Raw genomic sequence first — 57,671 nt, 5'->3', positions numbered from 1 at the left:
TCTCTGGTGTGAACACAAGAGGCCTAGCATTTAATTCACTCAATTGATTATTAAGGTATTTTACATTTGCAGCTTGCACATCATAATAATTGTTAACTACGTTTTGTGCTTGTTGCAGTGCTGTAGAGAAAATGGCTGGCTGCTGCTTTGTAAGCGCAGTTTGTGCTTGTGCCATATAAAAACGTAATTGATGTCGGATCAACGCTTGCTCTTCTTGGCTTAATAACGGCTCTATCGGCGCTGTGCGTTTGCGCACTTTAATAAAGTCATCCACCAGCAAGTCCCAACTGCGTTTTAAGTTTGACTGCCAATCATCCACATTATTTGAAAGCGCCTGCTGATCAACTTTATCAGCTTCTTCCGGTAGCACCACCATATTAAGCGGTAGCTCATCAAGATTAGCGATTAACCCAGACAACTTTAAATATAAACCTTCAACATCAGCCGTTTGTACCGCTTGTAATGCTTGAATATCTTGATGTAGTGCCGCTCTAGCTTGCTGAGTACCCGGAAAGTTTTCAAGCAGTACATCTAAACGTGCCAGCATTGCCGCAGCGCCTAGGTAATCATTTTGCACCAACGCCTTAAATTCTGCCATACGGTAAAGGCTTTTCACTTCTTCACGATTTAGCTCTGGTGTTTGTTGGTTAGCAGCATGTAACTGTTGAGCAATTTTTTCATTAAGCGCCAGCTCTGCCTCAGATACCTGAGCCGATAATGCATTCTGCAATTGTTGATTTTGATTTTTTAATGCCAGCGCCTGTGTATTAACTTGGGCAATCTGTTCAGCGAGCGTGTTGTTTTTGTTATTTAACTTAACGAGAAAATTTTTCTGTTGTTGAAATAAGGTATAGCCGTACCCTAATCCACCAACCGCTGTAAGTGATACCAACAACGCAACAACAGCAATTGCCTTGCCTGAACCTGATTGCTTTGCCACGGCTGGTTTTGAAGCGCTATTGCTCGTAGTTTGCGCCTTACTTGTTGGCTTTTCGCTAATCGTACTCTTTGCCGTTATGTCTTTTTCTTGTTCCATAGCGTGACTCTGTTGATGTTTATGTTGACCTGCAATGGCATTGATAATGCTATCATTATCAGCACCTTGGCAATTAATAATGTGTTTTACATTGGCTTTGTCTTGCAAGTAGTTAACGCAGCGCTCACTTACCAAGTAAACGGTTAGCTGCGATAACCAGATTTTATTTGTCGCTATTGCTAAAAAGCTATCGATACTTGCATTGCTCGTTAAGACAACGGCATCTATACCATTCGCTTGCCAATTAGCCGCCATTGCATCATTTAAATTAGCATTCGCCAAACGCTGGTAAACGGCTAGCGGCTGAAAAATCGCTTCGCGCGCTTTTAATTCTTGCGCTAACTTATTGCGCCCACCTTTGCCTTTTACCAATACAATTTGTTTACTTGCCACATTGTTGAGCTCTGGCATGGCAAGCAAACCTTCGCTGGTTTCAACCAACGGGCTAGCACACGGCTTGTTGAACAGTTCGGTTACCGTTTCAGCGGTACTTTTGCCAACAGCTAAACAGTGGCTGTGTTTTGCTAGTTCAGGTTGTAACGCATGTAAGAAACGTGCGGCATCTTGTGACACAAAAAGCACAATATCGGCACTTTCAAGCATAGCAAGTTGCTGTTCACTCACTGCAATTGCTTCAAGCGCCAGTAATGGTTGAATGGTGCTTTTAATCGCCATATTTGATAGGCGTTCAGCTAATTGTTGGCTCTTGTCCTCTGGCCGTGTGAGTAAGATATGTGTCACATGCACTCCTTGTTAGTTACCGTAAACTTCAGCAAGAATTTTATCAGCACCTTGCGATAACAAGTTATCAGCTACTTGCTCGCCGATTTGTTCTGCATTTGCCACATTACCAGCCAGTGTATGCTGCAAAATTACCGAGCCATCTAACGCGCCCACTAAACCGCGTAGTGTTAGTGTTTCACCTTCAACAGTTGCAAATGCACCAATCGGAACTTGGCAACCACCTTGTAACTTACGGTTCATTGCGCGCTCTGCTAGTACACGATAGCGCGTTTCTGTGTGCTCAAGTGGCGCAAGTAACGCTTTAGTTGTTTCGTCATCGCTACGACACTCAATACCTACCGCACCTTGACCATTTGCAGGTAATGAGTCTTCTGCCGCAATAAAGTCTGCAATGCGTTCTGGCATTTCTAAACGAATAAGGCCTGCAGCGGCAAGAATAATTGCGTCGTATTCACCGGCATCTAATTTTGCTAAACGCGTATTTACGTTACCGCGTAAATCTCTAATTTCGAGATCAGGACGCGCCGCTTTTAACTGACACTGACGACGTAGGCTCGATGTACCAACAATTGCACCTTGAGGCAAATCAGCTAGCGACTTAAAGTTGTTTGATACAAATGCATCTCGCGGATCTTCTCGTTCACAAATTGTGTGCAGTTCTAGTCCATCAGGGAATTCAACCGGAACGTCTTTCATCGAGTGAACGGCAATATCTGCGCGACCTTCCATCATAGCGACTTCAAGCTCTTTAACAAATAGGCCTTTACCACCAATTTTCGCCAGTGGTGTGTCTAAAATTTTATCGCCTTGAGTCGACATAGGCACAAGCTCAACCGTTAAATTAGCATGGTGCTTTTCCAGTTCAGCTTTTACAAACTCTGCTTGCCAAAGAGCCAATGCGCTTTTACGTGTTGCAATACGAATAATTGGATTATCTTGAGACATAATTTTCCTACACTGACTCGCTACTGGTCAGTTACTTTAAATTGCTTGCTCGCCAACGTTTTTCCGTCGGCAATTAATTCTACACGCCACTCGCCTAGTTGCAGTGCCGCTATATTTTTTGATGAATAGGTACGGTATCGCTCTGCAAATATTGAAAGCTCAACATCCGCTTGCAATTGATCTTGAAAATACCACTTGTGGCGCACCACTTTACCTTTTAAGCCGTTTACTTCAGTAAAGAAGTACAATTTTTTGGTAAAGCTCGCCCTTGCGATTCGTTCACCAATAATATCAACAGGCTCTCGCGCTTTAATGTCACGCGATAACAATGCGCGCGTTACACTTTGGGTATTCATTTTTGCGCCAAGTGCAATATCTGCTAAGTCGACATTACTGTTTTCGTTTGCTTGTTGTTCAATATCGATGCTCACAGCCTGCTCTAATAACTCATCGCTATTTTCGGCTGTTTTTGCCAGACTATTATTCGTCACGCTTTCACTAACAACCGCTTCACTGTTATCAACATCCCCAGGATTGCTAGGCTCTAGCTCGACTCGTTGTTCAACCGCAGGTTGAGTGACAGAAGCTTTCTCTATTGGTACTTCAGTTGGTGTAGATTGACTTAAACCAACCTTTTCGGTTTCATTAACAGTATTTTTAGCATTGTTCACAGCTGATGTTATCGTTTTCACAACGGTTGAGTTGCCTTTTTGCACACTGGCTTTTGTTAATGATTGGCTCGTTTCTTTTGGATATTCCGTATTTGGAAATAAGTACATAGTTGCCAAAACTAATACGACTACCACCAACAACAGCGCCGCAAAAACACGCGCCCAGCGCCATTGGTACTCAACTTCGCTCGGTTTTGCATTTTGCGCGGATTGGTTTTGCTTATTAGCCAATGTCGCCGTAATTTTTATCTTTTGTGCCACTATTCCTTCCTAGTTTAAGCGCGAAACCAACCAAGTACGGATCGCCTTAATTTCCTCTAAACACACTTGGTGTGTCATTGGGTATTCCTGCCAACTAACTTCATAACCCAATTCAAGTAATGTTTGATGTGCTGCTTTTCCTGCGCCTGTTGGTACCACGTCGTCAAAACTGCCATGAGCCATAAATACATTTAAGCTTGCTTGCTGCTTTTCGAGTTTAAGTTTAGCAGGCTCACACATATAGGTAGAAAGCGCCATAACACCCGCCAACTGATATGGTAAGCGAGGTGCTAAATACAATGACACAACGCCACCTTGCGAAAAACCCGCCAAAATAATATTGCTAGGCGCAATACCATTGTCGATTTCAGCATCAATTAATTGCTGTACTGCCGCAGCAGATTGTTGCACACCTTGCTCATCGGCGCGTTTATCTAGATCAAGAGATTTAATGTCATACCATGAACGCATCGCCATACCACCATTTATGGTGACCGGTTGAATTGGTGCGTGTGGAAAAATAAATTTTACACCCAGTTCTGCAGGTAAATTAAGTTCCGGTACGATAGGTGCAAAACCATCGCCTGAGTCACCTAAACCATGCAACCAAATTACCGTTGCTTTGTGACTTGATTGCGGCTCAATAATAACTGCGTCTAAACTCATTTATTCAGCTTCCCATACAATGCTTGTACCCGCTTGTTTGCTCGCGGCATCATTCATAAATTGCCAGAACTCAGAGCCACTACGGTTATCAATCCATTTATCACCATGGCGCTCAAAATGGTGACCATTAAACTTAGTTGCTACCCACAACTGTTGTAAAGGTGCTTGTTTATTAAGAATGATCTTACTGTTATCGGGAAAAATAATTTCTAAAATTCCCGAGGCAGATTCATAGTCTAAGTCGACCTCGCAGGCATCAACTTGCTCTTCTAAGTTAATAAACAAATCATCGATTAACTGATGGTATTCTTGGTCTGTCATAGCTAAATTTCCAAATTGATTTTTTGATGCCAATAAAGCATAAGAAAAAACGTCAATATCCTGCGTTTTTGCGCTTTTTTCTGATAATCTCTATTCAATAATACCAACCGTGGCATTCACTTGTCAGTAATAAGTTTTATAAACAGACGATATGGTTAAATGTAAGAAATTAGTTTCAGTATTTATGAGTGTGTCATTGCTCATTTTAGCTGGTTGCGGTCAAAAAGGTCCTTTATATCTTGCCGAGCAAGATCAAGTGGAATCAAATCAACCAAAGCAGCAAACCGACGCTGATAAAGAGCAACAGGAGCAACAGTAATGGACTATTTTAACTATAACGATAACGAACTGTTTGCAGAACAAGTCAAGGTTGAATATATTGCCAAACAATATGGTACGCCTTGTTATGTATACTCGCGTGCTACATTAGAACGCCACTATAAGGCATTTTGCGACGCGGCAAGTCACCATAATCACCTTGTATGCTATGCCGTAAAAGCTAATTCAAACCTCGCTATTTTAAACGTATTGGCGCGTCTTGGTTCTGGTTTTGATATTGTTTCTAAAGGTGAACTGGCACGAGTAATTGCAGCCGGTGGCGATACCAGTAAAGTGGTATTTTCAGGTGTTGCTAAAACACATGACGAAATTGCCTTTGCTCTAGAGCACAAAATCAAGTGCTTTAATGTTGAATCAGAAGCTGAGCTTGAGCGTATCTCGCAAGTTGCAACTGAGTTGAACGTAAATGCGCCTATATCTATTCGTGTAAACCCAGATATCGATGCTAAAACGCACCCCTATATTTCTACCGGTTTGAAAGAAAATAAATTCGGCATAGATATTAAAATTGCGGTTGATGTATATAAGAAAGCGGCGAGCTTACCTAACTTAGATATCAAGGGTATTGATTTTCATATTGGCTCACAGCTTACCGAAGTAGAACCTTTTATAGCGGCGCTTAAAAAAGTAATCGCGCTCGTTAAAGAACTTGCATCTCATAATATCAAATTAAGCCATGTTGACGTTGGCGGTGGTTTAGGTGTTCCGTATGCCCAAGAAGCACCTCCGCATCCAAGTCAGTACGTTAGTAAAATCACCGAATGCTTAGCAGAATTACCCGATGTTGAGCTAATTTTTGAACCTGGCCGCGCTATCGCAGCCAACGCTGGCATTTTGGTCACCAATGTTGAATACCTAAAACAAAACCAAGGTAAACACTTTGCGATTGTTGATGCAGGCATGAATGATTTACTGCGCCCATCTCTTTATCAGGCTTGGCAAAATATTATTGCAGTAAAGCCGCGACAAGGTAAAACCGAAAATTACGATATTGTAGGCCCCGTATGTGAGACTGGTGACTTTTTAGGTAAAGACCGCGATTTGTGCATTGAAGCCGGCGATTTAATTGCCGTGCGCAGTGCCGGTGCGTACGGTTTTACCATGAGCTCAAACTACAATTCACGTCCGCGCGTAGCTGAAATAATGGTAGATAACGACCAAGTTCATGTAATTCGCCAACGCGAAACTATTGACGACCTATACCGAAACGAGTGTACACTGCCTTAAGCACAATCATAGTTTATATATATGCTAGTAAATTTTTCTAAAATGCATGGCTTAGGCAATGACTTTATGGTTATTGATAACGTCACGCAAAATGTTTTTATTTCAAAAGACCAAATTCGAAAGTTAGCAGATCGCAATTTCGGTATTGGATTTGACCAATTACTAATGGTTGAAGCGCCGTACGATCCTGATTTGGATTTTCATTACCGAATTTTTAATGCGGATGGCTATGAAGTTGAACAATGCGGGAATGGCGCGCGCTGTTTTGCTCGCTTTGTGCGTATGAAAGGGTTAACCAACCGCCATCGCATCCAGGTCTCAACAAAGTCTGGCAATATTACCCTACACAATGAGAAAGACGGCAAAGTGCGCGTAAATATGGGCCACCCTAAATTCGACCCAGCAAAAGTGCCGTTTAAAGCGACCAAGCGCGAAACAACGTATATTATCCGTGAAGGCGAACATACAATATTTTGTGGCGTCGTCTCTATGGGCAACCCGCACTGCGTACTTGAAGTAGACGATATCAACTCAGATCAAATTACCAAGTTAGGCCCGTTACTTGAAAGCCATGAGCGCTTTCCTAAAAAGGCCAACATTGGTTTTATGCAAATAATCTCGCCAGAGCATATCAAACTGCGCGTATGGGAACGCGGCGCAGGTGAAACACTTGCCTGTGGTAGTGGTGCTTGTGCCGCTGTTGTGGTTGGTATTTTACAAAAGAAACTCGCCAATCAAGTAAAGGTTGAATTACCTGGTGGCGAATTAACAATAAATTGGCAAGGCGACGGTCACCCAGTAAAAATGACCGGCCCTGCAGAACATGTGTTTGATGGTCAAATCGCGATATGAATGAATTAGATGAACGCCAAGTTGTCGACTATTTAGAACAAAACCGTGACTTTTTACAAAAGCACCCTGAGCTACTTGCGCGCTTATCCATTTACGACGAACCAAACGGCACCACCAGCCTTGTAAAGCGTCAACAAAGTTTATTGCAAAATAAAAATCGAGAATTAACCGATAAACTCTCTCATTTAATCGATAACGCAACCAATAACGAACACATTTTTAAAGTGTTCAATCAATGTCATCGACTGCTACTTAAAACCGACACGCTAGAAGCACTACAAGAAAAGTTAACACAAACCTTGTGCAAAGGATTTAATTTACTTGATTGCCAATTAATACCTTTTAATAGCGATACGCACCAAACGCTGCTCGATCAACGCTTTAGCTTACAAACCAGCTTTTTAGGACGTTTGAGTCAAGATGAGCAAATGCTGCTATTTCAAAAAACAGTTGGCTCGGTAGCTGTGTATCTGGTTGGCGATAAAAGTACGCCAACAGCCATATTAGCCTTCGCCAGCAGTGATGAAACACACTATCATCCAGAACAAAACAGTGTATTTGTTTTAGAATTTATTCAAGCCTTAGATATCAAACTGTCTCAGTTATGAGTGAGCAACAACCGCTAAGCGCAAGCTGGCAGCAGAGTATAGATTTATACATCGCTTTTGCGCGCAATGAGAAACACTATTCTACAGCCACCATCGATGCATACCTGCGTCATTTAGAAACATCAGCACACTATTTTTCGCAATTTGTTGCTAACTGGCAAGCAATTGAAGTTGAGAATGTAAAAGGCTTGCTCGCGAAGTTAAAAAGCCGCGAATTATCAGCTAGAACCATTAATTTGCATCTATCGTGCTTGCGTAGCTTTTATAAGTTTTTAATTAGAAAGGGGCTTGCCAAAGCGAATCCGGTAGAGCTCGTAAAAGGGCCGAAGTTCACCAAGCCGCTACCCAAAAACCTCGATGTTGACCAAGTAAATCAGCTACTTGAAATTGTACCTGAAGATAGCTTAGCAATTCGCGACAAAGCCATGATGGAATTAATGTATTCATCAGGGCTGCGTTTATCTGAGCTGGCTAGCCTTAATTTAACGGATAAGAGCGCGATCTTTAATGGCCTTTTAACCGTATTAGGTAAAGGTGGTAAAGAGCGGGTTATTCCCGTTGGTCGAAAAGCCATTAGCGCGGTAAAAGAATGGCTAAAAGTACGTGCAGAATTTGCTAATCCCGACGAGCTCGCTTTATTTACTAGTAAACAAAAACGCCGCTTGTCGATTCGCCAAATTCGTGCGCGCATGAAAAAATGGGGCATTGAACAAGGGCTGAGCGCTAATGTGCATCCACACAAATTACGCCATAGCTTTGCTTCACATATTTTAGAGTCGAGTGGCGATTTGCGAGCAGTGCAGGAGTTACTTGGCCATAGTAATTTATCAACCACCCAAGTGTATACGCACCTTGATTTTCAACACCTTGCAAAGGTATACGACAACACCCACCCAAGGGCAAAAAAGAAGTAATATGATGCGATTTAACCGAGCGATTTCTGCCGTAAAAGTGATTAGTTTTGATTTAGACGATACCCTTTACGACAACCGCCCTATCATAAAAAACGCCATTAAAGCACAGCAAGATTACCTTGCAGCAATTCCAGAATGGGCGGCGCAAAGCGGCGACTTTTGGCGCACTTGTCGAAACGGTTATGCGCTTGAAAACCCTGAGATCATCAACGACGTAACGCTATGGCGTCAAAAAGCTTTGCTGTGGGGATTAGAAACTCTCAAAGTAGAACATGCAGCATTTCATGCAGATAAAGCCTATGATGCTTTTGCTAAAGCGCGCAGCGATATTCAGGTCGCATCTGAAGTAATTAATTTACTCGCAGCACTTCGTAAAAAATACAAAGTGATTGCTATTACCAATGGTAATGTCGATGTGAGCCAATTCAATTTAAGAGATAGCTTTGACCTAGTATTACAAGCAGGCCCACACGGCAAAGCAAAACCAGCAAACGATATGTTTAATTTGGCTTGCCAGCAATTAGGTGTAAGTCAAAACGAGATTTTGCATGTGGGTGATAGCCTTGATTCAGATGTGCAAGGCGCTAACAACGCTGGCTGTTATAGTGTGTGGCTAGAAAATGCTTTTGTGCCTTACCGCTACAAAGGTTTAGCTGACATGGAAATAAGCGATATTTTTGCGCTCAAATCCCTGCTTGTTTAATAACTTAAGGAAATATCACGTACACGATATTTCCTTACATCACGTAATATAACCTCTCATCATTAATGACTTTAATAAGCTCATTACAGAACATATTCTGCACTCAATAAATAAGAGAGCAGTTATGTTTACAAAAGAATGGAAATTTAATCTCAAGCATCACCAAATCCACATTATCTATCATTGGCATAACGTCATGAAACTGTATGTTGATGGGGATTTAAGGGATTTTAGTGAACTCAATTTGTCATTTCGTGATGATGTACTTTTAAGGGCTAACCTCTCCGAGATTGGTATTATTGACGTAACTCCTTCATGGTCTTTGCTTAGTCTTGAAGTCACAGTGCAACTTTCTCAAGCTTCAGACAGGTTTATCGTCTACTCCTCTCATGAGCGAGTACCCTTGCGGGCGCAGCGCCTTATTAGTAAATAACAGGCTTTGTTAACGGATACGTTAATATACTTAATTGGCTTTAGCCTACTATTTTTACTCTCTTTGGCAGTGAAACGCCGCTTTCAATTTATCGTGAAAAACAGCAAATACGACATATTGAAAAAGTGATTGCCAGCTTAACAAACGACTTTGTTTTTAAAAAATAACAACATTATAAAAAGGACTAACATTATGTATAAAGAATGGGAATTCGACTTAAACGACCATCACGTTCGCGTAACCAATAACTGGCTAACTGGGGTGAAGCTTTATGTAGACGGAAAGCTAAAAGGACGGAATGGATTTCCTGTTATGGGCCCTCTGCTAATTCTCTTTTTCCTTATCAGCGGTGACAGAATTATCTCTCACTTTCAAGAAAAACAAAAAATAGCGCATATTGAGAATATCATTGCAACGTTACCTGAAAGCGAAAGAGCAAAGTTTGTTAAAACGTACTTAGAAACAAAAAATTCAGAGCTTCAACAACCTACTCACAATGTAAAGGCTAGTGAAAAAAAATCAATAGATAACTAACCCCTGTTTATAAAAACAGTATTCTATTTGGTATTAAATCAACTCCTGTTATACTTTTGCCAATTTTGGTAAAGAGTTAACTTCGATGGACGTTTCTGAATTATTAGATGGTTTAAATGACAATCAACGCGAAGCCGTTGCCGCCCCGCTACAAAATATGCTGGTGCTGGCGGGCGCAGGTTCAGGTAAAACCCGCGTCCTTGTCCATCGAATTGCTTGGTTAATGCAAGTTGAGCATGCATCGCCTTACAGTATTTTTGCGGTAACCTTTACCAACAAAGCAGCCAAAGAAATGCGCAGCCGTGTTGAAGCAACGCTTAAGGCGTCTGTTGGCGGCATGTGGATTGGTACTTTCCACGGCTTATCCCACCGTATTCTTCGCGCCCATCATAAAGAAGCAAACCTGCCAGAATCATTTCAAATTCTCGACACAGACGATCAAGTTAGGATGATCCGTCGCTTGATGAAAGCAATGAATATTGACGAGAAGAAATGGCCGGCCAAACAAGCTGCTTGGTATATTGGCGCTAAAAAAGACGAAGGTTTACGTCCTAAATATATTCAAGCGTTTGACCCTAATGAACAAATGATGCTGCGTATTTACACCGCTTACCAAGAAGCATGTGACCGTGCAGGTTTAGTTGATTTTGCCGAAATTTTACTGCGTTGTTTCGAATTACTACGTGACCAACCAACTTTACTTCGCCACTACCAACAACGTTTTCCGCATATGCTGGTAGACGAATTCCAAGATACCAACACCATTCAATATCAATGGTTAAAGTTAATTGCTGGTAAAAGCAACAAGATCATGATTGTGGGTGATGATGACCAAAGTATTTATGGCTGGCGTGGCGCGCGTATCGAGAATATAAAACAGTTTATTAGTGACTTTGATGCGCAAACAATTCGCTTAGAACAAAACTATCGTTCAACGGGTAATATTCTAAAGGCGGCAAACCATTTAATTGCCAATAACTCTGAACGTATGGGTAAAGAGCTGTGGACTGACGGTAATCAAGGTGAACAAATTGGTGTTTACGCTGCTTATAACGAACTAGACGAAGCCCGCTTTATTGTAAGTAAAATTAAGGCTTGGTTTGAGCAAGGTAATGCACTGCAAGACTGCGCCATTTTATACCGCAACAACGCCCAATCACGTGTACTGGAATCAGAATTAAATATTCAATCACCGCGAATTCCTTACCGAATTTACGGCGGTATGCGCTTCTTCGAACGTCAAGAAATTAAAGACGCATTATGCTACTTACGCATTGTAAATAACCGCAATGATGACGCGGCATTTGAGCGTATTATTAACACCCCAACGCGCGGCATTGGCGATCGCACATTAAGCCAAATTCGTGACTGTGCGCGTAGCGAATCATTACCACTTTGGTATGCAGCAAAAACCTTACTCGCAGAAAAACACTTAGCGGGGCGTGCTGCCAATGCGGTTAATTCATTTATTGAACTGATCGATCAGATTGAAGACAATATTCTCGATAAATCACTAGATAAACAAACTAAATACGCGATTCAAACATCAGGTCTAATGGCGATGTATATGGCAGAAAAAGGCGAGAAAGGCCAAGCACGCGTAGAGAACTTAGAAGAATTAATTAACGCTACTAGCCAATACGAACTGCCAGATGAAGAAGAATTTAGCTCACCCCTTGATGGCTTTTTAGCATATACCGCGCTTGAATCAGGTGAGGGGCAAGCAGACGAACACGAAGATGCAGTGCAAATGATGACACTGCACTCTGCCAAAGGCTTAGAGTTCCCTCTGGTATTTATGGCAGGCGTTGAAGAAGGCATGTTCCCGTCGCAACAAAGCCAAGAAGAAACCGGCCGTTTAGAAGAAGAACGTCGCCTGTGCTATGTAGGTATGACACGTGCCATGCAAAAGCTTTATATTTGTCACGCTGAAAGCCGCCGTTTATATGGACAAGAAAAGTTTCATAGCCCGTCACGTTTTATTCGCGAATTACCGGAAGATTGCCTAGATGAAATTCGTATTAAAACGCAAATTACAAAGCCTAAAACCACAGGCCGTTTTAGTAATACCATCAGTTTAGAAACCTTTAACGATACAGGCTTTAAACTCGGCCAGCGTGTAATGCACGGCAAGTTTGGTGAAGGTACAGTGCTAAACTATGAGGGTACGGGCCCACAGGCACGTATTCAAGTTAACTTTGATGATCATGGTACCAAGTGGCTAGTGACCATGTATGCGAAATTACAAGCGATGTAAATTATGCTGACTAACACCTGGCTTAACCAATTACACCAGTCGCTGCTAACGAGTAAGCATCGTCAGTTATTGGTTTTGTCAGGGTGTGAGCATTGGTGTTGGCAACAAGTTGATACCTTAAAAACGGTTTACCCCGATTTATTAACCCTGAGTAATCACCCTTCAGTTAATTTTTGGCCTGAGCATAATCACCAGTTATTAGGGCAAGAGTACAGCACAGTGGTGTTTGACGTAAATTCAGGGCTAATGCCAGACAAGCTAGCAACTGTGGCTGGTACGGTAAAAGCAGGTGGCCTAATCGTGCTGCTAATGCCAAGCTTTGAACGTTACATCAAGACAGCGGATCCCGCGTTTGCTCGTTTTCAAAGTGCCAATAAACCACACAAGCCTGTTTCACTTTTTCAAATTCGGTTAATTTCGCATTTTAAGAACGACGAGCACACTTTAATTGTTTCAGAGCAAAATGCACTGCCAGCAATCCCAATGTACGCTGCAACTGAGAGTTCTCAGTATCAACAACAGCAAGAGTTAGTGGCTGATTTAACCAAATTTATCACTAAGCGCCGCGCCACATTTTTACTAACCGCCGATAGAGGCAGAGGAAAATCTGCAACACTCGGCATGCTTGCCGCAAATTATGTTTCGCAAGGTAAGCGCGTAGCAATTTGTGCCCATCATAAGCAAACTGTTGCCACTGTATATAAACACTTCGAGAAATTAACTGATGATGACGTAAAGCTTGATTTTATTGCACCTGATGCATTGCTAAACCAAGCCACACACTACGATTTAGTATTAATTGATGAAGCGGCAACCTTACCTGTAAGCTTATTAAAAAAGGCGCTCGATTTACCGATAAAGCTTGGTTTTGCAACAACACTTCATGGCTATGAAGGCACGGGGAGAGGGTTTAATTTACGCTTTATTCCTCATCTAAAAGCTACGCGCAACAACTGTTTTATTACAGAGCTATCTGCTCCAATGCGTTACGCTGAAAATGACCCGCTAGAAAATACCATTAACCAACTATTAGTGCTCGATGCGGACTTTAAGCAGCTAAGTATAAATCACCAAGACGACATTGCGTTTTACGCAATTTCACAGCAACAACTCATAAACGATAACGCATTACTTAAACAAATATTCGCTATTTTAGTGATGGCGCATTATCAAACTAGCGTAAATGACTTAAGACATATGCTCGATGGCAATAACTTGAAGGTGTTTGTTGCTGAACAAAATGGCATTTTATTAGCAGCTGCATTGGTTGCGCTAGAAGGTGAACTAACCGATCCGTTAGCATCACAAATTATTGCGGGGGAACGCCGTCCTCAAGGCAATATGCTGGCGCAATCTACTGCGTGTTTACTCGGCGAACAACACTTGCTTGCAGCTCGTTATGCTCGCATTGTGCGTATTGCCGTTAATCCTTATTGCCAAGGTGACAATATTGGCACACAACTGTTAAATACCATTGAGAAAACGCTATCGCCTGATGTTGACTTTATAGGGGCGAGTTTTGGCGCAGAAGCCAAACTTTGCAACTTTTGGTTTAAGCAGAACTATCACATTATTAAACTCGGTGCCAAGCAAGATAAAGCAAGCGGTGAACATTCTTGCTTAGTCATTAAGGCTTCAAATGTTTATTTAGACCAACAGACATTGCTCAAATCCCATTTCAAGCAGCAATTTTTGTTTGAGTTAGCGCGTTCGTTTTCGCACCTGCCAAGCGAATTAGTATTAGGCATTAGCGCAAACTTGATTTCATCAAACCAGCAATACACTAGCAGCAATAACTTAGTAAAAAGATTTAGTGAAGGGCAAATCAGCTTTGACCAAGCACGCTTTGTCCTAGCTCAACAAGTTTATGTAAATCCTTGTTTACTAAATAAACTAGAAAGTATTTCTAGAAAGTTAATAATTAAGCTAGTATTACAGAATATGCCTGAGACTAAGGTCACCGAAGCTCTTGCATTAACGGGGAAAAAACAACTTAATTTTGCGCTAAAGCAAGCCGCTTATGAATGGTGTAATCACTATCCTAATCTCTAAACTAATCATTGTAATTTGCTGTATTCCGCTAGTTGTCTTTGCAACGCAGCAACCACCCATCAAACTTGGTATGTCGGCAGCGTTAAGCGGTCCATCGGCAGAGTTAGGCGTGCAATTGAAACAAGGAGCTGACGCTTATTTTGAGCAAGTAAATGCTAACGGTGGAGTAAATGGTCGAAAAATAGAATTACTCGCACTTGATGACCAGTATGAACCTCACCTCACGGTAAATAACACTCGACACCTAATAAATAACGCTAAAGTTGATGTTCTCTTCTCATATGTTGGCACCCCGACATCTAGTGCCATTCAACCCATTATCGATTCTCACCAAATTCCGTTTATTACCCCGTTCACTGGCGCAGACTTATTACGCCATAAAGATCATATTTTTAATTTACGTGCCAGCTATAACGACGAAGCAAAGGTGCAAATTGATTACTTAGTAAAACAAAAAGGGCTGACAAAAATTGCATTTTTAATTCAAGCTGACGAGTTTGGTCTTTCACTGCAAAATGCACTTACCAAAGCAATGTTGCCATATTCCTTAAAGCCAAAAGCCATTGCCAGATTCAAGCGAAATAGCCAAGATATTGAGCGCGCATTAGAAAAACTAAAGAAAAGTGGCGCACAAGCGATTTGCTTAGTTGGCACATATAAACCTTTAGCCCATTTTATTAATTTAGCCGACCAACAAGGCTTTAAACCGTATTATACAAGTGTTTCTTTTGTCTCAAGTAACGAACTTTTTGCACGCATTAAGCAACCCAGCAAAGTGCTAGTAACGGAAGTCATCCCGAGAGTTGATGGGTGTTATGAAGAATGGTGCAAACGCTTCAAGAAAACTATGGAAAGCGTAAACATTCACGATCCTACACGTGTACATTTAGAAGGCTTTGCGAATGCTTATGTCTTTTACAAAGCGGCTGAAGCATGTACCCCATTCTCACGCCAGTGCTTATTAAAACAACTTAATATTGTTAAGCAAGCGCTCGACAAACGTAAAAGAAACTATGTTGAATTTGCCGAAAAAGTTAAAAACAACACAGTTTTTTTAAATCATTTCACGTTTACTAAATAACAGGTATCGCCTGCTTAAGCATGGCTTCAATTTGATTCACAATCGCTTTATTGGTTGCATCGTCAAACGTTTTAATACGCGGTGTATGTATATGACCAGTTGGTACTTTCGTGCCTAATTGATTTTGCAAACGAATACTGCGATACGAGATCTCATTCGAAAGATAACCACCGCCACCACCAGAAACCGCCGTTAATCCATTTAACTCAGAAAGCGATTTAGGTTGTAACTCGCCTTTTTCTAACGTCACTACTTTTAAGTTATCGTTTACTTGATATTGCCCTTTTGCCTTTTGCATCGCAGCAACGGGCAAGCTAAATTCAACAAACTCATCACCCGAGAGAGTTTCGCCTGCTAACTTTGAAATAATTGGCGCTTCTTTTGTGCCACCTGATAGTACATTTAAATTATCTGGCGCAGTTACACTACGACGCTTACCAGGAAAACGCTCAAGATCAAAATGCTCTCTACCCATTGAAACAGTAGAAACTAAATCTACTTGTCCACCTAAGTAAATGGGCGCTAACAGTGATTCTATTTCACCTTGATCAAAATCTTCATAACGCACCGGTACAATAACCGCATTGATTTCGGCTTGCTTACCATTAAGCTCAATAACCTTTCCATCTAACGCTAATGCCGCAAGTCCTGAAGGGTTACTTTGCGCAATATTTCTATCTAATAAGAACGGGTCAAAACCGGTAATAAAAATTTGCGTATCTGCGCTTTCACGGTAATCAATATCAGAGTACCCACGAGATACTGTTTCAAACACTTCTAACAGGCTAGCTAGTTCGGCTTTTGAAAAATTAAGCGGCTTGTTCTTTAGTTGTGATTTAACCGCGAGGCGTTGCCAGTAAAGCGGTCTATCGTCATATCGCTGGTTAGATTGCACCTGTGCTTTAACTTCAGACCATAACTTTGTGCCTACTGTCAAGAGTAACTGTTTAGCTTCTGCGTAATTACTTACGGTTTGCCATTGTTTCGCAAATTGTGACATTGCTTTGTGGTTAACCAAGCTTGCATCGACGGTGTTGAGTTTAGTTAATCGTAACTCTTCGACACTTTGCGAGATTACATTTTGGTTTGCGTATGTATTTGCACTTAAAAACAGTGCTAAGCTGGTAATCAGTAGCTGGCGTTTATTTTTCATTGCTAAACTATCTTTTAATATAATATTCGGTGAGTTAGCTACTTATCATACGTGCATTTTTGATAAGCTCAACTATGCTCTATTTAATAAATGAGAATGTTAGGAATGAATCTTATATGGACTTTATTAATTTTAAAGTTGGCTCTAAGACGATCGCTTTAAAAATACTCGATATTTTATTAACAGAACGATATGAAAATAACCTAACCGAATTACCCAACGATAATAAAAGCTTTATTGGCGTAAAGGATTATTTAGGCACGCCAACCCCCATCTTTGATCTTGGTATTGTTCTAAACAAAGAGTCGACTCAAGTTGCCAATCAAGCTCTTTCAGATTTACTTATTGCCAGAGAAAAAGATCATTTAGATTGGCTTGATGCGTTAGAAAGTAGCCTCGCCAATGGCACACCGTTCGAAAAAGCCAAAGATCCAGACAAATGCGCATTTGGCACTTGGTATAATAACTTCAAAACAGACAACGAAGAATTACGCGTAATACTCGACAAGTTCGATAAACCACATCGAGAACTGCATGCTATGGCAGAAGAATTGTTAAGTGTAAACGCTAACGACACATCAGGAAGAGCCCTAACACTCTTCCATGAAAAGAAACGTAAGATATTTACCGTGCTCGTCAGGTTATTCCAAACAGCAAGAGAGCAGATCACTCTTGATTACAAACCCATTATCATCTTTACCACCAAAGATGGTAAAACCCCTCATATAGGCTTGTTGGTAGATAAGGTGGAAGACTCTTTAACGGTTCATAAAGACGATATTAAACCACTAGAGCAATTAACTTCGGTAGGTTTTGATATTGACCCACAAACTAGGCATATGATGAAAGGGCTGATTAATATGAATAATAAGCACAGTATTATTATCGACCCAACAGTGATTTTTTCACCGCAAGAAGAAGCCAAGATAGCTTAGAGTAAAGGATTCAGGATTCAGGATTCAGGATTCAGGATTCAGGAACATTCTGAAGTCTAGCTGCTTAATTCTAAAATTCTTTAGTGCCTCAAACGCAAAAAAGCCTCAAAATAATGTTGAGGCTTTCTTTTAATTAGGAGCTTGGCGATGTTCTACTTTCACATGGGCGAACCCACACTATCATCGACGCTGTTTCGTTTCACTTCTGAGTTCGGCATGGGGTCAGGTGGTTCCAAAACGCTATAGTCACCAAGCAAATCTGGTTGACTTAAGAGCTTGTCTTAAATCTAAATCTGGAAAGCTTTTTTTAAGTAAATGTCTACTTTAGTATCTTAATCTATTCAACTTCTGCGGGTTATAAACCACTTTGGCGTTGTATGGTTAAGCCTCACGGGTAATTAGTACGAGTTAGCTTAATGCCTCACAGCACTTCCACATCTCGCCTATCAACGTTGTAGTCTTCAACGGCCCTTCAGTTAACTCAAGTTAAAGTGAGAACTCATCTCGAGGCTCGCTTCCCGCTTAGATGCTTTCAGCGGTTATCGATTCCGAACGTAGCTACCGGGCAATGCAATTGGCATCACAACCCGAACACCAGCGGTTCGTCCACTCCGGTCCTCTCGTACTAGGAGCAGCCCCTCTCAATTCTCAAACGCCCACGGCAGATAGGGACCGAACTGTCTCACGACGTTCTAAACCCAGCTCGCGTACCACTTTAAATGGCGAACAGCCATACCCTTGGGACCGACTTCAGCCCCAGGATGTGATGAGCCGACATCGAGGTGCCAAACACCGCCGTCGATATGAACTCTTGGGCGGTATCAGCCTGTTATCCCCGGAGTACCTTTTATCCGTTGAGCGATGGCCCTTCCATTCAGAACCACCGGATCACTATGACCTACTTTCGTACCTGCTCGACGTGTCTGTCTCGCAGTTAAGCTTGCTTCTACCATTACACTAACCGTACGATGTCCGACCGTACTTAGCAAACCTTCGTGCTCCTCCGTTACTCTTTGGGAGGAGACCGCCCCAGTCAAACTACCCACCAGGCACTGTCCACAACCCCGATTCAGGGGCCTATGTTAGAACATCAACACTACAAGGGTGGTATTTCAAGGACGGCTCCACACAATCTAGCGACTGTGTTTCAAAGCCTCCCACCTATCCTACACATGTAGGGTCAATGTTCAGTGCCAAGCTGTAGTAAAGGTTCACGGGGTCTTTCCGTCTAGCCGCGGGTACACAGCATCTTCACTGCGATTTCAATTTCACTGAGTCTCGGGTGGAGACAGCGTGGCCATGGTTACACCATTCGTGCAGGTCGGAACTTACCCGACAAGGAATTTCGCTACCTTAGGACCGTTATAGTTACGGCCGCCGTTTACCGGGGCTTCGATCAAGAGCTTCGCCGAAGCTAACCCCATCAATTAACCTTCCGGCACCGGGCAGGTGTCACACCCTATACGTCTTCTTTCGAATTTGCAGAGTGCTGTGTTTTTAATAAACAGTCCCAGCCACCTAGTCACTGCGACTCTCGTCCGCTTAGAGAGCAAGTCTCATCACAGATAAGAGCGTACCTTCTCCCGAAGTTACGGTACAATTTTGCCTAGTTCCTTCACCCGAGTTCTCTCAAGCGCCTTAGTATTCTCTACCTGACCACCTGTGTCGGTTTGGGGTACGATTCGAAATAATCTGAAGCTTAGAGGCTTTTCCTGGAAGTATGGCATCAACAACTTCCACTCCGTAGAGTGTCGTCTCGTATCTCAGCCTTAGAAACCCGGATTTGCCTAAGTTTCCAGCCTACATACTTTCACATGGACAACCAACGCCATGCTTGTTTAGCCTGCTCCGTCCCCCCATCGCAATTATTCCAAGTACGGGAATATTAACCCGTTTCCCATCGACTACGCCTTTCGGCCTCGCCTTAGGGGTCGACTCACCCTACCCTGATTAGCATGGGATAGGAACCCTTGGTCTTCCGGCGAGCGGGTTTTTCACCCGCTTTATCGTTACTCATGTCAGCATTCGCACTTCTGATACCTCCAGCATACCTCCCGGTACACCTTCAACAGCTTACAGAACGCTCCCCTACCCCGCGAATAAATTCGCAGCCGCAGCTTCGGTGGTATGTTTAGCCCCGTTACATCTTCCGCGCAGACCGACTCGACCAGTGAGCTATTACGCTTTCTTTAAAGGATGGCTGCTTCTAAGCCAACCTCCTGGCTGTCTGGGCCTTTCCACATCGTTTCCCACTTAACATACACTTTGGGACCTTAGCTGGCGGTCTGGGTTGTTTCCCTCTCCACGACGGACGTTAGCACCCGCCGTGTGTCTCCCGGATATTACTTATTGGTATTCGGAGTTTGCAAAGGGTTGGTAAGTCGGGATGACCCCCTAGCCTTAACAGTGCTCTACCCCCAATAGTATTCGTCCGAGGCTCTACCTAAATAGATTTCGGGGAGAACCAGCTATCTCCCGGTTTGATTAGCCTTTCACTCCTAGCCACAGGTCATCCGCTAGCTTTTCAACGATAGTCGGTTCGGTCCTCCAGTCAGTGTTACCTGACCTTCAACCTGCCCATGGCTAGATCACCGGGTTTCGGGTCTATACCCAGCAACTAAACGCGCAGTTAACGCTCGCTTTCACTACGGCTCCCCTAAATGGTTAACCTCGCTACTGAATATAAGTCGCTGACCCATTATACAAAAGGTACGCAGTCACAGAACGAATCTGCTCCTACTGCTTGTACATATACGGTTTCAGGTTCTATTTCACTCCCCTCACAGGGGTTCTTTTCGCCTTTCCCTCACGGTACTGGTTCACTATCGGTCAGTTGGGAGTATTTAGCCTTGGAGGATGGTCCCCCCATATTCAGTCAAAGTTTCACGTGCTCCGACCTACTCGATTTCACTGTAAATAAGTTTTCGTGTACGGGACTATCACCCTGTATCGTCAAACTTTCCAGAATGTTCCACTAACTACATTACAGCTTAAGGGCTAATCCGATTTCGCTCGCCGCTACTTTCGGAATCTCGGTTGATTTCTTTTCCTCGGGGTACTTAGATGTTTCAGTTCTCCCGGTTCGCCTCACTTACCTATGTATTCAGTAAGTGATACCACTAAGTGGTGGGTTTCCCCATTCGGAAATCCTAGTCTCAAGCGCTTTTTACTAGCTTGACTAGGCTTATCGCAAGTTAATACGTCCTTCATCGCCTCCAACTGCCAAGGCATCCACCGTATACGCTTAGTCACTTAACCATACAACCCAAAATGGTTTGTATTGCTAAAGACAGTTTTTAACTCCGCCAGAAGTTAAATATTGAATACTAAAGTAGATACCAACATAACTTTCGTTATGCGGCATAATTTTCTTTACTTTATTTTGAGAACTCTAAATTAAATAATGCACTTACAAGTAAGTACTTAATTTAAAGTTTGTCAGCTTTCCAAATTTTTAAAGAGCAAATTAACTAAGCTATTGCTTAGCTAACAATCATCTGTGTGGACACTTCGAACAAAAAGTTCTAAATCGTATAAGGAGGTGATCCAGCCCCAGGTTCCCCTAGGGCTACCTTGTTACGACTTCACCCCAGTCATGAATCACTCCGTGGTAAGCGCCCTCCCTAAGGTTAAGCTACCTACTTCTGGAGCAACCCACTCCCATGGTGTGACGGGCGGTGTGTACAAGGCCCGGGAACGTATTCACCGCGACATTCTGATTCGCGATTACTAGCGATTCCGACTTCATGGAGTCGAGTTGCAGACTCCAATCCGGACTACGACGCACTTTAAGTGATTCGCTTACTCTCGCGAGTTCGCAGCACTCTGTATGCGCCATTGTAGCACGTGTGTAGCCCTACACGTAAGGGCCATGATGACTTGACGTCGTCCCCACCTTCCTCCGGTTTATCACCGGCAGTCTCCTTAGAGTTCCCGACCGAATCGCTGGCAACTAAGGATAGGGGTTGCGCTCGTTGCGGGACTTAACCCAACATCTCACAACACGAGCTGACGACAGCCATGCAGCACCTGTCTCAGAGTTCCCGAAGGCACCAAACTATCTCTAGTAAGTTCTCTGGATGTCAAGTGTAGGTAAGGTTCTTCGCGTTGCATCGAATTAAACCACATGCTCCACCGCTTGTGCGGGCCCCCGTCAATTCATTTGAGTTTTAACCTTGCGGCCGTACTCCCCAGGCGGTCTACTTAATGCGTTAGCTTTGGAAGACAGTTCCGAAAAACCGAACTCCTAGTAGACATCGTTTACGGCGTGGACTACCGGGGTATCTAATCCCGTTTGCTCCCCACGCTTTCGTACATGAGCGTCAGTGTTGACCCAGGTGGCTGCCTTCGCCATCGGTATTCCTTCAGATCTCTACGCATTTCACCGCTACACCTGAAATTCTACCACCCTCTATCACACTCTAGTTTGCCAGTTCGAAATGCAGTTCCCAGGTTGAGCCCGGGGCTTTCACATCTCGCTTAACAAACCGCCTGCGTACGCTTTACGCCCAGTAATTCCGATTAACGCTCGCACCCTCCGTATTACCGCGGCTGCTGGCACGGAGTTAGCCGGTGCTTCTTCTGTTGCTAACGTCACAGCTAGCAGGTATTAACTACTAACCTTTCCTCACAACTGAAAGTGCTTTACAACCCGAAGGCCTTCTTCACACACGCGGCATGGCTGCATCAGGCTTGCGCCCATTGTGCAATATTCCCCACTGCTGCCTCCCGTAGGAGTCTGGACCGTGTCTCAGTTCCAGTGTGGCTGATCATCCTCTCAAACCAGCTAGGGATCGTCGCCTTGGTGAGCCATTACCTCACCAACTAGCTAATCCCACTTGGGCCAATCTAAAGGCGAGAGCCGAAGCCCCCTTTGGTCCGTAGACATTATGCGGTATTAGCCATCGTTTCCAATGGTTGTCCCCCACCTAAAGGCATGTTCCCAAGCATTACTCACCCGTCCGCCGCTCGTCATCTTCTAGCAAGCTAGAAATGTTACCGCTCGACTTGCATGTGTTAGGCCTGCCGCCAGCGTTCAATCTGAGCCATGATCAAACTCTTCAATTAAAAGTGTTTTTGGACTTACGTCCGACTCAATGAATTCTGATTTTGATATCATAAAGATATCGAATTGACTGTGCTGATACTTTCGTATCAATTGGTCACTCAGTTTAATTAAGTCTAAATTTTATTACGCTAAAAGCGTATGTTAGAACTTAATCTGTACGAGTGCCCACACAGATGATTGCTTAAATTTTTAAAGAACAGTGCAAACAACCTTGTGTTTGCCGCGACGCTTCGTCGCTGTTAGGGCTGCGTATGTTACGCTTTCCTGATTTTTTGTCAACACTTAATTTTGATTATTTTCTTTTTATTCTGAAAACGTTCAAAACTCAGTTTTACTTGACTCACCCAACTCGTGATTCGCTGCTATGCTGCGTCGTTCCCCGTGTTGGTGGAGGCGCATTATAGAGAGATTTGATTTGAGCGCAACCCCTTTTTTAAAGAAAATTTGTATTTTTTTACTGCTTGCCTGAAATATCAGCTATAAGCGTTAAAAACATACATTTTCTGCCCAGAAATTAACAATCAGTACACTTTTATCTATAATTTACGCTCTATAACTATTTTACTGGAGCCGTTATGACAATTAGAAGCTATAAAGGTGTAGAGCCAAAAATCAATTTAAATACCTATATAGACGAATCGGCTGTATTAGTTGGTCAAATTGAAGTTGGCGCCGATTCAAGTATCTGGCCATTAGTTGCTGCACGCGGTGATGTTAACTATATAAAGATTGGCGAGCGTACAAATGTACAAGATGGTTCAGTGCTTCATGTAACGCGTAAAAGTAATTCAGTGCCAAATGGCTACCCATTAATTATTGGTGACGATGTCACAATTGGTCACAAAGCCATGTTACATGGCTGTGTACTTGGTAACCGTATCTTAGTTGGTATGGGTGCAATTATAATGGACAACGCGGTTGTGGAAGATGATGTGATTGTTGGTGGCGGCTCATTGGTTCCACCTAATAAAACGTTAGAGTCAGGTTATTTATATGTAGGTAGCCCAGTTAAGCAAGCCCGAAAGCTAACTGAAGCAGAATTAGCTTTCCTTAAAGTATCTGCTGATAACTACGTTATATTAAAGAATGAATACCTAGAAGAGCTATAATAGCTCTTCTACTTCTATCTCACCTAGATCATTGTATAGTTCGTCTTCAATTGCGCTTTCAGCAATGTCTTCGTAGTCGAACTTTTTACTTTCAAAGTCTTTTATAGCACTTTCTTTAGATTGCTTAGTTAAATAAAAGCAGGTAATCAACTGTCCACTTACCTGTGCAAAAAAGTTTATACGTTTTGCATCTTCTATGTATTCAACGCGGTCGACAAATAAAATAGACTGGTTCATTACAAAATTCCTGATTTTAGCTTTTCAATCACATTATCGGTTAACGGCTTAACACCTCGCCACACAAAAAATGCCTCAGCGGCTTGCCCCACCAGCATACCCGAACCATCTAGCGTTGTTGCGTTTGGGTTTATGCTGTTAACCCAATCATTAAATGAAGTGCTTTGTTGGCTATAAAACATATCGTATGCCAGTTCACACTTTGCAACAAAACGCTTAGAAATTGGCGGCACATCGCCTGTTATACTTGCTGAAGTAGAGTTAATTACAATATCGTAGTCAATGTCAGGTTCGTGCTCGAAGCCATAGGCATCGATATCACCATATTTTGCAAATTCGTCTCTTAAGGTTTGCGCTTTCGTTTTTGTTCTATTGATTACTGTTAGCTTAGCTGGATTTTGTTGTAATAGAGGTAGCAAGGCACCTCGTGCTGCGCCGCCCGCACCAATTACCAATACTCGCTTTGATTGCAGCGTAAAGTTATTACTTAAGATGTCGCTTACTAAGCCAATACCATCTGTGTTATCACCTAGTAACGAACCATCTGAGCTAACCTTTATTGTGTTTACTGCGCCCGCACATTTAGCTCGTTCCGAAAGTTCATCTACTAACGCAAATGCTTGCTCTTTGAATGGCACAGTCACATTTGCTCCCTTACCACCACGTGCGACAAACTGCTCTACCGATTCCTTAAAGCCGTCGATCGGTGCTAAGATTGCGCTGTATTCGATTTGCTGATTTAGTTGGCTAGCAAACTCACTGTGAATTTTCGGTGATTTTGAATGCTCTATCGGGTTTCCGAATACCGCGTATTTATCCATTAGTTTTCTCGCATTGAGTTAGAGTTATGAAACAAATTTTAAGACGTATGTTTGGCACGACACAAAAACAAGATGAATCTCATCAATCTCCCTCTCCTGAAAAAACACCTTATGAGTTAATAGGACAAGAACAGGGTGCCCGCGCGCTAGCTAATCGATTTTACGACATTATGGCTGAAGAGGAATACGCAAAACCATTATATGATATGCATCCTCAACCTTTAGATAGAATTAGACAAGTGTTTTTCGAGTTTTTATCAGGTTGGCTTGGTGGACCTGATTTATTCGTAGAGAAATATGGGCACCCTATGTTGCGAAAGCGTCATATGCCCTTTCCTATTGATCAAGACTTAAGAGATCAATGGATGTTTTGCATGAACAAAGCACTTGATATTGAAGTTGATAACCCCGTATTGCGCGAAGGGCTTAAACAATCACTAGCGCAACTTGCGACACATATGATTAATCAGGGACGTTAACACCCACCATTAGATTGCGTTAAATCAATGCAGCTTCGTTGATAATTGCGCATACTCAGTTTACTTAGTGCTTGAGAAAACTGTTATGCGTCACCACTCTATTCAACACAAAATTTTTGCATTACTTACGGTTACGGGTATTTTGGTGCTTGTTGCTAGCCTGCTTACGGGGCAAAAACAACAAAGCGAACTTGCTCATCAAACCATTGAGCAAAATATAAAAATACTTGCCGACAACTATTTTGACTCGATAAACACCATGATGCTTACTGGCACTATGGCAAACCGAGAGATTTTGCGTCAAAAAATACTCAGTGAAGAACAGATAAAAGATATTCATATCATTCGCGGAGATAAAATAAATAAATTTTTTGGCCCCGGCGAAGCAAATCAAGCACCACAAAACCAACAAGAAAACGAAGCTTTAAATGGCACCGAACAAATTCACTTTAGCAAAAGCGAAGACGGCAGTAATTTAATTACATACTTAAAACCAGTTGTTGCCAGTGAAAATTATCGCGGCACTAATTGTTTAGGTTGCCATCAAGCCACTGAAGGCGAAATACTCGGTGCGGTGAAGATCAGTTATTCACTTGATAAGGTAGATGCGGCAGTCACTCGTAATTCATGGATTAGCTTTGCCATTCTGACAACAATATTCGTTATTACCTTTGCTACACTTGGCTGGTTATTTAGAAAATTCTTAATTGAACGTCTTCGTGTAATTGGCAAATCAATGCGCTTAGCATCGCAAAATAACGATTTAACCATTCATGTGGAAGATAAAACCAATGATGAACTTGGACGTTTAGCGAATAACTTTAATCTTATGATGGCTGCGTTTAAAGGAAATATTAGTCAGTTATCAGAGTCGTCCAAGGTGCTTATTCACAGCGCCGAAAAGATTTATGCATCAGCTGAAACAACAGAGCAAGCTATTAATCAACAAAAACAAGGCACAGACTCAGTTGCCGCTGCAATTAACGAGTTAGAATCTTCGTCTTCTGAAGTACGCAATACCACACATTTTGCATCGGAGCGTTCGGATACCAGCAATCATTTAGCAGAAACTAGTTTAGAAATAGCAGAAAGTACCGAAGAGAGCATTAACGGCCTTGCGTTAGAAGTGCGTACTGCAGCAAAACAAGTCAGTGAGCTACAAAACCGGACATTAGAAGTTGGCAAAGTACTGGAAGTGATCAGTAACATTGCTGAACAAACCAACCTACTCGCGCTTAATGCAGCTATTGAAGCTGCACGGGCAGGTGAAGCTGGCAGAGGATTTGCCGTTGTTGCTGATGAAGTACGCACACTCGCAAATCGTACCCATGACTCAACCGATGAAATAAAGCGCACCATTGAGAATTTGCAGTCTGAAGCGTTGGACACTGTAAATACCATGAATCGCTCTAGTGAAGATGCGGATAAGCGTGCTGAGCAAGTAAAAAAAGTTGCGTTGGCGCTGAAAGATATTTCAGAGCATATGAAAGAAATTAACCAACTGAATACGCAAATTGCTGATGCAACAGAACAGCAGAACTTAGCAGCAGAAGAAATTAATCAGAGTGTGATTGCAATAAGTGATAACGCAGAGACCTCGCTTGTGGATGCCCATGAAAGCAAACAAGTAAGTGAAAGCTTATTATCGCTGGCAAGAGAGCTTGATCAGCAAGTACGTAAATTTAAATTATAAGCACAAAAAAAGCCGCAGAATTGCGGCTTTTTATTAACCTCTTATTTTTATGAAAAGTTATGAGGTTATTATTAAATTTGCAACCAATCCTTTGGCGACAAGTAATTCTCGTAAAGGTTTGCTTCTAAGCTATTTGGCTCAGGTTTAAAGTCATACTCCCAACGCGCAAGCGGCGGCATCGACATTAAAATAGACTCAGTACGACCGCCTGTTTGCAACCCAAATAGCGTGCCTCTATCCCATACCAAATTAAATTCCACATAACGACCACGACGATAGAGCTGGAATTCACGTTGCTGCTCGGTGTGTGGGAAGTCTTTGCGTTTTTCTACGATTGGTAAGTAAGCATCTAAGTAACCATTACCTACGGCACGCATAAAAGCAAAACAGCGGTCAAAGCCCCATTCATTTAAGTCATCAAAGAACAAACCGCCTACGCCACGGGTTTCACCGCGGTGCTTTAAGTAAAAGTATTCGTCACACCATTTTTTGTAGTCATCATATACGGTTTCACCGAATGGCAAACATAATTTACAGGCTTCTTGGTGCCAATGTTTTACGTCTTCAAGCACAGGGTAAAAAGGTGTTAAGTCAAAACCACCACCAAACCACCAAATCGGGTCTTCACCTTCTTTTTCAGCAATAAAGAAACGAACATTGGCATGTGATGTGGGTACATGAGGGTTTTTTGGGTGAATAACTAACGATACACCGCATGCATGAAAACTTCGACCAGCAAGTTCTGGGCGATGTGCAGTAGCAGAAGCTGGCATTGATTCACCATACACATGAGAGAAATTCACTCCGCCTTGCTCTATTACGGCACCATCTTTGATCACTCGTGTGCGGCCGCCACCACCTTCTTCGCGTTGCCAAGCGTCTTCGACAAATTTAGCGCTACCATCAGCTTGCTCTAAAGCATCACAAATTTTGTCTTGTAAGGCCAATAAAAACTCTTTTACTACTTCTAAGTTAACGTGCGACATAATTACTCTCTAAACAACTTACCTGTAAATGCATCTTTAATCTGGCTTGGTTTGGTGTTGCCACCAAGTGGACCTTCAACATAAGCTGATACCTTATTGCCAAATGCACTTTTTGCTTCTTCTAATGTTAAAACAGGCTCTTGTCCCGTTAGATTTGCGCTTGTTGATACTAATGGTTTACCAAACTCTTGGCATAACTGTTTTACTACTGGATGAGCTGTAACCCGAACTGCGATTGTATCAAACTGCCCCGTTAGCCATTTTGGTGTACTTTTTTTCGCTGGCATTACCCAAGTTACTGCTGCAGGCCACGACGAAAATATATCAGCGCGTTTATCCATGGGTATTTTATCATCATCGACATACTCTAACAGTTGACCATAATTATCAGCGATAAGGATTAACCCTTTTTCTACTGGGCGTTGTTTTATATCTAATAGATTCATTACCGCAGTTTCGCTGTCAGGGTCACAACCCAAACCGTAAACGGCTTCTGTAGGGTAAACAATTACACCGTCACTTTTAAGTACAGAGACAATTGGGTTTTCTAATAACTCGTTACTCACAACTCACTCCAATTCATAACGAGACTTTGTGGTTACAATGCTTTTGTGGGCACTGTAACATTAAGCCTTTTGCTGTTTTTTTCTCAACCATCACTTGCCAACCACATTCAGGGCACGATTGTGCAACTGGTTTATTATTTAAAATATATTTGCATTTGGGGTACCCCCCACAGGAGTAAAATGTTTTACCCGATTTATTGCTGCGCTCAACTAGTTCAGACTTATTACAGCTAGGACAAGTAGGTAATGACTCTTTAGATTCTTCTTGTGCGACATAATGGCACTCAGGAAAGTTAGTGCAGCCAATAAACATGCCAAAGCGGCCATTTTTTACTGCTAAAGGCGATTCACAAAGAGGACATTCGCTGTCATCAAGCACTTTAAGAAGTGTTTCATGGTGTTCGACTAATGGGCGAGTATAATCACAATTAGGATAGTTATTGCATCCGACAAACGCACCTTTTTTACTGTGCTTCACACTCGTTTCAGAGCCACACTTCGGACACACTTCATGCTCTTTTTCTAAAGCATGTTCGTGAACAGAAAATAAAGAATGATCAATTTTGCTCATAATTGTCAAAACGCAGGCGTAAATTTCGCAGAATTATACCATGCAAGCCTTGGCAAGATACAAATTTAAACATTCTCGCTAGTGAATGGTACCGTTTTGCTCCTCAAACAATAGGTCTTCCATTTGCGCATAGGCAATTTCTTTGCCTGGCACGTTAAACAACACCATTAGCACAACCCACTTTAAATCATCTAACTCGATAATTTCTTTATCAAGCGCAAAAATACGATCGATCACCATCTCACGCGTGGTTGTGTCGATAACCGAAATTTGCTCCAAAAACATTAAAAAGCCGCGACAAGTCAGATCCAGTTTGTCGCATTCTTGCTGCGTATAAATACGTACTGACTTGCCAGGAACGCGATTTAAGTAAGGGCATTCATCGCTGTGTTGTAGATCTGCTAATTGCTCAAGCCAATCGAGCGCTTTATAAATTTCTCGATGATTAAACCCGGCTCGTAATAATTCATCTGTTAATTCACTTTGTTCAACGAAAATTTCTGTTTCACTGTGAATATAGTTCTCAAACAAGTACATGAGGATATCAAACATTTTCAACTCCTCCCTATTCGGGTGTAACCATCTAGTACACGAACAACTTGACCAGATAGCTCTAGATCTAATAATCGGGATAGCAATTCATCCATTTGAATCCCTGAAAGTTGTTGTAATTTGTCTACTGACGTCACTTCAAAAGTTAGGTGCTCTAAAACAGAATCTGAAATCACATTTTTTTCAGTCTCATCTACTTTATATAGACAACTTTTTGGTAAAACGCTTAATTCTGAAAAAATATCATCGCAATTCTCTATTAATTTAGCGCCTTGTTTTATTAACGCATGACACCCTTTTGCTAATTCGTTATACACAGAACCTGGTACAGCAAAGACTTCCCGATTTTGCTCTAGCGCATACTTTGCGGTAATCAGTGAACCGCTCTTTTGCTCTGCTTCAACTACAATGGTTCCCATGGAAATCCCTGAAATAATGCGATTTCTACGTGGAAAGTTTGCCGCTTGTGCGAGAGTTCCTGGTTTATACTCTGAAATTAACAAGCCATGCTCTGAAATGTTCTCATACAATTTACTCGCACGTTTGGGGTAGCATAAGTCAACGCCAGTACCGAGAACTGCAATAGTTTTACCCTTTGCTTGCAATGCGCCTCGGTGCGCACAACTATCGATACCTCGGGCCATACCAGAAACAACACAGAATTCATTAATCGCAAGACTATGTGCTATATCAAAGCTGACTTGCCTGCCGGTTTCAGTTGCATTTCTAGAACCAACAATTGCCAACTTAGGTGAGTCAAGTAATTGGATATTACCTTTACAAAAAAGCACCAAAGGTGGAGCGGGAATTTCTTTTAGTAATGCGGGATAATCAGAATGAGATAAATGGATAATTTGAATGTTCAACGCTTTGCATTGTTGAATAATTGATTCAACTTGCTGCCATTCAAAAGTCTTAATTGCGTTGGCTACTGCAGATTTGAGTCCTAATTCGCATAGTTCGTTACACGAGCGAGAGAAAAGCGCGTCGAAGCTTGTACGCGTTAGTAACTGTTTAGCAGTTTGAAAGCCTATTCCTTTAATCAAATAAAAAGCGAGCCAATATTCAAGCTCGCTTCTTCGTGTAGTTCTTTGCATCTTCCCTCCTTAGAAGACGCGCCAAATATTTTTAGTTATCTACATGGATTGTGTCGCCAACACGAACAGGTTCTAATGTTTTAGTAACGATCGCATAACTTACTTGATCGTAAACTTTAAACACCATTAGCTCGCCTACTTTCTCTTTTGGCATCTCCCATTCGCGACTATCTTCTCCGTCACCAAAAATACTCATTGCTCGTTCATATCGTGAAGCAGAATCTTTATATTTAGGTCCATCTTTGCCTACTACAACTGTAGGTGATGCTCTGCGAATGTCCAATATATGACCAGGTTTAAGTGAATTAACTTCACCGCGGTTAATTACAACCACATCCATCGTACTAAATTCACGTAGCTTAGAAGTAGTATCAATAATCGTTCCCGAGATTGCAGAATCGGGACGTTGCATCATAAAGAAGGCTGGTAAGGTTTGCCCTTCTAACGCTGGCATTAAGAAGTCACCTTGGCGAACTTCTCGTTTTACATTTTTTACACGAACAGATGCAGGTACGGCACTTGCTTCATCACCGGTTCTAAACGCACGGCCTGTACCAACTAAAATAGCTTCGTGACCTAGCACTTCGTCTGTATCTGGATCAATATAAGAGTCACCTTGACGATAGATGCCATAGTACTGTGAACGCTCTAAATTGCCTTTCACATAAATAATATGGTCTGTCTTCATATTTTTTACGCTGTGGTTTGCACCTAAAACAACTGGCCTTGCATCGATATCTTCTTTATCTAACGCTTGCTCATAGGTTAAGAAAGGACGAATCACTTCCAAAGGTAACGTTGGAATAGCATCACCTTTTTTCATAGTTTTACGAACACCCGGAGACAATCGCTTAAACTTTTGATTAATCACAAGCATAGGACGACCCTGTGAATCATAAACTAATGAAAGTTTATCACCTGGGTAGATAAGGTGAGGGTTATCAATTTGTGGATTAAGGCGCCATAGCTCAGGCCATAACCATGGCTGATCAAGATAAATGGCTGAGATATCCCAAAGGGTATCGCCTTTTTCTACAACATATTCTTTTGGGGCGTCCTTTCTGATCTGAAGCACATCAGCAAGAGTTGGAAACGCCATAGTTAATGCGACTATCGCAGCTGTCAGCTTTTTGACCATAACTAGCTTCCTTGAGCTGTTTTTTATTATTATTTACTTAAACCTGTAAAAGGTGAAGACAAATGGCTAAAATAAAAACATATCATAATTTGATGATTTTCGCATAGTTAAAATTAAGGTAAATATGGCTATTTTAGAAGTTTTACGCTTTCCAGACGAGAGATTACGCACAGTCGCACAAGAAGTTGCGCAAATTAATGATGATACTAAGAAAATTGTATCAGACATGCTTGAAACCATGTATGACGAAAACGGCATTGGTTTAGCCGCAACGCAAGTCGACATCCACCAGCGCATCGTTGTTATTGACGTATCAGAAGAAGGTAATGAGCCTCTAGTGCTCATTAATCCAGAAATCATCAAAAAGGATGGCAGTAAAATTAGCGAAGAAGGCTGTTTATCAGTACCAGGTTCTTATGCAAAAGTAGACCGCGCAGAAACGGTTACAATTAAAGCGTTTGATGAGAATGGCAACCAATATGAAAAAGATGCTGATGGCTTGCTTGCTGTATGTATTCAACATGAATTAGATCATCTAAAAGGCGTACTTTTCATTGATTACCTTTCACCTTTAAAGCGTCAACGTATTCGTAAAAAGCTAGAAAAAGAAGCAAAATTAGCAGCGCGTGCTGGCTAACCTACCTTGGAGTTAAAACTTGAGCAAGCCTTTAAAAATTGTATTTGCGGGTACCCCTGATTTTGCCGCGCAGCACCTCGATGCTTTAATAAAATCGCACCATGATGTGATCGCTGTTTACAGTCAGCCAGACCGCCCTGCTGGACGCGGAAAAAAGCTAAAAGCAAGTGAAGTAAAACAACTAGCTTTAACCCATGACATTCCAGTGTACCAGCCAGAGAATTTTAAGTCAGACAATGCCAAGCAGCAGTTAGCTGATTTGAATGCAGATATTATGGTAGTGGTTGCGTATGGCCTACTACTACCAAAAGCAGTTTTGGAAACACCTAAACTAGGCTGTATCAATGTGCATGGTTCAATTTTACCTCGCTGGCGTGGTGCTGCACCGATTCAACGCGCTATCTGGGCTGGTGATGCCGAAACAGGTGTAACCATTATGCAAATGGATGAAGGTTTAGATACCGGTGATATGATTTCCATAGCCACCTGCCCAATTGAGGCGGCAGATACAAGTGCAAGCCTTTACAGCAAGCTTGCTGAACTTGGTCCCACAGCACTCATCGACACGTTAGCCACTATTGCCGATGGCACTGCAACTCCTGAAAAGCAAAATGATGAGCTTGCCAACTATGCGAAAAAGCTAAGCAAAGAAGAAGCGAATATCGATTGGCACATGCCTGCCCAACAAATCGAACGTAATATACGCGCATTTAACCCTTGGCCAATTTGTTTTACGCAAATGCAAGGAAACACTGTAAAGATATATGCTGCTGAATTAGTTGAAAGCGCTGGTAACCCGGGTGAAGTATTAGCAGCTGATAAAACAGGCATTACGGTTGCGACCACTGAAGGCGCACTAAAGATCACGCAGCTTCAACCACAAGGTAAAAAGCCAATGTCGGCACAAGATTTTTTAAATGGTCGTGCTGATTGGGTAGCGGTTGGTTCAACTTTAGGTGACAACAATGAGTAGTGTTCGCGCTTATGCAGCTGAAACACTGCATCTTGTGGTTGATAAAGGCCATTCATTGTCGCAAATATTGCCAAGGTACTCTGATAAACTACCTCCAAAAGAACGCCCGCTTTTACAGCAACTTTGCTATGGCGTATTACGCTACTTACCAAGCTTAGAAAACTACTGTTCTCACTTGCTTGAAAAACCACTGAAAGGCAAACAGCGTCCTTTCCAATTTTTGCTTTATGTGGGTATTTATCAACTTCAGCACATGCGTATTCCAGCACATGCGGCACTTGATGAAACAGTAAATGCGGTTAAAACAATGCGTGCACCAGGCCTTAAAGGCTTAGTAAACGCAGTGCTGCGTAACTTTCAGCGCCGCCAAAGCGAGCTGGAAAATTTAGCCGACCAAATTGATGCCTGTAAATACAACCACCCTGGTTGGTTCTTGAATAAGCTAAAAACTGCTTACCCAAATAACTGGCAAGATATTGTTGAAGCAAACCAAGTGCAAGCACCAATGTGGCTGCGCGTTAATGGCAACTACCATTCGCCTAAAGAGTACCGAGAACTATTGCTTGATGCAGATATTGAAGCACATTTAGTTGATCAATTTGATGATGCACTGGTACTTGAAAATGCAGTAGATGTGTTTAAATTACCAGGCTTCGAATTAGGCCACAGCTCAGTACAAGATGGTGCAGCGCAACTTGCAGCTAGGTTACTCGAGCCAAAAGATGGCGAAAAAATTCTTGATGCTTGCGCAGCGCCTGGTGGTAAAACATGCCACATTTTGGAGCTAGCGGAGTGTGATGTTACCGCCCTTGACCATGACGCAACCCGTCTTGAACGCGTACAACAAAACCTAGAACGTATTGGCCTAAGTGCAAAGCTAATTAGTGCCGATGCCAGTCAACCCGACGACTGGTGGGATGGCGAGCAATTTGACCGTATTTTGTTAGATGTTCCCTGCTCTGCAACTGGTGTAATTCGTCGTCACCCCGATATTAAGTGGTTACGCCGAGCGTCTGATATTGAGCAACTTGCACAATTACAAAAGCAAATACTTGAGCAAATCTGGCCATTATTAAAATCTGGTGGCACATTGGTGTATGCAACATGTTCTGTTTTACCGGAAGAAAATACCGACCAGATAAAACGGTTTTTAGCACAGCATGCTGATGCTAAGCATATCGCACTCAATTTAGCAGATACCATCGAACAACCAGGCTGGCAATTACTGCCAGATGAGCATGATGGCTTCTTCTACGCGAAAATTGAAAAATTATAATTAAGGCGAAGCTCGCCAACTAAGCGATTGACAGTATGAAAATTATCATTTTAGGTGCCGGACAAGTTGGCGGCACCTTAGCAGAAAACCTTGTCGGTGAGAAAAACGAAATCACCGTGGTTGATATTAACCGAGAAAAGCTACGCGTATTACAGGACAAATATGACCTGCAAGTCGTATCAGGCCACAGCGCCCACCCTGAAATCTTACGCCAAGCAGGTGCTGAAGATGCCGATATGATTATCGCCGTTACTAGCTCTGACGAAGTTAATATGATTGCCTGTCAAATCGCTTACAGTATTTTTAATACGCCAACAAAAATAGCGCGTATTCGCTCTGAACAATACCTCAAATATAAAGAGCAGCTATTCCATAATCATGACCTACCAGTTGACCACTACATTGCACCAGAACAACTTGTGACCCGTTACATTCATCGCTTAATTGACTACCCAGGTGCACTGCAAGTACTGCAATTTGCCGAAGGTAAGCTATCACTAGTAGCGGTAAAAGCGTATTACGGTGGTTTACTTGTTGGTTATGCACTATCAGCACTAAAAAAACACATCCCTAATGTGGAAACACGCGTTGCTGCAATTTATCGAAAAGGTAGACCAATTAAACCACTTGGTACTACCGTAATTGAAGCCGATGACGAAATCTTTTTCGTTGCAGCAACTAAACATATTCGTGCGGTCATGAGCGAACTGCAAAAGCTTGAACAATCGTACAAAAAAATAATGATTGTAGGTGGTGGTAATATAGGTGCGGGTCTCGCTCGCACGCTAGAAAAAAGCCATAGCGTAAAACTAATTGAACGCAACCCAGAACGAGCAGAATACTTATCAGGCAGACTTGATCGTACCGTGGTTTTTTGTGGCGATGCATCAGACCAAGAACTGTTATCAGAAGAGCATATCGAACAAGTTGACGTATTTATTGCCGTTACTAACGACGATGAAGCAAACATCATGTCTGCCATGCTAGCAAAACGCATGGGCGCACAAAAAACCATGGTGTTAATTCAACGTGGCGCATACGTTGACCTAGTGCAAGGTGGTGAAATTGATATTGCTATTTCTCCACAACAAGCAACTATTTCAGCCTTATTAACGCATGTCCGACGCGGTGATATTGTTAACGTATACTCGCTGCGTAAAGGCGCTGCAGAAGCAATTGAAGCGGTTGCGCATGGTGATGAAAACACATCAAAAGTTGTCGGCAGAGCGATTCAAGACATTAAATTACCAGCAGGCACAACCATTGGTGCAATCGTACGAAACGATGACGTGTTAATTGCACATGACGATACAGTGATCCTCTCTGGTGACCACGTCATTATGTTCCTTATCGATAAAAAGCAAATTCACGTAGTTGAAAAGCTCTTCCAAGTAAGTGCTATTTTCTTATAAATTTAAAGTAAAAATAGCACTTCACTGCAAAGGTTTATTTATAAGCATTTCATTATAATTTCTGTTTATTTATTAACCTTTCGTTACATTATTGACTATTTACTCTAACTTGGAACTAATATAGGTACACATGAATGTGTAATACTACTATTGGAGACAAGTGAATGAATAAGAAAATAAAATCGTTACTACTGAGTGCACTCGCACTACCATTTGTTAGCGCTGCAGCAATGGAAACGACAAGCCAAGAGCGTTCAGTACAAATCGCTGAGCAAAAACGCGCTCTAGCACTGTCATTTGCAGAAAACTACGCAAGGCTAAAACCAAGCATTTTAGCATCAACATCAAGTTATGATTTAACCATTGAGACCTCTGAGCTGTCGTTAGCAAACAAAGAGATCCAAACTCTTAAACAAGTTGAAACTCGCATTCGATCGGTAAAAGGTCTACCGTATAACCCTAGCTCAATTACCCAGCTAAGAGTTGCTGACTCAAGCATGCTTAACTCGTTAATGTCTGAAACACCGTTATTTGCATGGGCTCCAGCGGGTAATGAGAAATCATGGCAATTTATTGAAGCATTTGATACCCAAGGTAACACCTATCACTTACCCGTAAATGAACTACCTGAACGCCCTGTGTTAATTGTTGAGCTAGACAACAAACAAGCGTTATCGGAAGGTATTTCAGTACTAAAAAAAGCGCTGAAACCATTTAGCAGCGAACCAAAATTAGCATTGAATTCAACAACTCAATCAACAACAAATCCAATTCAAACCTCGGTGCTTAAATCCATTCATTTACAAGATGATGAAGAGCCATGGGTATCAGGTAAAGCGGAAGTGTATAGCATTGTTACTGGTGTGAGTCCGTCTCGTGATGAGCCAGTGCTAGATATTGTCGATATGCCTTATCTTGATTACGATGGCACGACCTATAATCCTAATCAAATTATCATCTATTGGGACCGCTACCGTTGGCAAGCTGCTGATATTTTAATGATGGAGCAGGATGACAACACTAATTACAAAGAACTTGCGAGCCGCTTGCTTGACGTTGCTACCGAGATTCTTAAAGCGATTCCAGACCCTGAAGTACAAGGCTATGCCATCATCCCACAGTTAACCAATAAAGTACTGGCAGCAATGCCTGACTCATGGTTTACCAATGATGATGACTATGTGGATGTGTATTACACTCTATTTGAAGGTCAACGCTATTCAAATCACAAAGGCGCTAGCTCAAATGCAACCATCACACTTGAGCCATTAACGATTCAGCCACGTTAATAAACAGAGTACATTTAAACCAGAATCAAAGAGCGCTAAATGCGCTCTTTTTTGTTTTTTTGAGAGAATTCAAGTAAATCATTCTAACGTTTAGAAAGTGCGTCAAAATTCGTACTTGAAGCGATATTTCGTGCGCGTTACGCAGTAATTTTCATCCCTGAAAAGCATTCGCGCCTAGAGATGCTTAGTTTCGGTCTAGAAGATACGAGCGGTATATTAAGTCATCCTGAAGCAATATTCCGGCTCGAAATCCATTTCTCGCGTTCGACCAGCTGTGACGAACAGGATGTACTAATGCCGCAATTACATGGATGTAAATGAGCGGACTAAATTTCGTTAGGTCTGGAAGAGGCGACCTATATACTAATTCATCCTAGAAGCGATATTCCGGTTCGCCCGTCCAAGGGCTCACATTCGGCTCTAGTCTTGCTGCGCGCACTCGCAAGCCTCAAGACGAGCCTTATCCACGCCAGAATGTTGGGGTGAACAATACGAGTAGTGTGAAGATTTCGAGTCGTCCAAACACCATAGCGAGTGTCAAAATCCATTTTGCTGTATCGGTGATATCACCAAAGTGCGCTGCTACATCGCCTAAGCCTGGACCTAGGTTATTTAAGCATGCGGCTGTTGCTGAGAATGCCGTGATGTTGTCCATTCCTGTTGCTAATAAACACAGCATAATGATGACAAATACCAAAGCATACGCTGAGAAAAAGCCCCATACAGCTTCGACTACTTTATCAGGTAACGCTTTGCGACCAAGTTTAATAGAATAAATTGCACGTGGGTGTACCAAGCGGTTTAACTCGCGAATACCTTGTAAGTACAACAGGAACACACGCACTACTTTCATGCCGCCACCTGTTGAGCCAGCACAACCGCCAATAAAGCTTGAAAAAATAAGTAGGATAGGTAAAAACAACGGCCACTGCGAGAAACTATCGGTGGCAAAACCAGCTGTCGTACTAATTGAAACGGCTTGGAAAAGCGCTTGGTCAAACGCTTGATCGGTCGAGGTATAAATACCCGCAGAAGTAAGCACAAAGAAACACAAAAGCACTAAACATGTTTGAATAAATAGGAATACTTTGAGCTCTGGGTCACGCCAATAAACGCGAAAGTTTTTATTAGCAACTGCCGCATAATGCAGTGAGAAGTTCACCGCCGCGATTAATAAAAATACCACGCAAATAATATTAATTAGTGGACTATTAAAGTGACCAATTGACGCATCATAGGTAGAAAAGCCCCCTATCGCGATCGTCGAAAAGGCATGGCAAATAGCATCAAACCAATTCATCCCTGCCGCCCAATACGCCAAAGTACAGGCCGCGGTAAGTGATACATAAATGTACCAAAGATGTTTTGCTGTATCGGCAATGCGCGGGGTCATTTTAGAATCTTTTACTGGCCCCGGTGTTTCAGCGCGGTAAAGCTGCATACCACCCACCCCAAGCATTGGCAGTACGGCAACGGCAAGTACGATGATACCCATACCACCGAGCCATTGCAGTTGCTGACGATAGAATAAAATTGCTTTCGGTAAATATTCAATACCCGTTAGAACAGTCGCCCCTGTGGTGGTAAGGCCTGAGAATGACTCAAAAACAGAATCTGCAATAGATAGATTAGGTTCTTCTAAAAAAATCAGTGGTAACGAACCAAAGCTGCCCAGTACCAACCAAAATAAAACTACAATTAAGAAGCCTTCACGGGCTTTCAAATCCCCTCTTTGCTTGCGGTTTGGGTAGTAGGCTATTAAGCCAATAATAATACTGAAGACAAATGCCAGAACAAACGGCACACCACCACCATCTTTATAGATAAGCGAAACGAGCGCAGGTGGGATCATGGTGATACTGAATAAGGCTACTAACTGCCCTAAAATTTTAATTATTGTTCTGTATTGCATTGCAAGAGTAAGAAACGAGCTATTTAAAGCTATTCTCTTACTGTTTTACTTTTAACTCAACAGCGCCATTGGATATTTCATAAATATCTTTTATTGCTTGCTCTGCATTTCGCTCATCAATCGCAATTTGCCATGCAATATTGGCGGAAAATTCTTTTTCAATATTACTGCCACTAAACTGGCTATTAATGTGCTGTTCAATGACGCCTTGCAGTGCATAACTTGATTCGCCAAGTAACGTCACCATAGGTACGCGAGTTAACAACTCAATATCACTCAACGCATTATTAAGCGAGCCACCATAAGCTCGCACCAACCCACCCGTGCCTAGCTTAATACCACCAAAATAACGGGTGATAACAGCGGTAATTTCACCAAGCCCTGAGCCCATCAAAACATTCAACATTGGTTTGCCCGCCGTGCCATTGGGTTCACCATCGTCAGAAAAACCCAATACATGGCTGCCACCAGGCTCGCCCGCGACATGTGCCCAACAGTTGTGACGTGCATCTGGGTATTCTTGATTGATACGTTTAATAAACGCTTTCGCATCGGCAATGGTTGGCGTATGCGCAATATGCACAATAAACGTGCTTTTTTTAATTTCTTCACGATACAAAGTTCGTGTTGCTGGGTACTGGTATTCTTGAGTCATAACTTACAAAATAAAAAGGAGCCGAATGGCTCCTTAAAGTGTATCACTTGCTAATTAGATTAAGCTAAACCTAAATCGCGTGTCATATTTTCATTGCGGTCTTGGTGCACAATCACATTATCTTCAATACGAATACCACCAAATGGCTTAAACGACTCAACGGTTTTCCAATTGATATACTGATTGTTATCTGTTTGCGCTAAGTCTGCTAACAATGAATCAATAAAGTACAGTCCAGGCTCAATGGTAAACACTTGGTTTGCCTCAATTAAGCGTGTACAACGTAAGAATGGATGACCTTCAGGTGGCGCTTGATGCGTACCGCGAGCATCTGCCATAAAACCACCCATATCGTGAACTTGTAAACCTAAATGATGGCCTAAACCATGTGGGAAGAAGGTTTTCGTGATGCCTTTTTCAACAATAGCATCAGCCGATAAGTTAACAATATTAAAGTCACTTAGAACTTGCGCTACTCGCTGATGGCAGTCTAAATGAAGCTCACCATACTTGATGCCCGGCTTTAACCCTTCACATAAAGCTTGTTGATGCGTATTCATCGCACTCACTAACTCTGCAAACTGACCTTGCTGTTTAAAGTCATAAGTACGCGTAATATCAGCCGCATAACCGTTGAAGTTTGCACCCGCATCAATCAAAAATGATAAATGTTGATCGGGCTTCGCAATATCTAAGTGAGTGTAATGTAAAATCGCGCAGTTTTTGTTAAGGGCAACTATATTGCCATAAGGCATTTGGTTTTCAGTATGTTGCGTTGCAACAAGATACGCATGCTGAATATCGTACTCCGAACCACCTGCAAAAAATGCGTCGCGCGCCGCTGTATGGCCAAGTACTGCTAAACGGTTTGCTTCGCGTAAACATACTAGCTCGTAATCTGTTTTATAAGCACGGTGGTAGTGTAAGTAGTTTAAAACACCTTCAGGATTAATTGCGTTAAACCCTAATGCTTTCGCTACTTCAATGTATTCACCAATATAAGCAAACCTTTCTTTATCATAAGGCAGTAATTGCTCAACTTGTTCTGGAGATTTTAATAAACAAATATCAAAGTATTCAGCCCAGAAGTCACTTGGCTCATCTGGCACTTTATGCCAGAAATCTACAGGACGATAGAAAATCAATTTTGGCTTATCAACGCCGTTTACCACTAACCAGCAATGAGGATTATCAATCACAGGTAGCCAAGCTTTAAATTGCGGATTTACTTTAAATGGGTAATCCATATCATCTAAGAATTGGCGTTTTGCTTGACCTGAGTGAATGATCAGACCATCAAGTCCTTCACGCGCTAAAACATCTTTGGTACGTGACTGTAAGGTTGCTATATGCGCTGCATAAGTTGTTGAAAGTTTATCCATTATTAATCCAGTTCAGTGTGTTCTAAAAACAAGTGTATCATCTTGGCCCACCATTCTTAAGGGGTGGACAAAAAATCGAGAACACTTACTCTGTAAATTGATTAGCAATATATTTGCCAAAACTACCTTTTGATTTTCATTGAAATGAGTTCATCAAATAGGTTTTCTTTATTGCCTGAGCGCGTTGCATACACTTGACGATAAGCGTAAACATTTTTTACGTACTCACGTGTTTCACGATACGGTATTGCTTCAACCCATAGATCAAAATCGACCGCTTCTTGAGGTAACCAACGTTTCACTTTGTGATAACCCGCATTATATGAGGCTGTCGCAATCACCTCGTTACCTTTACTTTTTTTCTTTAAATACTTGAGATACTGCGTACCCAAGCGAATATTAATATGAGGCTTTTTAAGTTGATTACGGCTGACACTGCCTTTATTTACGTAGCGTGCGGTGCTTGGCAATAACTGCATTAAACCAATCGCCCCAGCGCTTGAATGAGCATCTGAGGCAAATGAGCTTTCACGTCGTGAAATCGCATAAGCCCATGTTTTATCAACCTTACTTCGGCTACTAAAACGCTCAAACTGATCGCTGTAAGGCGTAGGAAAACGGTAATCAAGCATATTGTAAGCCTTTAGTTGGCTCATCACGCGAATAACACTATCATGCCACCCCATATCATTCGCTAAACTGGCTGCCGCTAGCTTTTCATCATCGGTAGAGCCTGCAATTAGCGAATTCCATTCACGGCGCGCTGAATAAAAACGATCTAATTCATACAATGCTTTTGCTCGTTTAAAACCAGGGCTTTCACTAACAAGTTTTTGCTTTTGAGGATCAACAACCACAGGTTGGTATTCAAGCGAAACCGCTAAATCTAACCGTGATGCCGCTAAAAAGCCGTAGTAATCGCGCTTTTGGGCCAACTCTTTCCACAACTGACTAGCTCGCTGTGCGTCACCAATCTTATGATATGCATATGCCAACCAGTAGCGATAACCGTTATTCAGTGTTTTACCCGTTGAATAGGCAATAACCCCTTGCCAGTCTTGCTCGCGCAACATATTACTAAGCTGCCATTGCATTAGCTTGCTATCGTGTCTTTCTGGCGCCACTTTATTTAAGTAAAACTTTGCTTCTTTATGTTTTCCCGACGCCAACGAAAGCGCAAAAATATAATACAACGACTGTTTTTGTTGCTCGGTATAATCGAACATGGTTTCAAGCTTTTGCCATGCACGAATAGCTAAATCACGGTCGCGCCACACCAAACGTTTAACGCCATAAAGTGCTATTTGGCCTTCCTTGTCGGTACGTTTTTTAAAGCGATAAAGCCCGGCGGCAGCGGATGGATCTCGTCTTACTGTTTTATACAAATCTGCCAAGTAGCGCTCGTTCTTCGGTAGCAAACGACTCAGATAAGCCAGCAAACTGGTATTGCCTTTTTCTGATACTTTGGTAATACGTTGCCAAACCAGTTCTTGATTTAAATGCCCTGCTTTTTTCCATTTTGAAAAAAGCACATCACATTCTTTAGGCTGTGATTTAGCAACGCTCCAAAGCTCATCCACTTGATTAAAAATGGCCTCTTTGGGTGCACCAAGTTGTAACTGATAGTTTAGATAGGTGCATTGATACTCCGCTTTTCTGGTCGGACGGTAAGCGTCGATATAAAGTGCTTTTTTATTGCTTTTCTTTAAATTGTCTAACCACGCGTAACGCACTTTCCACTCAAGTGGAGTGCCTTGATAGGTATCTAAAAACTTTTTAATTTCTTGCTGGTTAGCAAGCCATGGGGAATTAGCAAGATAAGTGGCCTCAGCATAAGGCGCTAGCGGATGTGACGACTGTTTTAGCGCGCGATAAAAATCACGCTTATCATTTTTCTTGGCGAGCTTTTCAAGTGCCAAGAAGTCTTTGTGCGCGGCTTTATCCGCGCTTGCGTTCAACGCTGAAGAAGAAAGTACCAAGCTAACAAGCGCTGTTAAAATCACCGATTTTTTCACTGTTTTGCTCTCTTTACCACAGAAATAAAAGGCGCTGTGGTTATCTATTTAAATAAATTTAAAAATGCGCTGCATAATTCTAGCGTTTACGCTAACTGCAGTAATTCCATCTTAATCAATGCAAACCTAAACGTCAGCCTTTTAAGCTTAATCCCCTAATTGATACGACCACTGACAACACTTACGTTAATTTTTTTGTCCAGTTTTTAATCTTATGTAAAAAGCCAACTAAAATTTTAATTGCAATTTAATCGCAAAGAAGCGACACTGCGTAAAAACCAAACTCATCGTACCAGTTATGGTGCGAGAAATTAGGGAGCAATAATATGCTATTTCAAAGCGAATCTTTTCAGGTTGCTTTTGTTAAAGACAACATTGCTGAGTTTAAGTTCTGTGTTCCAGGCTCAGTAAATAAGCTTTCTCAGCAAACTCTTAGCGACTGTGGCGCTGCATTAAAAGAGCTAGCTGCTAACAAAGACATTAAAGGTATGATTTTCACCAGTGATAAAGATCACTTTATTGTTGGTGCTGACATTTTTGAATTTTTACCTACCTTTAAAAAATCTGAAGAAGAACTAACTCAGTGGATTAAAAATGCCACTGACGTTTTCGACCTACTCGAAGATTTACCTTTCCCAACGATTTCAGCAATCAATGGCATGGCCCTTGGTGGTGGTTGTGAATGGGTACTTGCTACTGACTTCCGTGTCGCAAGTGAAGAATTAAAAATGGGCTTACCTGAAGTTAAACTAGGCATTATGCCGGGCTTTGGTGGTACAGTTCGTCTACCACGTATTATCGGTGCAGATAATGCCATGACGTGGATTACAACAGGTAAAGAACACCGTGCTAAGCAAGCGCTTGCTGTGGGTGCTGTTGATGCTGTTGTAGCAAAAGACAAGCTAGTTGATTCAGCAATTAAAATGGTTGAACTAGCTGCAAACGGTAAACTTGATTGGCAAGCAAAACGCCAAGCGAAGTTAGACCCGTTAGCAATGAACCAAATGGAGCAAGGCATGAGCTTTGCAACAGCGCAAGGCATGGTATTTGGTAAAACAAAAGGCCATTACCCTTCTCCGCTGATGGCTGTTGCAACAATTAAAGCTGCTGCAAACCTTGGCCGCTCTGAAGCAATGGCAATTGAGAATATGAACTTTGCGAAGCTGGCTAAAACCGATGAAGCAGCTGCGCAAGTGGGTATTTTCCTAGCAGACCAATTTATTAAGTCTAAAGCACGCAAACTTGCTAAAAACAGTTCAACTGATATCAAGCAAGCTGCAGTATTGGGTGCAGGTATTATGGGTGGCGGTATTGCATACCAGTCTGCTTATAAAGGTACGCCAATCATTATGAAAGACATCAACCAAGCTGCCCTTGATCTTGGTATGCAAGAAGCATCAAAACTGCTTGGCAATAAAGTTCAACGCGGTCATATGAAGCTTGAGAAAATGGTTGCAACTTTAGGCGCAATCAAACCAACGCTAAGCGATGACGATGTTAAAAAAGCAGACATTATTGTTGAAGCTGTAGTTGAAAATCCAAAGGTTAAACAAGCGGTTCTTTCTCAACTAGAAAAAGACATGCCTGAAGGCACAGTACTAACATCAAATACTTCAACAATTCGTATTGATGAATTAGCAAGTGCACTTGAAAAGCCAGAAAATTTCTGTGGTATGCACTTCTTTAACCCTGTTCACCGTATGCCACTGGTTGAAATTATTCGCGGTGAAAAAACATCTGACGAAACCATCAATGCCGTTGTTGATTACGCATTAAAACTAGGAAAGTCACCGATTGTTGTAAATGACTGCCCTGGTTTCTTTGTGAACCGTGTGCTTTTCCCTTACTTTGCAGGCTTTAACCAATTAGTGGTTGAAGGTGCTGATTTTGCTAAAGCAGATAAAGTGATGGAAAACGTATTTGGCTGGCCTATGGGCCCTGCTTACCTGCTTGATGTTGTTGGTCTTGATACAGCAAATCACTGTACAGGTGTAATGGCAGACGGTTTCCCTGAGCGTATGGCTGAACAAGAGAAAGATCCTGTTGCACTGCTTGTTAAAGAAGGTCGTTTTGGTCAGAAGAACGGTAAAGGTTTCTACCAATACGCACCAGACCGTAAAGGTAAGCCAAAGAAAGCAAAAGATGCGGATGCAATTGAGCTACTAAGCGCTATTTGCGATGCACCAAAAGAATTTAGCAAAGAAGAAGTCATCGACCGTTGTATGATCCCTATGCTGAACGAAGTGCTTCTGTGCTTACAAGAAAACATTGTTGCTTCACCACAAGAAGCTGATATGGCACTTATTTACGGCTTAGGCTTCCCTCCATTCAGAGGTGGTGCTTTCCGTTATTTAGACCAAATTGGTTTAGCTAACTTTGTAGCAAAAGCGGATCAATACGCACACTTAGGTGCAATTTACCAAGTTTCTGATATCACGCGTCAGTGGGCAGAAGAAGGTCGTCAATTTTATTCAGTAGAGGGTGCATAATATGAAAACACCAGTAATTGTTGATTGTATTCGTACCCCTATGGGGCGTTCTAAAAACGGTGTTTTTAGAAACGTACGTGCCGAAGATTTAAGTGCACAATTAATGAAAGGGCTAGTTGAACGTAACCCTGCTTTAAATCCAGCTGATATTGATGATATCTACTGGGGTTGTGTACAACAAACCCTAGAGCAAGGCTTTAATGTTGCGCGTAACGCGCAGCTTCTAGCAGGTATTCCTCACAGCGTACCAGCAACTACGGTTAACCGTTTATGTGGTTCATCAATGCAAGCATTACATGATGCAGCACGCGCAATTATGACTGGCTGTGGTGATGTTTACCTAGTTGGTGGTGTTGAACACATGGGTCACGTACCAATGAACCACGGTGTGGATTTCCACCCAGGTTTATCAAAGTCAGTAGCACAAGCGGCAGGCATGATGGGTTTAACTGCTGAATACTTAGGTAAGCAGCACGGCATCTCTCGTCAGCAACAAGATGAGTTTGCAGCGCGTTCTCATGCTCGCGCTCACGCAGCAACCGTTGAAGGTCGTTTCAAAAATGAAATCTACCCTATTACTGGCCACGATGCTGACGGTGCAATGATTTTAGTTGAAGACGATGAAGTTATTCGTCCTGAAACAACTGTAGAAGGCCTTTCACAGCTTCGCCCTGTGTTTGACCCTGCAAATGGTACTGTAACAGCTGGTACATCATCAGCGCTTTCAGATGGTGCATCTGCAATGCTTATTATGAGCGAAGAAAAAGCTAACGAACTTGGCTTAACTATTCGTGCAAAAGTAAAAGCTATGGGTGTTGCTGGTTGCGATCCATCAATCATGGGTTATGGCCCTGTTCCTGCTTCTAAAAAGGCATTAAAAGCAGCTGGCTTAACCATTGATGATATTGATGTAGCAGAGCTTAATGAAGCATTTGCAGCACAAGCATTACCGGTACTTAAAGACTTAGGTTTAACCGATGTGGTTGACGAAAAAGTTAACTTAAACGGTGGTGCTATTTCACTTGGTCACCCACTTGGTTGCTCAGGTACACGTATCAGCACAACGCTTATTAATCTTATGGAAGACAAAGACGCAAAATATGGTCTTGCAACAATGTGTATTGGTTTAGGCCAAGGCATCGCAACTATTTTTGAACGCCCGTAAGATTTAAACAAGAACCGATTTATTCTTGGTGATAAGGCGCTGTCTCGAAAGAGCAGCGCCTTTTTTATGCACGACGGTTTACATCACACGCTTAGCCACCTACAATTCCGCCTCTACTTTTTAACAGGGCTAAATTTTCCATGACTGATTTTTCAAATGCAGATCACACGCTTGATGCAATTGGCTTACGTTGCCCTGAACCGGTGATGATGGTGCGTGGTGCAATTCGAAAAATGCAGCACGGTGAAACTTTAGTAGTGATTGCAGATGATCCATCAACAACCCGCGATATCCCGTCTTTTTGTCGCTTTATGGATCACACCTTATTGGCACAAGAAGTAGAAAATGAACCGTATAAATATTTAATAAAAAAAGGGCTTTAAACGCCCTTTTTTATTGCTTACCGGTAAGACAAGAGCTTGTTTAATTTAGCTCAATTGCCTACTCAAAAATTTGGTTAATCGTAACCAGTGGCGTACTTTTGTTGCGGAAGTTTATTGATACTTCATACCAGCCAGCCTCATAAGGCGTAAAACTAAAATAGTTATACACACTGTCGCAGTTTGCTTGTACTGGAATACCAACTTCTAAAAACTTATCTAAGTCTTCATTTTTAAAACCACAGTTATACCCTTGCGTCCAATTAGCGTCAGCTACTTTAAATTCGTATGCTTTACCAATTGAGCCAAACTTAACTTTTGTGCTGTAAACATTGGCTGTTTGCTGTGTTAATTGATAGGCTTTTTGCGCTTCCCATAAAGTAAAGTCACCACGTAGATATAGTGTGGTATCAACATTACCCACATTACTTGTTTGATCTAATAGGCTATCGTCTGTGCTTGAGCAACCAACTAGTACTAAGCTAGCAAGTGCCATAATTGAAAGTGATGCTCTTTTCATTGTTGTTATCCGCGATTTTCTAAGCTTAATTACTATACTAAATATCGTATAATTTTATGCAAGCGGCTTTTGTACCTGTTGCGAATATTTCCGCTATAACTAAGCTAAATACAGAATAAGTGGCTTTAAAATAAAAAAGCCGGTGATTACACCGGCTTTTTCTGTGCGTTTTGCTTACTTTTGTAACAGTGAAATATCCGCTACCTGTAAGAATAAACTTCTTAACTGACTCAGCATTGTTAAACGATTTAGTTTCACGGCTTCATCGTCAGCCATTACCATTACGTTATCAAAGAAGGTATCAACTACTCCACGTAAATCTGCAAGACTCGTCAAAATAGTTTGGTAATCATGTGCTGCAAATGCCGGAGCTAATTCCACTTGGTAGTGCGCAATTTTCTCTGCTAATTGCTTTTCAGCGTCTTCAGCTAATAGGCTCTCATTAACAGTCTCTGTAAGTTCTGCTTCATTCTTAGCTAAGATGTTACCTACGCGCTTATTAGCCGCTGCGAGCGCTTCTGCTGCGTCTAATTCACGGAAGTTAGATACCGCTTTAACGCGTTGATCAAAGTCCGCTGGCTTAGTTGGGCGACGTGCCAACACTGCTTGAATAATGTCAACACTAAAGCCTTCGTCTTGATACCAAGCACGGAAACGACCAAGCATAAAATCAATTACATCAGATTCAACATTGTCATTGCTAAGCTTATCGCCAAATAGCGATTTTGCTTTTGCAATTAAATCTACTAAGTCTAGGTTATAGCCCTTTTCAACAATAATACGCAATACACCTAGTGATGCACGGCGTAGCGCAAATGGATCTGAACCTTTTGGTGCTTGACCAATACCGAAGATACCCACAATCGTATCGAGCTTATCAGCCATCGCAACTGCAGCGGATACACCTGAGCTTGGTAACTCGTCACCTGCAAAACGCGGCATGTATTGTTCGTAAAGTGCTTTCGCCACTTCCGCATCTTCACCGTCGTGCGTTGCATAGTGCATACCCATAACACCTTGCGTATCGGTAAATTCAAATACCATTGATGTCATAAGGTCACATTTTGCCAGTAGACCAGCACGCTTAGATTTTTCAACGTCTGCTTCGATTTGTTCAGCAATGTAACCAGCAAGCTCGGTAATGCGGTCAGTTTTATCTTTAATGGTACCAAGCTGTTTTTGGAAAATAGCTTGGTCTAACTCAGGTAAGCGATCGATTAACGGGCGCTTACGGTCGGTATTAAAGAAGAACTCAGCATCAGCCAAACGAGGACGAACAACCTTTTCATTACCTTCAATTACATAACGAGGTTCTTTTGATTCAATGTTTGAAACAAAGATAAAGTTAGGTAATAACTTTTTGTTTTCGTCGTAAACTGGGAAGTATTTCTGGTCACCTTTCATGGTGTACACAAGAGCTTCTGAAGGTACTTTTAAGAACTCTTCTTCAAACTTAGCCGTCAGTACAACAGGCCATTCAACAAGCGAAGTTACCTCTTCAACTAAGTCATCTTCTAAGTCCGCAATACCACCTACAGCTTGCGCTGCTTTTTGTGCATCGGCAAGAATAATCGCTTTACGTGCTTCGTAATCTGCCATTACTTTACCGCGCTCTTCTAAAATCGCTGGATATTGCTCGGCAGAATCAATGGTAAACTCTTGTTCACCCATAAAGCGGTGACCACGAATAGTTCTATCTGATGCGACACCTAAAATCTCACCCGCAACTAACTCGTTACCCATTAACATTGTTAATGTTTTAACTGGGCGAATAAATTGCGTTGTTTTATTACCCCAACGCATTGGCTTGGCGATCGGTAATTTAGCAAGCGCTTGCGCTGCAAGCTCAACGATAATTTCGCTAGTCGCTTTACCTTTTACTTCTTGTTTGAATAAAAGCCACTCGCCTTTTTCTGTTTTTAAACGGTCAGCTTGCTCAACGGTAATACCATTACCGCGCGCCCAACCTTGTGCCGCTTTTGTCGCATTTCCGTCTTCATCAAATGCAACTGAAATTGCTGGGCCACGTTTTTCAACGACTTTGTCAGATTGAGATTCAGCAAGTGCCGCTACTTTTAGCGCTAAACGACGCGGTGCAGCGAACCACTTTACGCCTTCATGACTTAACTCAGCAGCTTTTAATTCTGCTTCAAAATTTGATGCAAAGCTTTCAGCTAGCGTACGAAGCTGTGTTGGTGGTAGTTCTTCAGTGCCTAATTCAATTAAAAATTCTTTTGCCATGATTACTTCTCCTCACCACTTTTTTTACACATTGGGAAACCTAACGCTTCACGCGATGCGTAATACGCTTCAGCAGTTGCTTTAGTAAGGTTGCGAATACGAAGAATATAGCGTTGACGTTCTGTCACTGAAATTGCTTTACGTGCATCTAATAAGTTAAATGCGTGCGCCGCTTTTAAGATGCGCTCATATGCCGGAAGTGGTAACGGTGTTTCTAGCGCTAATAATTCTTGTGATTCTTTTTCACACTGGTCAAAGAAACTAAATAAGAAATCAACGTCGGCGTGTTCAAAATTATAAGTCGATTGTTCAACTTCATTTTGATGAAAAATATCACCGTAAGTAACCTTGCTACCATCTGGCGCATGGTTCCAAACTAGGTCATATACTGAATCTACTTCTTGAATGTACATCGCTAAACGCTCAATACCGTAAGTGATTTCACCTGTTACAGGCTTACACTCAAGGCCACCTACTTGCTGGAAGTAAGTAAACTGAGTCACTTCCATACCGTTTAACCACACTTCCCAACCAAGACCCCAAGCACCTAGCGTTGGGTTTTCCCAGTTATCTTCTACGAAGCGTATATCATGTACTAGAGGGTCAACACCTAATACTTCTAAAGAGCCTAAATAGAGCTCCTGAATGTTATCTGGCGACGGTTTTAACGCAACTTGGAACTGGTAGTAATGTTGCAGACGGTTCGGGTTTTCACCATAGCGACCATCAGTTGGACGACGTGACGGTTGAACGTATGCAGTAGACATTGGCTCTGGGCCAAGTGCACGCAAACATGTCATCGGGTGCGATGTACCCGCACCTACTTCCATATCGAGTGGCTGAACGATAGTACAGCCGTTTTGTGCCCAGTAATCCTGTAATGCTAGGATCATTCCCTGGAAGGTTTTGATATCGTATTTTTGCATTGGCTTTAGCTGATATTTTAATCTGAAAAATTACGCCACAGTATACCGCGGCAGCAAACAGGTTTTAAGCGATTTGTTGATTTACGGCCAATAAAAAAGGGCCATTTAGGCCCTTTTATGAAAAATATTCACTATATTCTAAACATCTAAGTTCACAACTTTAAGCGCGTTTTGTTCGATAAACTCACGACGCGGCTCAACTTGGTCACCCATTAACGTCGAGAATAATTGGTCAGCTGCAATCGCATCTTCAATAGTTACTTTCAACATACGGCGTACTTCAGGGTCCATTGTAGTTTCCCAAAGCTGATCTGGGTTCATCTCACCAAGACCTTTGTATCGTTGAATGTATAAACCACGTTTAGATTCAGCAATTAACCAGTTAAGCGCTTCAACAAAGCTTGAAACCTGTAAGGTCTTTTCACCACGTTGAATATAGCCACCTTCTTCAATTAGGTTGCCAATTTGCTCACCCGTTTTCGCAATTGCTAAATAATCGCGAGACGTTAGGAATTCGTAATTCAGTACATGCTCACGGTCTACACCGTGCTGACGAATTACAATATTTGGATAGAATAAGTTACGCTCTTCATCTTTCTTCACTTGTGCCGTGAATATAGTTGCGTCGGTATCTTTTTCCGTTAAGTAAGCAACAAGATTATCCGTCCACTCACGCACGTGCGCTTCGTTCGCTAAATCTGCTTCATTAATTTTAGCTGAGTAAACCAATGAGTTAAGCACACTTAATGGATACTTACGTGTTAGGCGCGTGATAATTGTTTCGGTCGCTTGATAATCTTTAACTAACGACTCTAACGCCGTATCTTTAATTGCAGGCGCATCTTCATTAACGTATAGCGATGAGTTATCTAACGCCAATGTTGTTAAGTATTCAATTAACGCTGGATCATCTTTGATGTAACGCTCTTGCTTGCCTTTTTTCACTTTATAAAGTGGTGGCTGAGCAATATATACGTAGCCACGCTCAACAATCTCAGGCATTTGACGATAGAAGAAGGTCAATAGTAACGTACGAATGTGCGAACCATCGACGTCGGCATCGGTCATGATAATAATACTGTGATAACGTAGTTTTTCAGGGTTATATTCATCACGGCCAATACCACAACCTAATGCTGTGATTAGCGTTGCAACTTCCTGTGAAGATAGCATCTTATCAAAACGTGCTTTTTCAACGTTTAGAATTTTACCTTTCAGCGGTAGAATCGCCTGATTCTTACGGTTACGACCTTGCTTAGCCGAACCGCCCGCTGAGTCACCCTCCACTATATATAGTTCAGAAAGTGCTGGGTCTTTTTCTTGGCAGTCCGCTAATTTACCTGGTAAACCTGCCAGGTCCATTGCACCTTTACGGCGTGTCATTTCACGCGCTTTACGTGCTGCTTCACGCGCACGCGCTGCATCAATAATCTTAGTAACTACTATTTTTGCATCTTGTGGGTTTTCTAATAAGTATTCACTTAATTTTTCACCCATAGCTTGCTCTACAGCCGATTTAACTTCACTTGATACAAGTTTGTCTTTCGTCTGAGATGAGAATTTTGGATCAGGTACTTTAACAGAGATAACCGCAGTTAAACCTTCACGGGCATCGTCACCTGAAGCACTGCTTTTCTCTTTCTTATTAAAGCCTTCTTTTTCCATATACGTATTTAATGTACGCGTTAAGGCGCTTCTAAAGCCCGCTAAGTGCGTACCACCATCACGTTGTGGAATATTATTTGTGAAGCAGTAAATACCTTCTTGGAAACCATCGTTCCACTGCATTGCTACTTCTACACTAATACCGTCTTCTTCACGTGTTGAAGTGAAGTGGAAAACATTTTGGTTAACTGGTGTTTTATTGGTATTTAGGAATTCAACAAACGCTTGAATACCACCTTCATATTTAAAGTGGTCTTTCTTCTCATCACGCTCATCTGCAAGAATGATACTTACACCTGAGTTTAGGAATGAAAGTTCACGTAAACGCTTTGCAAGAATATCGTAATGGAAGTTTACATCACTGAATGTTTCTGAGCTTGGCCAAAAACGAATTTCAGTACCATTGGTCTCTGATTCACCCACTACTGCTAATGGCGCAGCAGGTTCACCCATATTATAAATTTGTTCGTGAATTTTACCTTCACGGCGAATGGTTAGTTTTAGCTTTTCAGAAAGTGCATTTACTACTGAAACACCTACACCGTGTAAACCACCCGATACTTTATATGAGTTGTCATCGAATTTACCACCAGCGTGAAGTACCGTCATAATAACTTCAGCTGCAGATACACCTTCCTCTTCGTGAATTTCTGTCGGAATACCACGACCATTATCGCGTACCGATACAGAACCATCAGAATGGATAGTTACATAAACATCATCACAGAAGCCTGCTAATGCTTCATCAATTGAGTTATCAACGACTTCAAACACCATATGATGAAGACCCGTTCCATCATCCGTGTCACCTATGTACATCCCAGGACGCTTTCTTACTGCATCCAGTCCTTTTAGTACTTTAATACTCGACGAATCGTAATTTTCAGACATGGTTTCTTCCAATTAACTTGTTATTAGTTTGCCATGTTTCACGTGGAACACTTTCATATTTTTATTTAGAGGTTCCACCACAGCTGAAATACTGTCGTAATCAATAGCGCTTATAAACAGCTGTGAATTTGAATGAGCGAGTAACTCACTTACAGCTTGTTTTGTTTCACTGCTTAATTCAGACGGTAAATCATCAATTAAAAAAAGTGATTGTTTATCTGTTTCACTTTCAATCAGGCTATTTTGACAAATCTTTAGCGCATACATTAAAAGCTTCAACTGCCCCCGTGACAAAAAATTATCAACTGCGATACCGTCAATTAAAAAGTTGATATCGGCTTTATGAGGGCCTTTACTGGTGTAACCCAGTTTTGCGTCTCTTTCGAAGTTTTTACCCAGTTGCTCAGCTAAATCATCTTCAGCTTTCCAACCTGGAGAAAAATCAAAAGTAAGACTTTTAAATAATTCAATCTGACTAGCTATCTTATCAAAAAACAGGTTAGATAACCTAGTTATATATGTGGTTCTAAGTGTATTTATCTTTGTCGCGATTGTTACAAATTCTTTATCCCAGAACTGAATTTGTTGCTCAAATCCATGTGGTTTTTGCTTTAACAGCGCATTGCGTTGTTTCAATAATTTATTAAAACGATACCAATGATAATAAAACTCTTGTTCCACGTGGAACAATCCTAAATCTAAAAAGCGACGGCGCTCTTTTGGACCACCAAAAAACAGCTCAAAACTTTCTGGGGTAATCACTTGCACAGGAAGCACTTCTGCAAGCTGTGCCATGCGGTCACAGCGCTTTCCATGAACTTTTGCCAGCGTATCACCAGAGCGTTCTTTTTGCAGCCCTACAGGGATTTGTAGGCTGTTAAATTGCTTTTTACCATGCAGTACCATGGCATTTTTTTGATGTTGAATTACAGCTTTAAATTTAGAAGTGCGGAAAGATTTACCGTGAGACAGAAAATAAATGGCTTCAAGTAAACTACTTTTACCGCTGCCATTCTCTCCAATAATCACATTAACTTCAGGAGAGGGTTCAAAGCTTAGCGCTTCAATATTACGAAAATTTGAAACATTAAAGGTAACTAAGCTCATTTAATTATACTTACTCCAACCACTATAAACGCATCGGCATTACAACGTACATGGCGCCTTCGTCGCCCTGTCCTTCAATTAATGCACTACTATTTGAATCAAGTAAGGTAAATAAAACGTCTTCGGTTTTAATGGTATTTAATACTTCTAATAAGTACGACACATTAAAACCAATTTCTAAATCAGGGCCTTGGTACATTACTTCTACGGTTTCTTCCGCCTGTTCTTGCTCTGGGTTATTGGCAGAAATCGTTAACTCGCCTGAAGTAAGGTTTAACCTTACACCGCGGAATTTTTCGTTTGAAAGGATCGATACTCGGGCAAATGCGCTGCGTAACCACTCGCGATTAGCCACAATTTGTTTGTCACCACCACGTGGTAATACGCGACGATAATCAGGGAAACGACCATCAACTAATTTAGATGTAAAGATAAATGCTTGGTCGATAATACGAACATGATTAGCGCCTAACTGAATTTCAACAACTTCATCGTCAGCAATCAATAAGCGCATAATTTCTTGTACGCCTTTACGTGGAATAATTACCTGTCGTTGAGTATTAAGTGATGCTTCTAATGGTTTTTGCGCTAATGCTAAACGGTGGCCATCGGTTGCAACCGTTTTAACTACATCGTTTTCGATTTCCAGTGACATACCATTCAGATAGTATCTAACATCTTGATTTGCCATAGAAAAACTTGTACTCTCAAGTAACTTTCTAAGTTCTAAACGCGTTAGGTTAAGGGTTACTTCGCTATCCCAGTTTTCTAAATTAGGAAAGTCTTCCGCCGCTAATGTCGCTAATGAAAAACGACTTTTTCCAGACGTAAGTAACACTTGTGCGTCTTGAATCGTTAGCGTGATATCAGAACCATCAGGCAAGCTCTTACAAATGTCCAATAGCTTTTTAGCCGGTAATGTAAGCTTACAGTCTGCTACTGGTTCGGCTAATACCACACTTGCTACAAGTTCTATTTCAAGATCGGTACCTGTGAAATAAAGTACACCTTCTTTTACCTCTAACAACACATTAGATAGAATCGGTAACGTATGTTTGCGCTCAATCGCCCCTGAAACCTGCATTAAAGGTTGTAAAAATTGCTCGCGCGAAATAGTAATTTTCATGCTGTACTCGTCCTAAGATGACAAAGTTCTAATCAAGTTTTGATAATCTTCTTTTACTTCGTGAGATTCTTCACGAAGTGACTTCACTTTTCTACATGCATGTAGCACGGTTGTATGATCTCGTCCGCCAAACGCATCGCCGATTTCAGGCAAACTGTGATTGGTTAATTCTTTTGATAATGCCATTGCAACTTGGCGTGGCCTTGCAACTGAACGACTGCGACGTTTTGATAATAAGTCAGAAACGCGAATACGGTAGTACTCTGCGACTGTTCTTTGAATATTATCGATCGTTACCAGTTTATCTTGTAATGCGAGTAAATCACGCAGCGCTTCTTTTACAAAGTCGATAGTAATTGGCCTACCGGTAAAATTAGCATTGGCAATTACGCGGTTTAATGCCCCTTCTAGTTCACGTACGTTAGAACGCAAACGCTTGGCAATAAAGAATGCTACTTCTTCAGGTAATTTAATTTGGCTTTGCTGCGCCTTCTTCATCAAGATGGCGACGCGCGTTTCAAGCTCTGGCGGCTCAATCGCAATAGTTAAACCCCAGCCAAATCGCGATTTAAGGCGATCCTCTACCCCTTCAATTTCTTTTGGATAGCGGTCTGAGGTTAAAATAATTTGTTGGTTACCTTCTAATAATGCATTAAAGGTATGAAAGAACTCTTCTTGTGAACGTTCTTTATTAGCAAAAAACTGAATATCATCGATAAGTAATGCGTCAACGCTACGGTAATAACGTTTAAATTCTTCAATCGCATTATTTTGCAGCGCTTTTACCATATCTTGTACGAAACGCTCAGAGTGCATATAAACAATTTTTGCATTCTCTTTTTTATCTAAGATGCCATTACCGACAGCATGTAATAAGTGGGTTTTACCTAAACCTGTGCCACCATAAATAAAAACAGGGTTAAAGGCCGAACCAGGGTTATCAGCAACCTGCGTTGCTGCAGCTTTTGCTAGTTGGTTCGATTTACCTTCAACAAAGCTATCAAAGGTATAGTTTTCTTTGATATTTGATTTAGGCATGTTTTTAGGTGCAGGCTCAACAGGCGCTTTGTTTTCTTTTTTAACGGGCGCTTCAACTGCTGCTTTTTCTTGCGCTGGTGTTTGTGGTGCTGCGGGTTTGCTAATATTAACCGTACTGCCAACTTCAAAACGTAATTCCGGCGCTTCGTCACCACAAATCTCAATTAATAACTCGTTAATACGGTTTAGGTATTTTTCACGCACCCAATCAAGCACAAAGCGGTTAGGCGCATAAATAGTGAGGGTATCTTCAGTGCTTTCTGCCTGTAGCGGACGCACCCACATACTAAATTGTTGTGATGGCAGTTCATCTTGTAAAACGTAAAGACAGCTTTGCCAAACCGACAAATACACGGCAACCCCCAATAATATTCCCGCTCACCAAAATGGAGCAGAAATTAAGCATCAAATCCAAGTTAAGACTGCCATTATGAAGCTAGTTTATCCACAACATCAACATTGATTTTTATATTTTTTATGATCTGACACAGGTAAATATATAACTTATTATTTTTAAATGCTT

Annotated in this window: 48 protein-coding genes and 3 rRNA genes (1 of these 51 running past the window's edge); 23 read left to right on the top strand and 28 right to left on the bottom strand. The window is 41.8% G+C overall.

The genetic code is table 11. From position 1 onward, the window contains the following. The 5 genes in view from PSPO_RS00255 to cyaY are tightly spaced (at most 20 nt apart) and all read right to left on the bottom strand, a layout consistent with a single transcriptional unit that may run on beyond the window. Nucleotides 1-1,777: the 5' portion of a uroporphyrinogen-III C-methyltransferase gene (locus PSPO_RS00255; RefSeq protein ID WP_010562321.1), read on the bottom strand. 41 nt of this gene lie to the left of the window's left edge; only the first 1,777 of its 1,818 coding nucleotides appear in the window; the start codon lies at nt 1,775-1,777; its stop codon lies off the left edge, out of view. 12 nt (nt 1,778-1,789) lie between these two features. Continuing rightward, on the bottom strand, nt 1,790-2,725 hold the full coding sequence (gene hemC, locus PSPO_RS00250; protein ID WP_010562322.1) for a hydroxymethylbilane synthase: 936 nt from the start codon (nt 2,723-2,725) through the stop codon (nt 1,790-1,792). A gap of 20 nt (nt 2,726-2,745) precedes the next feature. Continuing rightward, on the bottom strand, nt 2,746-3,657 hold the full coding sequence (locus tag PSPO_RS00245) for a DUF2914 domain-containing protein (protein ID WP_010562323.1): 912 nt from the start codon (nt 3,655-3,657) through the stop codon (nt 2,746-2,748). A gap of 9 nt (nt 3,658-3,666) precedes the next feature. Further along, nucleotides 3,667-4,323 (bottom strand): alpha/beta hydrolase, encoded by a 657-nt coding sequence (locus PSPO_RS00240; protein WP_010562324.1) that lies wholly within the window; start codon nt 4,321-4,323, stop codon nt 3,667-3,669. Continuing rightward, nucleotides 4,324-4,644 (bottom strand): iron donor protein CyaY, encoded by a 321-nt coding sequence (cyaY, locus tag PSPO_RS00235; RefSeq protein ID WP_010562325.1) that lies wholly within the window; start codon nt 4,642-4,644, stop codon nt 4,324-4,326. It lies immediately after the preceding gene. A gap of 151 nt (nt 4,645-4,795) precedes the next feature. Between cyaY and lptM the strand changes: the two genes are divergently transcribed. The 11 genes from lptM to PSPO_RS00180 all read left to right on the top strand — a co-directional run bounded on the left by lptM (nt 4,796) and on the right by PSPO_RS00180 (nt 15,644). Beyond that, nucleotides 4,796-4,963: an LPS translocon maturation chaperone LptM gene (gene lptM, locus PSPO_RS00230; RefSeq protein ID WP_084616578.1), complete on the top strand. Its 168-nt coding sequence runs from the start codon at nt 4,796-4,798 to the stop codon at nt 4,961-4,963. Continuing rightward, nucleotides 4,963-6,210 carry a diaminopimelate decarboxylase gene (lysA, locus tag PSPO_RS00225; RefSeq protein WP_010562327.1) on the top strand — a complete coding sequence of 416 codons (1,248 nt, stop codon included), beginning with the start codon at nt 4,963-4,965 and terminating at the stop codon, nt 6,208-6,210. The genes lptM and lysA overlap by 1 nt, the downstream gene beginning before the upstream one ends. 21 nt (nt 6,211-6,231) lie before the next feature. Next, nucleotides 6,232-7,062 (top strand): diaminopimelate epimerase, encoded by an 831-nt coding sequence (dapF, locus tag PSPO_RS00220; RefSeq protein ID WP_010562328.1) that lies wholly within the window; start codon nt 6,232-6,234, stop codon nt 7,060-7,062. Further along, nucleotides 7,059-7,670, top strand: coding sequence for a DUF484 family protein (locus tag PSPO_RS00215; protein ID WP_010562329.1), 612 nt, complete (start codon nt 7,059-7,061; stop codon nt 7,668-7,670). Before dapF ends, PSPO_RS00215 begins: the two co-directional genes overlap by 4 nt. Then, nucleotides 7,667-8,584 (top strand): tyrosine recombinase XerC, encoded by a 918-nt coding sequence (xerC, locus tag PSPO_RS00210; RefSeq protein WP_010562330.1) that lies wholly within the window; start codon nt 7,667-7,669, stop codon nt 8,582-8,584. The genes PSPO_RS00215 and xerC overlap by 4 nt, the downstream gene beginning before the upstream one ends. Nucleotides 8,585-8,588: 4 nt before the next feature. After that, nucleotides 8,589-9,287 (top strand): HAD-IA family hydrolase, encoded by a 699-nt coding sequence (locus PSPO_RS00205; protein WP_010562331.1) that lies wholly within the window; start codon nt 8,589-8,591, stop codon nt 9,285-9,287. Between the two features lie 124 nt (nt 9,288-9,411). Continuing rightward, entirely contained in the window at nt 9,412-9,720 is a 309-nt protein-coding gene (locus PSPO_RS00200) for a hypothetical protein (protein WP_010562332.1), read from the top strand. A 192-nt stretch (nt 9,721-9,912) separates the two neighbouring features. Beyond that, nucleotides 9,913-10,254 carry a hypothetical protein gene (locus tag PSPO_RS00195; protein ID WP_010562333.1) on the top strand — a complete coding sequence of 114 codons (342 nt, stop codon included), beginning with the start codon at nt 9,913-9,915 and terminating at the stop codon, nt 10,252-10,254. Between the two features lie 85 nt (nt 10,255-10,339). Further along, a complete protein-coding gene (uvrD, locus tag PSPO_RS00190) occupies nt 10,340-12,511 on the top strand; it encodes a DNA helicase II (RefSeq protein ID WP_010562334.1) in 2,172 nt (723 codons plus the stop codon). Between the two features lie 3 nt (nt 12,512-12,514). Further along, a complete protein-coding gene (locus tag PSPO_RS00185) occupies nt 12,515-14,563 on the top strand; it encodes a tRNA(Met) cytidine acetyltransferase TmcA domain-containing protein (RefSeq protein WP_010562335.1) in 2,049 nt (682 codons plus the stop codon). Then, nucleotides 14,532-15,644 (top strand): ABC transporter substrate-binding protein, encoded by a 1,113-nt coding sequence (locus tag PSPO_RS00180; protein ID WP_010562336.1) that lies wholly within the window; start codon nt 14,532-14,534, stop codon nt 15,642-15,644. The genes PSPO_RS00185 and PSPO_RS00180 overlap by 32 nt, the downstream gene beginning before the upstream one ends. On the opposite strand, the gene PSPO_RS00175 is transcribed toward PSPO_RS00180, so the two are convergent. Continuing rightward, nucleotides 15,637-16,797: a hypothetical protein gene (locus tag PSPO_RS00175; protein WP_010562337.1), complete on the bottom strand. Its 1,161-nt coding sequence runs from the start codon at nt 16,795-16,797 to the stop codon at nt 15,637-15,639. The two genes, PSPO_RS00180 and PSPO_RS00175, sit on opposite strands and share 8 nt — an antisense overlap. Nucleotides 16,798-16,913: 116 nt before the next feature. Between PSPO_RS00175 and PSPO_RS00170 the strand changes: the two genes are divergently transcribed. After that, complete coding sequence (locus PSPO_RS00170; RefSeq protein WP_010562338.1) at nt 16,914-17,732, top strand: CZB domain-containing protein; 819 nt, start codon at nt 16,914-16,916, stop codon at nt 17,730-17,732. A gap of 139 nt (nt 17,733-17,871) precedes the next feature. On the opposite strand, the gene rrf is transcribed toward PSPO_RS00170, so the two are convergent. The 3 genes from rrf to PSPO_RS00155 form a co-directional block, all read right to left on the bottom strand. Then, a 5S ribosomal RNA gene (rrf, locus tag PSPO_RS00165) occupies nt 17,872-17,986 on the bottom strand. 123 nt (nt 17,987-18,109) lie between these two features. Next, nucleotides 18,110-20,990: ribosomal RNA gene (locus tag PSPO_RS00160) — 23S ribosomal RNA — on the bottom strand. A 276-nt stretch (nt 20,991-21,266) separates the two neighbouring features. Next, nucleotides 21,267-22,799: ribosomal RNA gene (locus PSPO_RS00155) — 16S ribosomal RNA — on the bottom strand. Together the 16S, 23S and 5S rRNA genes form the textbook arrangement of a ribosomal RNA operon. Nucleotides 22,800-23,375: 576 nt before the next feature. On the opposite strand from PSPO_RS00155, the gene PSPO_RS00150 reads away from it, so the two are divergent. Beyond that, the gene (locus PSPO_RS00150; RefSeq protein ID WP_010561281.1) at nt 23,376-23,909 is read left to right on the top strand and encodes a gamma carbonic anhydrase family protein; all 534 of its coding nucleotides are present in this window, start codon (nt 23,376-23,378) and stop codon (nt 23,907-23,909) included. Here PSPO_RS00150 and PSPO_RS00145 read toward each other — a convergent pair. Both PSPO_RS00145 and aroE read right to left on the bottom strand, forming a co-directional pair. Beyond that, complete coding sequence (locus PSPO_RS00145; RefSeq protein WP_010561282.1) at nt 23,904-24,146, bottom strand: DUF1488 family protein; 243 nt, start codon at nt 24,144-24,146, stop codon at nt 23,904-23,906. The two genes, PSPO_RS00150 and PSPO_RS00145, sit on opposite strands and share 6 nt — an antisense overlap. Continuing rightward, a complete protein-coding gene (gene aroE / locus PSPO_RS00140; protein ID WP_010561283.1) occupies nt 24,146-24,967 on the bottom strand; it encodes a shikimate dehydrogenase in 822 nt (273 codons plus the stop codon). The genes PSPO_RS00145 and aroE overlap by 1 nt, the downstream gene beginning before the upstream one ends. A 47-nt stretch (nt 24,968-25,014) precedes the next feature. Between aroE and PSPO_RS00135 the strand changes: the two genes are divergently transcribed. Both PSPO_RS00135 and PSPO_RS00130 read left to right on the top strand, forming a co-directional pair. Continuing rightward, nucleotides 25,015-25,446: a group II truncated hemoglobin gene (locus PSPO_RS00135; protein WP_394227686.1), complete on the top strand. Its 432-nt coding sequence runs from the start codon at nt 25,015-25,017 to the stop codon at nt 25,444-25,446. 85 nt (nt 25,447-25,531) lie between these two features. Further along, nucleotides 25,532-27,139 carry a methyl-accepting chemotaxis protein gene (locus PSPO_RS00130; protein ID WP_010561285.1) on the top strand — a complete coding sequence of 536 codons (1,608 nt, stop codon included), beginning with the start codon at nt 25,532-25,534 and terminating at the stop codon, nt 27,137-27,139. A gap of 71 nt (nt 27,140-27,210) precedes the next feature. On the opposite strand, the gene hemF is transcribed toward PSPO_RS00130, so the two are convergent. The 6 genes from hemF to PSPO_RS00100 form a co-directional block, all read right to left on the bottom strand. Next, on the bottom strand, nt 27,211-28,125 hold the full coding sequence (gene hemF / locus PSPO_RS00125) for an oxygen-dependent coproporphyrinogen oxidase (RefSeq protein ID WP_010561286.1): 915 nt from the start codon (nt 28,123-28,125) through the stop codon (nt 27,211-27,213). A gap of 2 nt (nt 28,126-28,127) precedes the next feature. Then, nucleotides 28,128-28,691 (bottom strand): L-threonylcarbamoyladenylate synthase type 1 TsaC, encoded by a 564-nt coding sequence (gene tsaC, locus PSPO_RS00120; protein WP_010561287.1) that lies wholly within the window; start codon nt 28,689-28,691, stop codon nt 28,128-28,130. A gap of 13 nt (nt 28,692-28,704) precedes the next feature. Next, complete coding sequence (locus tag PSPO_RS00115) at nt 28,705-29,262, bottom strand: DNA topoisomerase family protein (RefSeq protein WP_010561288.1); 558 nt, start codon at nt 29,260-29,262, stop codon at nt 28,705-28,707. A gap of 78 nt (nt 29,263-29,340) precedes the next feature. Further along, nucleotides 29,341-29,814, bottom strand: a complete 474-nt coding sequence (locus tag PSPO_RS00110; protein WP_010561289.1) for a DUF494 family protein — start codon at nt 29,812-29,814, stop codon at nt 29,341-29,343. A gap of 2 nt (nt 29,815-29,816) precedes the next feature. Continuing rightward, nucleotides 29,817-30,911 (bottom strand): DNA-processing protein DprA, encoded by a 1,095-nt coding sequence (gene dprA, locus PSPO_RS00105; protein ID WP_010561290.1) that lies wholly within the window; start codon nt 30,909-30,911, stop codon nt 29,817-29,819. 31 nt (nt 30,912-30,942) lie between these two features. After that, nucleotides 30,943-32,049 carry a LysM peptidoglycan-binding domain-containing protein gene (locus PSPO_RS00100; RefSeq protein ID WP_010561291.1) on the bottom strand — a complete coding sequence of 369 codons (1,107 nt, stop codon included), beginning with the start codon at nt 32,047-32,049 and terminating at the stop codon, nt 30,943-30,945. A gap of 124 nt (nt 32,050-32,173) precedes the next feature. Here PSPO_RS00100 and def point away from each other — a divergent pair, with 124 nt between their 5' ends. From def to PSPO_RS00075, 5 genes are all read left to right on the top strand, one after another. After that, on the top strand, nt 32,174-32,686 hold the full coding sequence (gene def / locus PSPO_RS00095; protein WP_010561292.1) for a peptide deformylase: 513 nt from the start codon (nt 32,174-32,176) through the stop codon (nt 32,684-32,686). A gap of 19 nt (nt 32,687-32,705) precedes the next feature. Further along, a complete protein-coding gene (fmt, locus tag PSPO_RS00090; protein WP_010561293.1) occupies nt 32,706-33,659 on the top strand; it encodes a methionyl-tRNA formyltransferase in 954 nt (317 codons plus the stop codon). Continuing rightward, entirely contained in the window at nt 33,643-34,935 is a 1,293-nt protein-coding gene (rsmB, locus tag PSPO_RS00085; RefSeq protein WP_040642367.1) for a 16S rRNA (cytosine(967)-C(5))-methyltransferase RsmB, read from the top strand. Before fmt ends, rsmB begins: the two co-directional genes overlap by 17 nt. 35 nt (nt 34,936-34,970) lie before the next feature. Beyond that, entirely contained in the window at nt 34,971-36,347 is a 1,377-nt protein-coding gene (gene trkA, locus PSPO_RS00080; RefSeq protein WP_010561295.1) for a Trk system potassium transporter TrkA, read from the top strand. A gap of 164 nt (nt 36,348-36,511) precedes the next feature. Continuing rightward, entirely contained in the window at nt 36,512-37,636 is a 1,125-nt protein-coding gene (locus PSPO_RS00075; protein ID WP_010561296.1) for a DUF3103 family protein, read from the top strand. Between the two features lie 460 nt (nt 37,637-38,096). Here the strand turns inward: PSPO_RS00075 and PSPO_RS00070 are convergent, their stop codons facing one another. The 4 genes from PSPO_RS00070 to PSPO_RS00055 all read right to left on the bottom strand — a co-directional run bounded on the left by PSPO_RS00070 (nt 38,097) and on the right by PSPO_RS00055 (nt 43,600). Further along, complete coding sequence (locus PSPO_RS00070; RefSeq protein ID WP_010561297.1) at nt 38,097-39,548, bottom strand: TrkH family potassium uptake protein; 1,452 nt, start codon at nt 39,546-39,548, stop codon at nt 38,097-38,099. 37 nt (nt 39,549-39,585) lie between these two features. Further along, entirely contained in the window at nt 39,586-40,203 is a 618-nt protein-coding gene (locus PSPO_RS00065; RefSeq protein ID WP_010561298.1) for a YigZ family protein, read from the bottom strand. Nucleotides 40,204-40,262: 59 nt separating this feature from the next. Continuing rightward, a complete protein-coding gene (pepQ, locus tag PSPO_RS00060) occupies nt 40,263-41,585 on the bottom strand; it encodes a Xaa-Pro dipeptidase (RefSeq protein WP_010561299.1) in 1,323 nt (440 codons plus the stop codon). A gap of 122 nt (nt 41,586-41,707) precedes the next feature. Continuing rightward, complete coding sequence (locus tag PSPO_RS00055; protein ID WP_010561300.1) at nt 41,708-43,600, bottom strand: transglycosylase SLT domain-containing protein; 1,893 nt, start codon at nt 43,598-43,600, stop codon at nt 41,708-41,710. 326 nt (nt 43,601-43,926) lie between these two features. Here PSPO_RS00055 and fadB point away from each other — a divergent pair, with 326 nt between their 5' ends. The 3 genes from fadB (at nt 43,927) to tusA (ending at nt 47,637) form a co-directional block, all read left to right on the top strand. Beyond that, complete coding sequence (gene fadB / locus PSPO_RS00050) at nt 43,927-46,089, top strand: fatty acid oxidation complex subunit alpha FadB (RefSeq protein ID WP_010561301.1); 2,163 nt, start codon at nt 43,927-43,929, stop codon at nt 46,087-46,089. A gap of 1 nt (nt 46,090) precedes the next feature. Then, nucleotides 46,091-47,254, top strand: coding sequence for an acetyl-CoA C-acyltransferase FadA (fadA, locus tag PSPO_RS00045; protein ID WP_010561302.1), 1,164 nt, complete (start codon nt 46,091-46,093; stop codon nt 47,252-47,254). A 140-nt stretch (nt 47,255-47,394) separates the two neighbouring features. After that, nucleotides 47,395-47,637 carry a sulfurtransferase TusA gene (tusA, locus tag PSPO_RS00040; protein ID WP_010561303.1) on the top strand — a complete coding sequence of 81 codons (243 nt, stop codon included), beginning with the start codon at nt 47,395-47,397 and terminating at the stop codon, nt 47,635-47,637. 58 nt (nt 47,638-47,695) lie between these two features. Here the strand turns inward: tusA and PSPO_RS00035 are convergent, their stop codons facing one another. From PSPO_RS00035 to dnaA, 7 genes are all read right to left on the bottom strand, one after another. Beyond that, nucleotides 47,696-48,154 carry an early set domain-containing protein gene (locus PSPO_RS00035; protein ID WP_021033062.1) on the bottom strand — a complete coding sequence of 153 codons (459 nt, stop codon included), beginning with the start codon at nt 48,152-48,154 and terminating at the stop codon, nt 47,696-47,698. A gap of 174 nt (nt 48,155-48,328) precedes the next feature. Beyond that, on the bottom strand, nt 48,329-50,395 hold the full coding sequence (gene glyS / locus PSPO_RS00030; protein WP_010561305.1) for a glycine--tRNA ligase subunit beta: 2,067 nt from the start codon (nt 50,393-50,395) through the stop codon (nt 48,329-48,331). Nucleotides 50,396-50,397: 2 nt separating this feature from the next. Continuing rightward, on the bottom strand, nt 50,398-51,321 hold the full coding sequence (gene glyQ, locus PSPO_RS00025; RefSeq protein WP_010561306.1) for a glycine--tRNA ligase subunit alpha: 924 nt from the start codon (nt 51,319-51,321) through the stop codon (nt 50,398-50,400). A gap of 138 nt (nt 51,322-51,459) precedes the next feature. Beyond that, on the bottom strand, nt 51,460-53,877 hold the full coding sequence (gene gyrB / locus PSPO_RS00020) for a DNA topoisomerase (ATP-hydrolyzing) subunit B (RefSeq protein WP_010561307.1): 2,418 nt from the start codon (nt 53,875-53,877) through the stop codon (nt 51,460-51,462). Nucleotides 53,878-53,889: 12 nt separating this feature from the next. Beyond that, a complete protein-coding gene (recF, locus tag PSPO_RS00015; protein WP_010561308.1) occupies nt 53,890-54,984 on the bottom strand; it encodes a DNA replication/repair protein RecF in 1,095 nt (364 codons plus the stop codon). Between the two features lie 22 nt (nt 54,985-55,006). Then, nucleotides 55,007-56,110, bottom strand: a complete 1,104-nt coding sequence (gene dnaN / locus PSPO_RS00010; protein ID WP_010561309.1) for a DNA polymerase III subunit beta — start codon at nt 56,108-56,110, stop codon at nt 55,007-55,009. A 12-nt stretch (nt 56,111-56,122) separates the two neighbouring features. Further along, nucleotides 56,123-57,502, bottom strand: coding sequence for a chromosomal replication initiator protein DnaA (dnaA, locus tag PSPO_RS00005; RefSeq protein WP_040642370.1), 1,380 nt, complete (start codon nt 57,500-57,502; stop codon nt 56,123-56,125). Nucleotides 57,503-57,671: the final 169 nt, after the last annotated feature.

Source organism: Pseudoalteromonas spongiae UST010723-006, from assembly GCF_000238255.3.
GTDB lineage: Bacteria > Pseudomonadota > Gammaproteobacteria > Enterobacterales > Alteromonadaceae > Pseudoalteromonas > Pseudoalteromonas spongiae.
This window is presented reverse-complemented; position numbering and strand designations above follow the sequence as displayed.

Bases quoted from the DNA above. Each gene is read 5' to 3' on its own strand.
- PSPO_RS00135 (WP_394227686.1), top strand. From the start codon at position 25,015: ATGTTTGGCACGACACAAAAACAAGATGAATCTCATCAATCTCCCTCT.
- cyaY (WP_010562325.1), bottom strand. From the start codon at position 4,644: ATGACAGACCAAGAATACCATCAGTTAATCGATGATTTGTTTATTAAC.
- uvrD (WP_010562334.1), top strand. From the start codon at position 10,340: ATGGACGTTTCTGAATTATTAGATGGTTTAAATGACAATCAACGCGAA.
- def (WP_010561292.1), top strand. From the start codon at position 32,174: ATGGCTATTTTAGAAGTTTTACGCTTTCCAGACGAGAGATTACGCACA.
- fadB (WP_010561301.1), top strand. From the start codon at position 43,927: ATGCTATTTCAAAGCGAATCTTTTCAGGTTGCTTTTGTTAAAGACAAC.
- hemC (WP_010562322.1), bottom strand. From the start codon at position 2,725: ATGTCTCAAGATAATCCAATTATTCGTATTGCAACACGTAAAAGCGCA.
- trkA (WP_010561295.1), top strand. From the start codon at position 34,971: ATGAAAATTATCATTTTAGGTGCCGGACAAGTTGGCGGCACCTTAGCA.
- PSPO_RS00065 (WP_010561298.1), bottom strand. From the start codon at position 40,203: ATGACTCAAGAATACCAGTACCCAGCAACACGAACTTTGTATCGTGAA.
- PSPO_RS00110 (WP_010561289.1), bottom strand. From the start codon at position 29,814: ATGTTTGATATCCTCATGTACTTGTTTGAGAACTATATTCACAGTGAA.
- pepQ (WP_010561299.1), bottom strand. From the start codon at position 41,585: ATGGATAAACTTTCAACAACTTATGCAGCGCATATAGCAACCTTACAG.
- PSPO_RS00145 (WP_010561282.1), bottom strand. From the start codon at position 24,146: ATGAACCAGTCTATTTTATTTGTCGACCGCGTTGAATACATAGAAGAT.
- lptM (WP_084616578.1), top strand. From the start codon at position 4,796: ATGGTTAAATGTAAGAAATTAGTTTCAGTATTTATGAGTGTGTCATTG.
- fadA (WP_010561302.1), top strand. From the start codon at position 46,091: ATGAAAACACCAGTAATTGTTGATTGTATTCGTACCCCTATGGGGCGT.
- glyS (WP_010561305.1), bottom strand. From the start codon at position 50,395: ATGGCAAAAGAATTTTTAATTGAATTAGGCACTGAAGAACTACCACCA.
- PSPO_RS00200 (WP_010562332.1), top strand. From the start codon at position 9,412: ATGTTTACAAAAGAATGGAAATTTAATCTCAAGCATCACCAAATCCAC.
- dprA (WP_010561290.1), bottom strand. From the start codon at position 30,911: ATGCAAAGAACTACACGAAGAAGCGAGCTTGAATATTGGCTCGCTTTT.
- PSPO_RS00215 (WP_010562329.1), top strand. From the start codon at position 7,059: ATGAATGAATTAGATGAACGCCAAGTTGTCGACTATTTAGAACAAAAC.
- tusA (WP_010561303.1), top strand. From the start codon at position 47,395: ATGACTGATTTTTCAAATGCAGATCACACGCTTGATGCAATTGGCTTA.
- recF (WP_010561308.1), bottom strand. From the start codon at position 54,984: ATGAGCTTAGTTACCTTTAATGTTTCAAATTTTCGTAATATTGAAGCG.
- gyrB (WP_010561307.1), bottom strand. From the start codon at position 53,877: ATGTCTGAAAATTACGATTCGTCGAGTATTAAAGTACTAAAAGGACTG.
- PSPO_RS00240 (WP_010562324.1), bottom strand. From the start codon at position 4,323: ATGAGTTTAGACGCAGTTATTATTGAGCCGCAATCAAGTCACAAAGCA.
- PSPO_RS00185 (WP_010562335.1), top strand. From the start codon at position 12,515: ATGCTGACTAACACCTGGCTTAACCAATTACACCAGTCGCTGCTAACG.
- dapF (WP_010562328.1), top strand. From the start codon at position 6,232: ATGCTAGTAAATTTTTCTAAAATGCATGGCTTAGGCAATGACTTTATG.
- PSPO_RS00130 (WP_010561285.1), top strand. From the start codon at position 25,532: ATGCGTCACCACTCTATTCAACACAAAATTTTTGCATTACTTACGGTT.
- xerC (WP_010562330.1), top strand. From the start codon at position 7,667: ATGAGTGAGCAACAACCGCTAAGCGCAAGCTGGCAGCAGAGTATAGAT.
- PSPO_RS00170 (WP_010562338.1), top strand. From the start codon at position 16,914: ATGGACTTTATTAATTTTAAAGTTGGCTCTAAGACGATCGCTTTAAAA.
- PSPO_RS00100 (WP_010561291.1), bottom strand. From the start codon at position 32,049: ATGGTCAAAAAGCTGACAGCTGCGATAGTCGCATTAACTATGGCGTTT.
- PSPO_RS00035 (WP_021033062.1), bottom strand. From the start codon at position 48,154: ATGAAAAGAGCATCACTTTCAATTATGGCACTTGCTAGCTTAGTACTA.
- lysA (WP_010562327.1), top strand. From the start codon at position 4,963: ATGGACTATTTTAACTATAACGATAACGAACTGTTTGCAGAACAAGTC.
- dnaN (WP_010561309.1), bottom strand. From the start codon at position 56,110: ATGAAAATTACTATTTCGCGCGAGCAATTTTTACAACCTTTAATGCAG.
- PSPO_RS00150 (WP_010561281.1), top strand. From the start codon at position 23,376: ATGACAATTAGAAGCTATAAAGGTGTAGAGCCAAAAATCAATTTAAAT.
- PSPO_RS00195 (WP_010562333.1), top strand. From the start codon at position 9,913: ATGTATAAAGAATGGGAATTCGACTTAAACGACCATCACGTTCGCGTA.
- PSPO_RS00115 (WP_010561288.1), bottom strand. From the start codon at position 29,262: ATGAGCAAAATTGATCATTCTTTATTTTCTGTTCACGAACATGCTTTA.
- PSPO_RS00205 (WP_010562331.1), top strand. From the start codon at position 8,589: ATGCGATTTAACCGAGCGATTTCTGCCGTAAAAGTGATTAGTTTTGAT.
- glyQ (WP_010561306.1), bottom strand. From the start codon at position 51,321: ATGCAAAAATACGATATCAAAACCTTCCAGGGAATGATCCTAGCATTA.
- PSPO_RS00070 (WP_010561297.1), bottom strand. From the start codon at position 39,548: ATGCAATACAGAACAATAATTAAAATTTTAGGGCAGTTAGTAGCCTTA.
- PSPO_RS00075 (WP_010561296.1), top strand. From the start codon at position 36,512: ATGAATAAGAAAATAAAATCGTTACTACTGAGTGCACTCGCACTACCA.
- PSPO_RS00175 (WP_010562337.1), bottom strand. From the start codon at position 16,797: ATGAAAAATAAACGCCAGCTACTGATTACCAGCTTAGCACTGTTTTTA.
- PSPO_RS00180 (WP_010562336.1), top strand. From the start codon at position 14,532: ATGAATGGTGTAATCACTATCCTAATCTCTAAACTAATCATTGTAATT.
- hemF (WP_010561286.1), bottom strand. From the start codon at position 28,125: ATGTCGCACGTTAACTTAGAAGTAGTAAAAGAGTTTTTATTGGCCTTA.
- aroE (WP_010561283.1), bottom strand. From the start codon at position 24,967: ATGGATAAATACGCGGTATTCGGAAACCCGATAGAGCATTCAAAATCA.